Below are 55837 nucleotides of genomic sequence, written 5' to 3'. Positions count from 1 at the left end.
ACCACTACAACCTGCTGGCCCGCGAGGAGGAGCGCGAGATGATCCCGCTCTGCCTCGACGAGGGCGTCGGCACGATCGTCTGGAGCCCGCTCGGCCGCGGCCGGCTCGCCCGCGCCTGGGACGACGCCCGGTCCACCGCCCGGTCCGAGACCGACGGCACCTACGCCGACACGCTCTACCCGCCCGAGCAAGAAGCTTCGAACCGCGCGATCGTCGACGCGGTCGGCGAGGTCGCGGCGGCCCACGGCGTGAGCCGCGCGTCCGTCGCACTGGCGTGGCTGCGCCGGCAGCCCGTCGTCACCGCGCCGCTGGTCGGTGCCGGGTCGATCGCGCAGATCGACGACGCCGTCGCGTCGCTGGACGTCGAGCTCACCGACGACGACGTGCGCGCCCTCACCGCCCCTTACACACCGCGCCACGACTGGCAGGGCGTCTCCGACGAAGCCGCGATGGACGCGATCCGCGCCCGCGTTCCCGGAATGGCCCTGCAGTCGTGACCTTCGAAGGAGGAGACACCATGTCCACGGTCCTGGTCACCGGCGGGTCCGGTTTCATCGGCGGCTGGTGCGTGCTCGCACTGCTGGAAGCCGGTCACGACGTGCGCACCACGGTCCGCGACCTGAAGCGGGCACCCGTGCTGCGCCAACGGTTGCACGGCAACCTGGAGTTCGACGACGACCGGCTGGCCGTCGTGCGCGCCGACCTCGACGGCGACGACGGCTGGGCGGAGGCGGTCGCCGGGTGCGAGCACGTCCTGCACGTCGCGTCGCCCACGCTGCGCAACGCCGTCGAGAGCGAGGCGGCGATGATCGCCTCCGCCCGCGACGGGGTGCTGCGGGTGTTGCGGGCGTCCCGCGACGCCGGGGTGAAACGGGTCGTGCTCACCAGCGCGTTCGGTGCCGTCGGGTACGGGCACGCGCCGCGCTCCACCCCGTTCACCGAGGAGGACTGGACGAACGTCGACGGCGGCATCGCGCCCTACCAGAAGTCGAAGACGCTGGCCGAGCGCGCGGCGTGGGAGTTCATCGAGAACGAGGGCGGCGGCATGGAGATGGCGGCCGTGCACCCCGTCGGCGTCCTCGGCCCGCTGCTCGGGCCGGACGACCCGCCGTCGCTGCGCCTCGTCCGCGGCCTGCTCGCCGGGCAGCTGCCCGCCTGCCCGCCCTTCGGCTCCGCCCAGGTCGACGTCCGCGACGTCGCGGACCTGCACCTGCGGGCGATGACCGATCCCGCGGCGGCAGGGGAGAGGTTCCTCGCCTCCACCGGGCCGAGCCTGCGGGCCGTGGAGATCGCCCGCGTCCTGCGCGCCCGGCTCGGCGACCGCGCCGCGAAGGTCCCCACGCGGGAGATCCCGCTGCCGGTGGCACGGGCGTTGAGCCTGGTCAGCCCGGCGCTGCGGGCGTTGCGGCCCCAGCTGGGCCGCGACTTCCCGGCGTCGGGCGCGAAGGCCGAGCGCGTGCTGGGCTGGCAGGCCCGTCCGGTCGGGGACACGATCCAGGAGACGGCCGAGAGCATCCTCGCCCAGCCACTGTGAGGTCCAGCCGCTGTGAACACCGAGCCGCTGTGAGCCCCGTTGTTGTGACTCTCAGCCGTTGTGCCCCAACAGGGACCGCAACGTCTCCAGCCCGTCCAGCACCGCCTTCCGCTCGGCGGGGGAGGCCGACTCGAGGGCCTTGGTCAGCCGTCCGTACGGGCCCTCGGACAGCGCACGGGTGTAGCCCCGCACCGGCTCGGTGACCTGGACCCGCGTGTAGCGGCGGTCGTCCTGGTCCGGCTCGCGCGTCACGAGCCCGCGCGCCTGCAGCCGGTCGACGATCCCGGACGTCGTCGAGTGCGACAGGCTCAGCCGCCGCGCCAGCTCGGTGACCGTCGCCGGCCCCTCCGTGACCAGCGACCGGATCAGGCCGACCTGCGGCGCGGTCAGCCCGCTGCGCGCCTGGTCGCCGGTCGGCTCCACCGACGTCGTCAGCAACTCCTGCCGCAACGCGCGCAGGTGCGCCATCACGGACTCCGCGGCCTGGAAGGCGTCGACCATGGCGCGGAGTCTACGGCGGAGGTACGTTGGATACGACGCGTCGTATGCGACGGATTAGGGGAGCCCACCGATGGCGATCGAGCGCGTACCCACCCCCGCCGGTGACGAGGCCTGGCTCGTCACCGGCTACGACCTGGTCAAGGCCCTGCTCGCGGACCGCGGGCTCGGCCGCAGCCACCCCGACCCGGACACCGCGGCGAGGTTCACGGACTCGGTCGTCCTCGGCGGGCCGAGCCGGGGCACCGCGGAGGAGGACGACGAGCGGCACACGTGGATGCGCCGGATGCTCTCGCCGCAGTTCTCCGCGAAGAACGTGGAGGCGATGCGGCCGCGCGTCCGGCACCTCGTCGCGACGCTGCTGGACGACCTCGTCGCCGGGCCGCAGCCCGCCGACTTCCACGAGGCGGTGGCGTTCCCGCTGCCGGTGCTGGTGATCTGCGAGCTGCTGGGCGTGCCGTACGAGGACCGCGACCGGTTCCGGGTCTGGTCGGAGGCCATGAGCACGCTCGGCGACCGGGAGAGGTCGCTCGACGGGTTCGCGAAGCTGTGGGCCTACATGGGCGAGCTGGTCGCGCGGAAGAAGGACGAACCGGGCGACGACGTCCTCACCCGCATGATCGAGGCGAGCCCGGCGAGCCGCGAGGAGGAGATCGCGCAGCTCGGCGCCGGGCTGTTGTTCGCGGGACACGAGACGACGGTGTCCGCCATCGACCGCGGTGTGGTGCTGCTCGGCGAGAACCCCGCCCGGTGGGACGCCCTGAGAAGGGACCCGGAAGGCATTCCGGACATCGTGGAGGAGATTCTCCGGCACCGTTCCCTCGTCTCCCGGAAGGCGGAGAAGTCCGGCGTGCCCCGGTACGCGCTGACCGACCTCGACGTGGACGGCGTCCGCGTCCCCGCCGGCGATCTCGTGCTGCTCGGCGTCGACCAGGCGAACCGGGACGAAGAGCGCTTCCCGGACCCCGCCGCGTTCCTGCCCAGGCGGCCGAACCCCCACCTCTCCTTCGGGCACGGCCACCGGTTCTGCCTCGGCGCGCCGCTCGCGAGGGTCGAGCTGGCCGAGCTCCTGCGGGCACTTGTGACGCGGTTCACGGCGTTCGGACCAGCGGTCGACGTGGTACAACTCCGCCTCCGGACGGAGCAGCTGGTCGGCGGGGTGGCCGAGCTGCCGGTGCGCTGGACGGCCGTCTGAGCTGCTCCGCGTCGATGCAGTGACTGCGGCGACATGAATCGCTCCACAGCGTGATGGCCTGATTCGGATCACATTGCGCTGCTTGTCCCACATCTTCCGGTCATTGCATTCACCCGGATGCGTCACGCGCATCCGCGCGTCAACAGAACTTCGCGGTGAATACAGCGATCCGGACGCACAATGGTCACACTTGGACACACAATTGCCGAGAGTCAACTGTTGATGTGACTGTTCGGCCGACCTTTCCACCACGCATGGGTGACTATGGCCCGGTCAGTGGGCCTCCGCGTAATGGTGGGGGTGGGCAGCGGTCCGCCTGAACGGCGGTTAATCTCTTGCAACTCGTCCACTGCAATCCAGTGCGCCGACGTCGCAACCACCGGGGAGAGGACTGAACACGGGTGGCCGGATTTCTGTTGCGGCGGTTGGTCAACTACGTGGTGCTCGCCCTCGTGGCGACGTTCCTCGCGTTCACGTTGGCCTCCGCCACCTTTGACCCGATCGGGGTGTTGCAGCAACGCAACCCACCGCCGCCCGCGGCGTCGATCGAGGCGAAGAAACGAGACCTCCACCTCGACCAGCCGATCCCGCAGCGGTTCGTCACCTGGATGGGTGGTGTGGTGCAGGGCGACTTCGGTCGCACGATCACCGACCGCCCCATCACCGACGAGCTCGGCCGGCGCATCGGCGTGAGTCTGAGGCTGTTCCTGCTCGGCATCACGATCGGCATCCTGTTCGGCGTGCTGCTCGGCGTGGTGAGCGCGATCAGGCAGTACAAGTTCAGCGACTACTTCGCGACCCTGTTCAGCTTCATACTGCTGTCCACGCCGGTGTTCGTGCTGGGCACGCTGCTGAAGATGGGCGCGCAGGGGGTCAACGACTCCATCGGCACGAACGTGCTGATCTTCGTCGGCGAGACCACCCCCGGCTTCCAGGGCAACTGGTTCGAGCACCTCGGCGACCGGCTGCAGCACCTCGTCGTGCCGACGCTCGCGATCGCACTCGGCCAGATCGCCTACTACAGCCGCTACCAGCGCTCGTCGATGCTCGACGTGCTCGGCAGCGACTTCCTGCGCACCGCCCAGGCGAAGGGCCTGACGCGCCGCAAGGCGTTGTTCAAGCACGGCCTGCGCACCGCGCTCATCCCGATGGCGACCCTGTTCGCGTTCGGGTTCGGCCTGCTCGTCGTCGGTGGCACGTTCACCGAGCGGATCTTCGGCTGGTTCGGCATGGGTGACTGGCTCGTCACCGGCATCTCGGCGCAGGACACGAACATCACCGCCACGGTGACGCTCTTCGTCGCGGTGTGCGTGCTGTTCTCCGGCTGGCTCGCCGACGTGCTGTACGCCGCGCTCGACCCCCGAATCCGCGTGAACTAGGCAAGGTGACGACGACGTGACCGTGATCCTCAACGAGGGCGACTCCGCGGGAACCACCGGCGCCGCCTCCGGCAGCCCCGTCGACGCGGCGCCCGAACCGGGCAAGGCGATGACGCGCGGCAGGCTCGTGCTGATCCGCTTCGCGCGGAACAAGCTGGCGCTGGTCGGCCTGGTGATCATCGTCGGGATGTACCTGATGGCGTTCGTGGGCCCGCTGCTGTCGAAGTGGACCTACGACCAGCAGGACTACTCGGCGTTCCTCGAACCTCCTTACGCCGACCACATCTTCGGCACCGACAAGATCGGTACCGACATGTTCGCGCTGACGATGCGCGGACTGCAGAAGTCGCTGATCATCGGCCTGCTCGTGGCGCTGATCTCGACCACCGTCGCGGCGATCGTCGGCGCGGCCGCGGGCTACTTCCTCGGTGTCGCCGACAAGGCGCTCATGTGGGTCGTCGACCTGCTGCTGGTGCTGCCGTCGTTCCTGATCATCGCGATCCTCAGCCCGTGGTTCCGCGGCAAGTCGTGGTTCCTGCTGGTGCTGATGCTCGCGGCGTTCCAGTGGATGATCACCGCCCGCATCGTGCGCGGCATGACGCTGACGCTGAAGGAGCGCGAGTTCGTCAAGGCGGCCAAGTTCATGGGCCAGCCCGCGCGCAAGATCATCGCCAAGCACATCGTGCCGAACATGGCGTCGCTGCTCATCATCGACGCGACCATCAACGTCGGCTCCGCCGTGCTCGCCGAGACGGGCCTGAGCTACTTCGGGTTCGGCGTCCAGTCGCCCGACGTCTCGCTCGGCACGCTGATCGGCGGCAACGCCGAGTCCGCGACGACCTTCCCGTGGCTGTTCCTGTTCCCGGCGGGCTTCCTCGTCGTGTTCGTGCTGGCGGTCAACTGGGTCGGCGACGGCCTGCGCGACGCGCTCGACCCCACCTCCACGCGCGTGCGCCGCAAGGAGAAGAAGGACACCAAGGAGAAGGCCGCCTGATGACCACCTCGGAGCTCCAGTTCGACACGCCGTCCGACCGTGTCGTCGAGGGACCGGTTCTGCAGGTCGAAGACCTCCACGTGTCCTTCCCCAGCGAGGCCGGCCGCGTGCAGGCCGTGCGCGGCCTGAGCTACCAGGTCTCGCCCGGCGAGGTCCTCGGCATCGTCGGCGAGTCCGGCTCCGGCAAGTCCGTGTCGTCGCTCGCCGTCATGGGCCTGCTGCCGAACTCGGCGCGCATCACCGGGTCCATCAAGTTCCAGGGCCGCGAGCTGATCGGCCAGAGCGACACCGACCTGTCGAAGATCCGCGGCCGCCGCATCTCGATGGTCTTCCAGGACCCGCTGTCCGCGCTGACGCCGGTCTACACCGTCGGCGACCAGATCGCCGAGGCGATCCTGGTGCACAAGAAGGGCGCGGTCTCCAAGGCGGCCGCGGGCAAGCGCGCGGTCGAGCTGCTCGACCTCGTCGGCATCCCGAACGCGGCCGAGCGCGCCAAGGCGTTCCCGCACGAGTTCTCCGGCGGCATGCGGCAGCGCGCGGTGATCGCGATGGCGATCGCCAACGACCCGGACCTGATCATCGCCGACGAGCCGACCACCGCGCTCGACGTGACGGTGCAGGCCCAGGTGCTGCAGCTGCTCGAGACCGCGCAGGAGGTCACCGGCGCGGGCATCGTGATCATCACCCACGACCTCGGCGTCGTCGCCGGGTTCGCGGACCGGCTGATGGTCATGTACGCGGGCCGTGCCGTCGAGACCGGCCAGGTCGACGACATCTACCAGCAGCCGCGCATGCCGTACACGCTCGGCCTGCTCGGCTCGATCCCGCGGCTCGACGTCAGCGAGAAGCAGGCGCTCGTGCCGATCAAGGGCCAGCCGCCGTCGCTCACGGACCTGCCGGACGGCTGCCCGTTCGCGCCGCGCTGCCCGATGGTCGTCGACGCCTGCCACACCGCCGAGCCGCCGCTCGTGGACGTGGACGGCTCGGCCGAGCACCGCGCCGCGTGCATCCGCACCAACGAGATCGCCGCGACCGACGCCGAGGGCGCCGAGGCCGCGGTCGAGATCTTCGGCGCCGAGGTGGCTGACGAGCCCGAGGTCGCGCAGATCCCGCGCGAGGAGCGCGAGATCGTGCTGGAGCTCGACCACCTCGTCAAGGAGTACGCGGTCAACAAGGGCGTGGTGTTCAAGCGCCGCGTCGGCACCGTGCACGCGGTGGACGGCATCACGTTCGACATCCGCGAGGGCGAGACCCTCGGGCTCGTCGGCGAGTCGGGCTGCGGCAAGACCACCACGCTGATGGAGATCCTCAACCTCCAGAAGCCCATGGGCGGCGAGATCTCCGTGCTCGGCACGAAGTCGTCCGAAGTGGACGCCAAGCGCCGCTTCGCGATCCGCCGCGACATGTCGGTCGTCTTCCAGGACCCGATGGCGTCGCTCGACCCGCGGATCACGATCCACGACTGCATCGCCGAGCCGATGCAGGTCCACGGCTACTCCAAGGACGAGATCAACCGGCGCGTGCCGGAGCTCATGAGCCTCGTCGGCCTGCGTCCCGAGCAGCTCTCGCGCTACCCCGGCGAGTTCTCCGGCGGTCAGCGCCAGCGCATCGGCATCGCGCGGGCTCTCGCGCTCGAACCGAAGCTCGTCGTGCTCGACGAGCCGGTGTCGGCGCTGGACGTCTCCATCCAGGCGGGTGTCATCAACCTGCTGGAGGAGCTCAAGTCCAAGCTGGGCCTGGCCTACCTGTTCGTGGCGCACGACCTGTCGGTGGTGCGGCACATCGCGGACCGGGTGGCCGTCATGTACCTCGGGAAGATCATCGAGATCGGCGAGGTGGACTCGGTCTTCGAGTCGCCGCGCCACCCGTACACGCAGGCCCTGCTGTCGGCGATCCCGATCCCCGACCCCGTGAAGGAGCGCCAGCGGGAGAGGATCATCCTCACCGGCGACCTGCCGAGCCCGGCGAACCCGCCGTCCGGCTGCCGGTTCCGCACCCGCTGCTTCCTGCACGCGCAGCTGCCGCCCGAGAAGCAGCGCACGTGCATCGAGGTGGAACCACCGCGCGAGGTCCAGGCTCCCGACCACGAGGCCGCCTGCCACTTCGCCCAAGTCCGTCAGGTCCTCTGATGCATCCGTCGCCTCAGCAGACCTACGAAGGAACAGTGTCCCCGGCAACTGGTGTCCGGGCACGAGGGAGGTTCACGACAGTGAGTCGACGTACCACGGTGGGAGTGTCCGCGCTGGCCGCGGTCGTCCTCACGCTTACCGCGTGTGGGGGGCCCAGCAACGGCGGTGACTCCGGGCTCAAGGGCGCGGACAACACGATCGGCCAGGCGGACATCAACCCGCAGGACGCGTCCAAGGTCAAGGACGGCGGCGAGTTCCGCTGGCCGGTCGACCAGTTGCCGGACAACTGGAACTACAACCAGCTCGACGGCACCAACGCCGACGGCCGCCGCATGATCGACACGGTGATGCCGAACCTGTTCAAGCAGAAGCCGGACGCCACGTTCGAGGTCAACAAGGACTACCTCGACGACGCGAAGCTCGCGTCCAGCGATCCGCAGGTCCTCGAGTTCAAGATCAACTCGAAGGCCAAGTGGTCGGACGGCACCGCGCTGTCGTGGCAGGACTTCGAGGCGATGTGGAAGTCCCTCAGCGGCACCGACAAGACCTTCGAGGTCGCCGGCACCACCGGCTACGAGGACATCGAGAAGGTCGAGAAGGGCGCGACCGACCAGGACGTCAAGGTCACCTTCAAGAAGAAGTTCGCCGAGTGGAAGGGCATCTTCTCGCCCCTCTACCCGAAGGCGATGTCCTCCTCCGCCGAGGAGTTCAACAAGGGCTGGGCCGACGCGCCGAAGATCACCGGTGGCCCGTTCAAGATCGGCACGATCGACCGCACCGGCAAGATCGTGACCGTCGTGCAGGACCCCAACTGGTGGGGTGAGAAGCCGAAGCTCGAGAAGATCACGTTCCGCCAGGTCGACCGCACCGCGCTCGCGGACGCGCTCGCCAACGGCCAGATCGACTTCTTCGACATCGGCTCGAGCGTGGACAACTACGCCAAGGCCAAGGCGATGCAGGGCGTGACGATCCGTCAGGCCATCACGCCGGACTACTCGCACATCACCTTCAACGGCGCCGACTCGTCGATCCTCAAGGACCCGAAGCTCCGCGTCGCGCTGACCAAGGGCATCGACACCAAGGTCATCACGAAGGCGCTGCTCGGCCAGATGCTGAAGGGTGAGCCGCCGGTCACCGGCAACCACTTCTTCCTGCTGGGTTCCGCGGGCTACAAGGACAACTCGGCCGTCGCCGCGTTCGACAAGGAAGCCGCGAAGAAGCAGCTCGACGAGCTGGGCTGGAAGCTCGAGGGCGAGACCCGCAAGAAGGACGGCAAGGAGCTCGTGGTCCGGTACGTCATCCCGACGCCGAACCCCGTGTCCGACCAGATCGCGAAGCTCGTGCAGTCGCAGCTGAAGGAGATCGGCGCCAAGGTCGACATCAACGCCGTCCCGTCGACCGACTTCTTCAAGCAGTACGTGAACGTCGGCAACTTCGACATGACCGGCTTCCGCTGGCTGGCCTCGGCCACGCCGGTCTCGGACAGCAAGGGCATCTACTACCTCGACCCGGCCAGCACCAACCAGAACTACGGCCGCATCGGTTCGGAAGAGGTCAACAAGCTGCTCGACCAGGCCGTCGGTGAGCTCGACGACACCAAGCGCCTGGAGCTGGCCAACGAGGCCGACAAGAAGATCTGGGAGCTGGGCCACCAGCTGCCGCTCTACCAGCTGCCCGGCGCGGTCGCGGTGAAGAGCAACGTGGCGAACTTCGGTGCCGTCGCGTTCGCGAACCGCCCGTACGACTACGTCCACATGGGCTTCACCGGGTGACGTGCAGTTAGCTGACGAACGGCCCGGCGGGTCTCTCCGCCGGGCCGTTTTCTCTTGTTTGGAGCTTCTCGTGTTGCGTTCCCGGGTTCGCGCGCTGAGGCACGGCGTCCTCGTCACGGCGATCGTGCTGTTCGTCTGCTGCGTGGTCGCGCTGCTGTCGTGGCTGTCCTATTCGGACGGCCGGGCGCAGCTGGCCTCCCTGTCCTCCCGCGACGTCGGCTCCGTCGTCTCGTTCGCGGACGGCGCGGTCGAGGTGCGGTGGCCGTCGGGGACGGCGCGCGTGCCGTACGAGAACGGCGCGCGGTTCGTGGGACGGCAGACGCAGGTGGCGTTCGACCCGGCGGACCCGTCTCGTGCCGTCATCCCCGGCTCGGACCTGTTCCTGGAGACCGACCGCGCGCTGGGCGGCGTGACGTTCTCGATCGCCGTGGCCCTGCTGGTGCTCGTCGCCGGCGGGGTGCGGATCCTGCTGGCCGTGCGGTCGGCGCGGTCCGCGGGGACCGAGGTGACCGTGCGGCGGATCCGGCTGCAGTCCGGGCTGATGGTGCGGTCGTGGCTGGAGATCGAGGGACGCACAGAACGCTGGCTGCCCGTCTACTACGACCCGGTGCTCGTGACGCTGCCGTCGCCGGTGACGGTGGAACTGCGCGGTGGCCGGGTCGCCGTGGTCGACGGGGTGACGCTCTACCCGTCCGGCCGCGTGGTGACGAAGCACCCGCGCGGCAGGCGGACCGACAACCCCGCGCAGCCCGACCCCGCAACGCGCGCGCCGCGCGGACTGCTCGCCCAGCTGCGGGTGGACGCGGTGTTCATGGTGCCCGCGCCGTTCGTCGGGATCTTCTGGGCGTACCTGGACGGCAGCGGCTTCACCGGCTGGATCACCGCCACGGTGATCGCCGCGGTGCTCGGCCTGTGGTGGGGCGCGTTCCGCGGCTCCGACCCGTCCTAGGACCCCTCGGCCTCCTCCTTGGCGCGCTTGCGGCGCTTGCCCTCGTGCATCGCCACGACGCGGGCCACCGGGATGGTGTGCCCCTCGGCGACCAGGTCGGCCGGCAGGCGTTGCGGCTTCGGCATCAGCTCGGCCCACGGGTCGCCGTCGAACCTCGTCCTGATCGTGAAGTCCGCCGGCGTCACGTCCGCCAGCGACTCCCACGGCACGGGGAACGAGATCGGCAGCCCCTCGCGCAGCCGCGGGCTGTAGGCGGCCACGACGGTCGCGCCCCAGGCCCTGGTCGAGTCGAGGAACACCTTCCCGCCGCGTTCCGCCTTGATGTAGGCCGTGGTCGCGAGGCCGGGGCCGAGCTTCTCCGCCCGCACCGCCACCGCGCGCGTCGCCGCGGCCACGTCGTCGGGGGCGTGCTCCTCCAGCGGCACGAAGATGTGCACGCCCTTGGCACCGCTGGTCTTCACCGCGCCCTCCAGGCCCGCCGCCGCGAGTGCCTCCCGGATCAGGTGCGCCGCGCCGACCACGACGTCGAAGCCGGCGCCCTCGGGCGGGTCGATGTCGAGCACCATGTGGGTCTGGTGGTGGTCGTCGCCGAAGTGGTCGCCGAGGTAGAGCGGCACGTGGTACTCGACGGCGCGCTGGTTCGCGAACCACATCAGCGTCTGCTTGTCGTCGCAGATCGCGTACTTGATCCTGCGGTGTGACGCCTCGGCCCAGACCTCGACGGTCTTGACGTAGTCCGGCGTGTACTTCGGGACGTTCTTCTGCATGAACGGGTCCTGGCTGTCCTTGGACCCCTTTCGGGACAGGATCCTCCACACCGAAAGCTGCCGCCCCGCGAGCACCGGCACGAACCGGTCCGCCACGAAGTCCAGGTACTCCACCAGGTCGCCCTTGAGCAGCCCGCCGAACAGCGGCTGGTCGAGCGAGGAGAACTTGATCGGGCTACTGCTCATCGGGCACCTCGAGCTCGTCGCGGGCCGCCCACTCGAGCAGCGGTTCGATGGACCACACCGCGTCGTCGATGCCGGCGTGCAGGTCGCCGAGCTCGGCGTAGCGCTTCGGCACGGTCGCGATGGTGAACTCGCGCGGGTCGACGTCCGGGACCTCGTCCCACCGGATCGGCGTCGACACCGTCGCCTCGGGGAAGCCGCGCACCGAGTACGCGCTGGCGATCGTGCGGTCGCGGGTGTTCTGGTTGTAGTCCACGAACACCAGTGACGGGTCGCGGTCCTTGCGCCACCACGTGGTCTCGACGTCGTCGGGCGCGCGCCGCTCGACCTCGTGCGCGAACGCCAGCGCCGCCTTGCGCACGTCCTGGAACCCGTGGTCCGGCTTGATCCGCACGTAGACGTGCAGTCCCTTCGAGCCGGACGTCTTCGGGAACCCGGTCGCGCCCAGCTCGGCCAGCACCTCCTGCACCACCAGCGCCACCCGGCGGACGCGGTCGAACGAGCACGTCGGTCCGGGGTCGAGGTCGATGCGCCACTCGTCGGGCTTCTCGGTGTCGGCCGCCCGCGAGTTCCACGGGTGGAACTCCACAGTGGACATCTGCACGGCCCACACCACGTCCGCGATGTGCGTGACGCACAGCTCGTCGGCGTGCCGGTTGTAGCGCGGGAAGTGCACGCGCACCGTCCGCACCCACGGCGGCGCGCCGTTCGGGAGCCGCTTCTGGTGCACCTTCTCGCCCGTCACGCCCTCGGGGAAGCGGTGCAGCATGCACGGCCGCTCCCGCAACGCGCGGACGATGCCGTCGCCGACGGACAGGTAGTAGTTCGCGAGATCCAGCTTCGTCTCGCCGCGCGCGGGGAAGTAGACGCGGTCGGGGTTGGAGATCCGCACGACGCGGTCCTCCACCTCGAGCTCCACAGCCGGGGACTTGCCCATGTGGCTCAACCTAACCCGTCGCCGGCGTTTTCTCAGCGCAACGACGGGTAGGTTGCGGCTGTGGACCTGTTCTCGCGCACCCTCTCCGACCTCCTCGACACCGTGGAAGCCCTGTCCGACGACGACTTCGCGAGACCGTCCGGGTGCGCGGACTGGCTGGTGCGGGACCTGGTCTGCCACTTCGTGATCGACGCGCAGGACGTGCTGATCACCCTGGTGACGCCCACCGCCGACGACGTCACGCACGACGCGGTGACGTACTGGAAGGTCTCGCACGCACCGTCCGCCGACCCGCTGGCGGCGCTGACCGTGCGCCTCGCCGCCGCGTACGACGAGCCGTGGATGCTCAAGCACCACGTCGACGACGTCGGCAGGGCGGCGTTGCGGGCGGCCCAGCTCGCCGACCCGACGCTGAAGGTCAGCACGCAGGACATGGTGCTGTGCACGTCCGGCTACCTCGGCGCCTACGTCTGGGAGTGGACGTTGCACCACCTGGACCTGGTGGCGCACCTGCCGCACCTGCCGGGGCCGTCGGCACCGGCGCTCGCGCGGTGCCGCGAGGTGCTCGAACAGGTCGCGGGGGAGTTCCCCGCCGGGTGGTCCGACACCGACGTGCTGCTGGTGGGAACGGGGCGGCGCGCCCCGGCCGAGCAGGAGCGCGCCGTGCTGGGGGAGCGGGAGCTCCCGTACGTGCTGGCCTAGTCCTGCTCCTCGGCCTTCGCCTTCTCCGCGAGACGGGCCTCCTCGGCCTTGAACTCCTTGAAGGTCGCGCGCTCGCGCACGAGCCAGTCCGGGTTCTCGTCCTTGAGCGCGGTGATCTGCTCGGTGGTCAGCGCCTCGGTGAGGCCGGCGCGCACGAGGCCCGACGTCGAGATGCCCAGCTTCTGCGCGATCAGCTGCTTGGGGTGCGGGCCGTTGCGGCGCAGGTCGCGCAGCCACTCCGGCGGGTTGGCCTGCAGCTCGTTCAGCTCGTCGCGCGACACGACGCCCGCCTGGAACTCCTCGGGCGTGGCCTCGAGGTACACGCCCAGCTTCTTCGCTGCGGTGGCGGGTTTCATGGTCTGCTGCGACTTCATGCGAAAAGGGTAACGGGCTCGTCCGGTAGCCTCGGCACGTGACCGGATCGTTCACGCTCGCGTACGTCCCAGGCGTGACGCCGGGCAAGTGGGCGCGGGTCTGGCAGGAACGCCTGCCGGAGACCCCGCTCGTCCTCGTGCAGGTCGGTGCCGCCGAAGCCGCGGAGAAGGTGCGCTCCGGCGAGGCCGACGCCGCGCTGCTGCGGCTGCCCGGCGACCGCGAGGACCTGCACGCCATCCCGCTCTACACCGAGACGACGGTCGTCGTGCACCCGAAGGACCAGGAGCTCGCGGACGAGCTGTCCGTCGAGGACCTGGCTGGCCACGTGCTGTGGCAGCCGCTCGACGACACGCTGGAGTGGGAGACGGTGCCCGGTCAGCCGCCGGTCGAACGTCCGGAGACCACCGCGGCCGCCGTCGAGATCGTCGCCGCCGGGGTCGGGTTGCTCGTCGTGCCGCAGTCGCTCGCCCGCCTGCACCACCGCAGGGACCTGGCCTACAAGACGCTGACGGACGCGCCGCAGTCGAGGGTCGCGCTGTCGTTCCCGATCCGCGACGAGAACCCCGAGCTGGTCGAGCACCTGATCGGCATCGTCCGCGGCCGCTCGGTCAACAGCACCCGCGGCCCCCAGCAGGAGCCCGCGCGCAAGCAGGAACCCGCCCGCAAGCCGCAGCAGCGGCGGGCTTCCGCACCCCGGCAGCAGCAGAAGCCGCCGGCCAAGCGCGCGAAGTCCCGCCGCGGTCGCTGAGCAGGGCCCTACTGGCTGAGCTGCTCGCGCAGCCGGTCCTCCTGGGCCTGGGTCTCGGGCGTGATGATGCCCTCGAACGCCTCCGCGCCGTGGATCTGCCGGATCTCGACCTCGCCTGCCTGGAACGGCGCCTTCTTCAGCCACTCCACGGCGTCCTGCAGCGACGGCAGCTCCCAGATCCAGAAACCGGCGATCAGCTCCTTGGTCTCGGCGAACGGACCGTCGGTGACCGTCGTGGCGCCGCTGCCGTCGAACGCGACCCGCGCGCCCTTCACGCTCGGGTAGAGGCCGTCGCCCGCGAGCATCACGCCGGCCTTGACGAGCTCCTCGTTGTAGTTGCCCATCTCGGTCAGCTCGGCGGCGGTGGGCATGACGCCGTTCTCGGTGTCCTCGTTCGCCTTGACGATGACCATGAACCGCATCTCGATCTCCTCTGTCCGGTGTCGTCCGCTTTCTACTCACGCGTCGATCGGGCGCGCCGCCTTTCGACCGGCGCGCCGCGAATGTGACCGGGGTCACAAATTGAGGCGACTAGTGTGGGGAGCATGCGCGAAGACGTCGACTGGATCCTCGAGAACTGCCAGGTCTGGGCCATCGTCGGCCTCTCGGACAACCCGTCCCGCGCCGCCCACGGCGTCGCCCGGTTCCTGCAGCAGCGCGGCAAGAAGATCGTGCCGGTGCACCCGGCGGCCGAGACCGTGCACGGCGAGCAGGGCTACTCGACGCTCGCGGACATCCCGTTCGCGGTGGACGTGGTCGACGTGTTCCGCCGCTCGGAGGACGCGGGCCAGTTCGCCGACGAGGCCGTCGAGATCGGCGCGAAGGCCGTGTGGTTCCAGCTCGGGGTGGTCGACGACGCCGCCTACCGGCGCGCGAAGGACGCCGGGCTGCACATGGTGATGGACGTGTGTCCCGCGATCGAGTGGCGCTCCCGTTGAACGAGTGACTAGCCTGTTCCGATCGTCTCCGGACAATGGGGGTTCCGGGGACAGTCAGGCTGGGGGCTTGATTCCGCATGCTCGTCGACATCACCGCGCTGCGCCCCGCCGAGTCACCGAGACTCGCCGGCTGCAGCCAGGAGTTCGTTCGTTCACTGGCGTCGTCCGGCGCCCATCTGCCACCGATAGTGGTGCACCGCCCGACGATGAAGGTCGTCGACGGCACCCACCGGCTGAAGGCCGCCGTGCTGCGCGGCTGCCGGTCCGTCGAGGTCGAGTACGTCGACGGACCCGCCGAGGACGTGTTCGGCCTGTCCGTGTCGCTGAACCTGTCAACGTTGTCGACGGCCGACCGCGAGGCGGCCGCCCGCCGCCTGCTGCGCTCGCACCCGCAGTGGTCCGACCGCGCCATCGCGGCCTCGACGGGCCTGGCGGCGAAGTCCGTGGGCGTGCTGCGCCGCGCCGTGGGTGGCCAGGCGGCGGTGCGGGTGGGCCGCGACGGCAAGGTCAGGCCGGTCAACTCGGCGGCGGGCCGCCGGCTGGCCGGGCAGATGATCACCGAACGTCCCGACGCGTCGCTGCGGGACGTCGCACGGGTGGCCGGCGTGTCGCCCGGCACCGTCCGCGACGTCCGCCGGCGGTTGAGCGCGGGCCTCGACCCGGTACCGGAACGCATGCGGGCCGCCGAGGACACCGCGGTGCCGGCGCCTCGTGCGGGCGTGCGGACACCGGACGCGACGCTGCCGATCCTGCGGCGTGACCCGTCGGTGCGGTTCACCGAACAAGGCCGGGTCGCGTTGCGGTGGCTGGAGGCGCACGTCGTGTCGGAGGGGGAGTGGGGGGCTGTGGTGGCCGGGGTGCCGTCGCACTGCCGGGAGTTGGTGGCGGACATGGCTCGTGGGTGTGCTGAGGCTTGGGTGGAGATGGCGGAGGCGTTGGAGCGGGAGAATCGGCGTACCGCTGTTTGAGGTTGGTTCCGCGACTTTGGCGGGTGGTTGCGTTGGTGCGTGCGGGTCCTGTTTCGTGCGCGGAGCTCTGCCCCGGACCCCGCCAACTGATCAAAGACCGGCCAGCGCCCTCGGCGGGTTGATGGCACGCCGGTTGCTTACGGCGGCTGCGCGTTGCGTTGGTTGTGCGGATTCCGTGGGGTGGTCCCGTCACGAGCAGTGCTCGAGGCAGCCACACCCGAGGAGGGGTGTCAAGCGGGCGAAAAGCGTGCCCGCTTGACACCCCTCCTCGGGCGCAGCTAAACGCGTCAGCACTGCTCGTGACGGGACCACCCCACCCGAGCGCATGGGAAAAGCCAAGGGCAAAAGCAAAGCAAAAGCCAAGGCAGCTCGGCTTCGCCGTCGCCTTGCTCGCCTTCGGCTTCGCTGTGTCTAGGCGAAGAGGATCTCCCTGATCTCGGCTGCCACCTCGCGTCCCGCCGCGGGCCGGAGTCTCGACAGCAGCTTGCTGAACGCGGTCAGGTCGATGTGCACGGTCGCCGACTGCACCTGCCGGATGTTGTCGAGCAGGTCGGCGACCAGGTCGCAGGCGTGGTCGACCTCGCCTGCCTCCGCGTGGGCCAGAGCGCGGCGCAGGCCGAAGCGGGTGCGGGCGCGGAGGGCCGTGGGTGCGATCAGCGGTAGCTGGACGTCCAGGATCTCGGCTGCTTCCGCGTGGCGGCCGAGGTCGTGGAACGCCCAGGCTCTGGTGATCGCCACCTGGTCCTCCAGGCTCGTTGAGCCGTAGGGGGACTCGTCGACCTCGCGGCGGAGCTCGGCCGCGCGGTCGAGGGCCTCCTCGCAGCGCAGTTCGTCTCCTGCCAGCGCGTAGCCCTGCGCTTCCCGTTGCGCGGCACCGGCTTGCACGGCGATGGAACGGGACTTGCCCGCCAAGCGCGAATAGGCGACCGTCGCGCGGGCATCTCCTTTGTAGAGGGCGAACTCCGCCTGGCGCACCAGGGCCCACGCCTCCAGTTCGCGGTCCCCACCCTTCGCGGCGTACAGGACCGCCCGTCTGGTCAGCTCGGCGGCGGAGGCGTCGTCACCGCGTTCCTGTTCCATCCAGCCCGCGTACTCGGCGAACTTGGCTGCCAGCAACCACAGACCGCGGCCCAGGGCCGGGTCGGTGGCCGATCGCGCCAGGTCGCTCAGGGCTTCCACCTGCGGGCGCAGACCGGCGAGCACCAGTTCGGGGCTGTGCCGGTGCCCCAGGGTGCGGTGGCCGTCGAAGATGGTGCCGTAGGCGACGAGGCTGGTGTCGTCACTGGGAATCGGCCTTGCCGGGGCGTCCGCCAGCTCGATCAGCCTGCCCCCGGCCCCCAAGGCCTCGTCGAGAACCTTGGCCATTTCCGGGTTCGGCTGGGCCACGCCGGTTTCGATCTTGCTGAGGTGTCCCTTGCTGTACGAGACCCTCGTGGTCATCTGATTGAGTGACAGGCCGCGCTCGTTGCGCAGGCGGCGAACCTCCTGTGCGAACGTGGGCGGCAACGGCTTCACCCCCTCCACAGCAGTGTGGACGGCAAGAAACAACCAAACGCGGAATGTCCACGAATTGGCAATTCATTGACGATCAACTGGGGCTAACTGAAGCGGGTCGCGATGGTTCCATGTGAGTCATGGTGATGACGCGGTTCGACGAGGCGGCTGGTGTGGTGATGGTCTGGCAGCGCTTGGCGACCAACGTGGTGCACCGGTCCCCGTGGTTCGAGGTCCGCGCGGACGACGTCGTCAGACCGGATGGCGGACACGGCACCTACACCCACGTGGTGGCGCCGGGGTCGGTCACGGTTCTGGCGATCCAGGACGACGACCAGGTCGTGCTGACCCGGCAGTGGATCTACACGCACGGCGGCACGGAATGGCGGCTGCCCGGCGGTGCCGTCGATCAGACGGACGCCGACCCGCTGGCCGCGGCACGTCGTGAGCTCGCGGAGGAGACCGGGTTGCGCGCGCGGACGTGGGAGCGGCTCGGGCAGATCCACGGCGCGGACAGCCTCAGCAACCACGTCGACCACATCTTCCTCGCCACCGGGCTCGTCCAAGGGGAGGCGGCCCTCGAGCCGGGGGAGGCCGACCTGCGCGTGCGCACCATGCCGTTCTGCCGCGCCCTCGACCTCGTCCGCGACGGCAAGCTCCCGCACGCCGGCAGTTCGCACGCCCTGCTCGTGATGGCGCTGCGCCGCACCACCCAGAAATAGCGTTTCCAGGGTTTCACGATTCTGCACGCAACAGGAAACCCGTTCTCATTCGACTGGCGGAAAGCCACTCTTGGTGCATCGGCGAGAACAACAGCCGGAGAGCCAGTCAGAATGAGAAGGTGAATTTCTCGATGAGAATGATCTGCTCACTCGCCACCGTCGTGAAGGTTGCCGCGATCTGCCTTTTCGTGGGATTTGTGGTCGGCACTTTCTTCATGGTCTCGGTGATCTGACGCGCACTTCGGGCTGCGGTTCTCCCTGAGCCATCGAGGGAGGTGTCAGCCGTGGAACCGCACTTCTGCTAAATCTTCTGATCCCCGAACTTCTGATCTCCAACGGTCAGTCGCGAGGCGTCCACTGCACGCCGTAGCCGCGGCCCTGACGAGGATGCGGGAACGAGACGTCGATCTCGCCGATCTCGTCGATGGGCAGCGACCTGGGCCAGGGCGTCAGATCGTCGGTGTCGCGCGCCAGAGCCTCTTCGACGCGCCACACCGCCTCGGGCAGGTCGTCCCGGTCGAAGCGGACCCGCAACCGGAACGACTCGCACATCCGCTCTGGCCAGAACACGTAGGTGGGACGCATCGACTGTCCCCGCGGCACCCGCACCTCGAGTGCGAACTGGTGTGTTTGTCCCGCGTCGAGGGGGCGGGGCAACCGCAGCTTCATCAGGAAGCGCCGCGGGGACGGTCGTTCGTGGCCGATGAGCTCGACCCCGTGCAACACCTCCACGTCCAGATCCCCGGGAGCACCACCGGGCGCGGGGGCGGGGATCGTGATGGACCACGCGATCTCGTTGACACCGTCGGTGTCGGCCACCACGGTCCGGCGCTCCGTGCACGCGGGCGTCGGACCGTCCAGCTTCAGCAGCGCGTCGAACTCCTTGACGTGCCAGAGTTCCGACGGCGCCACGTGCGTCGTCGAACGGGCCGGCTGCAGCGCCACCTCCACCAGGCGCTGCAGTCCGGCGTCCATCCTCCTGCGCACCGTCCGCGCGCCGCGGTCCTGCTGCCGCGCGAGCCATTCGATGCGTTCGTTGAGGAACCGGAACTGCGCTTCCTCGTGCAGTCCGAGCGGCGCCAGAACGGCGTTGCGGACCTCGACGGGGAATCCGCGCACCGCGTTCGCGACCCAGCCCTGCAGTTTCGTTCGAACGGCTTCCGCGCCGTCGGACTCCACGAGGCCGCACACCTGGCGCAACGCCGGACCGACGTGCAAGTCGATACCGGGAGTCTGCACACCGCGCCCGCGACACAACGTGCGCAGTTCTTCCATGAGCTGCTCAGGCGAGACAGGCATCCGTCCTCCGCGCGGAAATGCTTTCCGTGGCATGTCGGGCATACCTGACCGGACGTTACTCCGGATGCACCATCCGGGTGAAAGTGAATGGCCGGGGCCGAACGGATTGTTCTACACCGTCCGCATGATGATCACCGCCGATCGACTGATGTCCCCGGCTGGTTGGTGACGGTAACGTGCTGATCACGGGCAGTGACGCCCCTCCGATCGCTGCCACCCCTGCCGATGGAGGTTGTTTTCTTGCTGCGCACAATCGTTTCCGCGTTATCGGCGTTCGCGCTGATCAGTGCCGTGCCGGCGGTCGCCGCACCGGCGGAGAGCGCTTACCTGCTGCAGTTCCGCACGACCTTGTCCGACGCCCAGCGCCACCAGCTCCAGGGCCTCGGTGTGAAGCTCGGCGCGTTCGTCCAGGACGGCACCTACGTCGCGCGCATGACGAGCACCACGCGCGTGTCGCGGCTGAGCTACGTGCGGGGCCTGACCCCGTTCCAGGCCCAGCCGACGATCATGGCGCTCGGCGGCTCGTCCGGCTACCTCATCACGCTCACCGGGCCGGACGCCCGCGACCAGCAGACCGTCGCCGACAAGGTGAAGTCGCTGGGCGGCAAGGTCGACGTCATCTCCGCCAGCCGTGAGCACATCATGGCCACGCTCGACGCCGGCCAGGTCGCGCAGGTCGCGAAGCTGCCCGCCGTCCTCGCGATCGACCCCGTCTCGGCGCCCGAGACGGACATGGCGATCTCGCGCGAGTCGTCCGGTGCCAACTACATCGAGACCGTCGGCGGCTATCGCGGCCAGGGCGTGCGCGGCGAGGTCATGGACGGCGGTTTCCGCCTGACGCACCAGGAGTTCCAGGCGAACCCGGCGCTCCAGCACACCACCAACTCGACCGACACCTCGCACGGCACGTCGACCTACGGCGAGATCTTCGCGTCCGGCGTGTCGGCGCAGCGCCGCGGCCTGCTGCCGGAGGGCCAGGGCATCACGGCCGTCTACCAGCGCGGCGACCGCTACGCGCTGGCCGGCGAGCTGGTCGACCCCGCCGGTCAGTACCGCGCGGTGTTCCAGTCGAACAGCTGGGGCGACTCGCTCACCACGTCCTACAACTCCATCTCGCAGCAGATGGACAGGATCGTGTTCGACCACGACCTGCTGATCTGCCAGTCGCAGAGCAACGCGGGCACGCGCAGCTCCCGTCCGCAGGCGTGGGCGAAGAACGTGCTCTCGGTCGGCGGGCACTACCACTTCAACACCCTCGACCGCGCCGACGACAAGTGGAACAGGGGAGCGTCGATCGGCCCCGCCGCCGACGGCCGCATCAAGCCCGAGCTGTCGAACTTCTACGACGCCATCGACACGACCTCGTCCAGCAGCGACAGCTCCTACACGGCGTCGTTCGGCGGCACCTCCGGCGCCACGCCGATCACCTGCGGCAACGCCGGTCTGATGTTCCAGATGTGGGCGGACGGCGTGTTCTCCGGCGGCCCCGGCCAGGCCCGTGACGTGTTCGACGCCCGCCCGCACGCGGCGACCGCCAAGGCGCTGCTGGTCAACACCGCGGACCAGCACCCGTTCAGCGGCACCGCGCACGACCAGACCCGCACGCACCAGGGCTGGGGCACCGTCTCGGTCCGCAACCTCTACGACCGCGCGCAGGCCAACGGGTGGAAGCTGCCCGTTCTCGTGAACGAGACCGACCTGGTCACGACCGGTCAGACCCGCAGCTACACGGTCGAGTCCGACGGTCAGACGCCGCTGCGCGCGACGCTCGCGTACACCGACCCGGCCGGCTCGCCGACCGCGGCCACCGCGACCGTCAACGACCTCTCGCTGAAGGTCACCGCCCCGGACGGCACCGTCTACTGGGGCAACGCCGGCCTGCTGGAGAACAACTGGTCCACGCCCGGCGGCAGCGCGAGCACCGTCGACACCGTGGAGAACGTCCTCGTCCAGGCACCCGCCGCGGGCACCTGGACCGTCGAGGTCGTGGCGACCGCCGTCAACGTCGACGGCCACCCCGAGACGAGCGAGACCGACGCCGACTTCGCGCTGGTCGTGTCGTAGGCGTCACCCGCCGCAGTGGTTGTCCAACGTTGTCATGGTCCTCGACCGTGACGGTCACTCGAACCGGGCCGGGTCACCCGCGCCGTAGCGGATGATCTCGGCCTCGCCGCTCGAGAAGTCCACCACCGTGGTGGGCGTGGTGCCGCACTCCCCGGAGTCGATCACCGCGTCCACCACGTGGTCGAGCCGGTCCTTGATCTCCCAGCCGTCGACCAGCGGCTCCGCCTCGTCCGGCAGCAGCAGCGTCGACGTGAGCAGCGGCTCGCCCATCGCCTGCAGCAGCGCCTGCGTCACGACGTGGTCCGGGATGCGCGCGCCGACGGTCTTCTTCTTCGCGTGCATCATCCGGCGCGGCACCTCCTTCGTCGCGGGCAGGATGAACGTGTAGTTGCCCGGCGTGGAGGCCTTGATCGCGCGGAACACCGCGTTGTCGACGACCACGAACTGGCCCAGCTGGGCGAAGTTCTCGCACATCAGCGTGAAGTGGTGCTTGTCGTCGAGCTTGCGGATCTCCCGGATCCTGTCGATGCCGTCCTTGTTGCCCAGGCGGCAGCCGAGCGCATAGCAGGAGTCCGTGGGGTACGCGATCAGGCCGTCCTCCTGCAGGATCCGCACGGCCTGGTCGATGGCGCGCTTCTGCGGGTTGACCGGGTGGACGTCCAGGTACTTGGCCATGCGGGGCAGGATATGCCGATCAAGGACTGAGCAGCACTTCGGCCGTGGACTCTCCGGGACCCGCCGCCACGCGTGCGCCTGACTCGTCCGCAGCTGGACCTGCTCGTCGAACAGTGTCGGCGTCGGCATGAGCCTGCAGTGTCACCTGCCCCTCGGTAGCGCTGAAACAAAATCTAGCAACGCTATTGCTCGGAGCGCTGACAGCGTCTAGCGTTGCTATCGCTAGCGGCGCTAGCAACGCTAGATACGCACTCACGGAGGCTCGCATGACACTGTTCTCGCAGCTCGCCGCGCTCCTGGCCATCGTGAGCACCGGAATCGTCTACGGCACCGACGCCTTCTGCACCCTGGTCCAGCGATCCGCGCTCACCCTGGTCGACGACGCCACGCTCACCCGGTTCATGGGCAACCTGCACCGCGTCGCCGATCGGCGGATGCAGGTTCCCGGGATCCTCGGTGTCCTCGCCGCCGGCGCCGCGGCCGTCTCCTGCGCGCTGGCCGGCCGCACCACGGCCGCGGTGACCACGGCCGTCGCCTTCCTGCTGCTCGTGGTCTGGGTCGTGATCTACCTGCGGATCAGCGCACCCGTCAACCGCAGGCTCACCGCGGCCGCCGACGCGCACGAGACCCCCGCGGACGTCCGGGCCTGGCAGCGGACCTGGGACCGGGTCATCGTCCCCCGCGCCGTGCTGCAGGGCGTGGCCGTGCTCGCCCTGGGCGTCAGCCTGCTCGGCTGACCGAACCCACCCGTTCCGAACCCACCCGTCCCGAATCCGTCCGTTCCGAACCCGAGAGGACTTCGACGACCATGTACCAGCTCAGGACCTACACCCTCCGCTCGGCCGAGGCGCTCCACGAGTACGCGACCGTGCATTGGACGCGGCACGTGCCCAGCCTGCGCGCGTTCGGCGTCACCACCCACGGCATCTGGACCGACCACGACACCGGCCGGTACCGCCTGGTCGCGTTGATCGCCTACCCCGACGGCGCCGATCCCGCCGAGCTCACCGCCGCTTTCATGGCCAGCCCCGAGTTCGCGGCGGACATGCGGGGCTTCGACGTCGGCGACATCGTCGACGTCCAGGAAGTGCTGCTGGACGCGACCGCCGCGTCACCGCTCTCCTGACCCGCTGCTCCCGGGGTGGGCGACCGCCCTGGGAGCGGCACGCCGTCCCGATCAAGGGCTGAGCAGCACCTTGACCATGCCGTCGCCCTTCTTCTGGAACGTCTCGTACGCCTGCGGGGCGGCCTCGAGCGGCAGCCGGTGCGTGGCGAAGTCCTGCGTGCCGAGCGGGTCGGCGTCGGTGAGCAGCGGCAGGATCTCCGGGACCCACCGCCACACGTTCGCCTGACCCATCCGCAGCTGGACCTGCTTGTCGAACAGCGTCAGCATCGGCATCGGGTCGGCCATGCCGCCGTAGACGCCGACGATGGAGATCGTGCCGCCCCTGCGGACCATGTCGATCGCGCTGTAGAGGGCCCTGAGCCGGTCGACGCCCGCCTCCTTCATGAGCTTCTGCGCCATCGTGTCCGGCAGCAGCCCGGTGAGCGACTGGGCGATCTTGCCGACCGGGGCGCCGTGGGCCTCCATGCCGACCGAGTCGATCACCGCGTCGGGCCCGCGCCCGCCGGTGAGGTCGAGGACCACCTCGGTGAGGCGTTTGCCGGCGCCGCGCAGGTCGATCGTCTCGACGCCGCGGGCCTTGGCGCGCGCGAGCCGTTCGGGCACGAGGTCGATGCCGATGACCCGCGCGTTCCTCTGCAGCGCGACCCGGCACGCCATGTCGCCGATGGGCCCGAGCCCGAGGACGGCGACGGTCTGGTCTGCTTTGACGTCCGCGTACTCGACGGCCTGCCACGCCGTGGGCAGCACGTCGCTGAGGTAGACGAACCGGTCGTCCGGCGGTCCGTCCGGGACCTGGATCGGCAGCGAGTTCCCGAACGGGACCCGCAGGTACTCGGCTTGCCCGCCGGGCACCTGTCCGTAGAGCTTGGTGTACCCGAACAGCGCCGCGCCCGACCCGTGCTCCCGCACCTGCGTGGTCTCGCACTGGCTCTGCAGGCCCTGCTCGCACATGTAGCAGTGGTTGCAGGAGACGTTGAACGGGATCACGACCCGGTCGCCGGGCTTGAGGTTCGTGACCTGCGGGCCGACCTCCTCGACGACGCCCATCGGCTCGTGGCCCAGCACGTCGCCTTCGGTGAGGAACGGCCCCAGCACCTCGTACAGATGCAGGTCCGACCCGCAGATGCCGGTGGAGGTGATCTTCACGATGACGTCGTCCGGTTCTTTGAGAACCGGATCGGGCACCGTGTCGACCCGGACGTCGCGTTTGCCGTGCCAGGTGACTGCCTTCATGCCCAGGGCATTACCCGGTTGCGGCGTTGATAACCTGGGAGGACTTCCTTTCCCCGGTTTGGAGACCTCCAGCGATGCTCGACCGTGCCGTCGTCGACGCCCTGTTCCCCTCGGACCTGCCCGAGCCGTCCTTCTGGGAGGAGCAGTACCCGCCGCGCGGCCTGGGCGAAGACGCGAAGGTCACCCGCCTGGGCCCGTCGCCGACCGGCTTCCTGCACATCGGCGGCCTGTACGTGGGCATGATCGACCGCGACATCGCCTCCCACTCGGGCGGCTCGTACATCGTGCGCGTCGAGGACACCGACCAGGCGCGCGAGGTCCCCGGCGCCGTCGACCAGTTCAACCGGGCGTTCAAGTACTTCGGCATCGAGCCCGACGAGGCCGACGCCGTGGGCGCCTACGGCCCGTACCACCAGTCGCAGCGCGAGCAGGTCTACCTGACCTACGTGCGCGAGCTGCTGCGCGCCGACAAGGCGTACCTCTGCTTCGCCACGAAGGAAGAGCTCGCGGACATCACCGCCCGCCAGCAGGCCACGAAGCTCCCCACCGGCTACTACGGCCGCTGGGCGATCTGGCGCGACAAGACCGCAGAGGACGTCCAGGAGGCCCTGGCCGCGGGCCGTCCGTACGTCGTCCGCTTCCGCTCACCGGGCAAGGCGGGCGAGCGCACGCAGTTCGTCGACGCCATCCGCGGCCCGCTGGAGCACGAGGCCAACCGCAACGACGTGGTGATCCTCAAGGCCTCCGACCAGAGCCCGCGCCTGCCCACGTACCACTTCGCGCACGCCGTCGACGACCACCTGATGCGCGTGAACCTGGTGATCCGCGGCGAGGAGTGGATCTCCTCCGTCCCGACCCACCTCCAGCTCTTCGACGCACTGGGCTTCGACCGCGTCGAGTACGCCCACATCGCGCCGCTGATGAAGCAGCAGGGCGGCTCCCGCCGCAAGCTGTCGAAGCGCAAGGACCCGGAAGCCTCCGTCGAGTTCTTCATCGAGGCGGGCTTCCCGGCCGAGGCCGTCCAGTACTACCTGCGCGGCCTGGTGAACGCCCGCCTGGCCGAGCTCCCGCTGGCCGAGGCCTTGGCGTCCCCCGTCGTGCTCGCCGAGTGCGGCGTGGCCGGCCCCCTGGTCGACCTCGTGAAGCTGGACGACATCTGCGCCGACTACGTGGCCACCCTCTCGGGCGAGGAGATCATCTCCCGCATCTCCGAGTGGGCCGCCACGTACGACCCGGAGCTGGTGACCGTCCTCTCCTCGTCACGCGACGAGGCCCTGGCCGCCCTCCAGGTCGAGCGCGGCCCGGAGGTCGCCAACCCGCGCAAGGACCTCCGCAAGTGGTCTGACTTCCGCACCGCCTACGGCTTCTTCTTCCCGTCCCTCTTCCCCCTGGTGTCGGACCGCACCGACGAGCGCCTCGGCGGCCTCCCGGCGGACCTCATCTCCGCCTTCGCAGCGGACTTCGCCGACGGCTACGCCGATCTCGAAGACGGCCAGGAGTGGTTCGGCCAGATCCGCGAGCTGGCCACGAAGCACGGCTTCGCCCCGAACCCCAAGGAGTACAAGAAGAACCCGGACGCCTACCCCGGCTCCATCCGCGAGGCGGCCCAGTTGATCCGCGTGGCCCTCACCGGCTCGAAGGCGAGCCCGGACCTGCACGCGGTGGCCCGCACGCTGGGCACGGACGAGGTGCTGCGCCGAGTGCGAGCCCTGGCAGGCTGACACAGCCAAGCAAAGCGAAGCCCCGGTTCCGCAGGAACCGGGGCTTCGCTTTGCTTCGGTATCAAGCGATGCCGAAGGCGAGCCGTGCAGACCTTGCCCAGATGGGTAGCGGTGCACCCACTCGTGGTTAGGCGATTGGGGCTTGACTTTGGTGCGAGGTGCTACCCCTTTCGGGATCGGCCGGTTGCGAAGCATCCGGCCTTTTCCGGCCGACTGAGCGCCTCGCAAGGGCCCCGAAGTCAAGCCCCAATCGCGGATCGTCGCGGAGCGGCGATGTACATCAGTCTTTCGTCCGAGGTGCACGCCCACGCTGGAACAGGCACCCGACCGCACTGGCGACCACGCTGGAACCCGCGCACCCAACCGCAACCATGCGGCCCCGGAACTCCACCAATCCACCCCAAAACCCAACACGACCACCCAAGCCCGATACGCCACTTTCGTCCTGAAACTTTCCGGAACAAAGTCATGAGAGCGTTCCCATTGACGCAGACGTAACACGCCGTTGAGGATCGCGGCATGCAATGGAGAAGCACTCTCGCCGCGGTGCTGGGGCTGACGCTCGCCGCCAGCGCGACATCGGCGGCCGCCGCCGCACAGGAAGAGCGGCACGGACCGAAGCAGACGGTCATCGGGCAGCCCAAGACCGAGCACGGGTGTGCCCGCATCGAGAAGTCCCTGCCCACCCTCAAGGACTGGCCGAGGATCGACAGCCAGCTCGACGGTGACCGCAAGGACGAGGCCAGGATCAAGGCCATCCTCAAGGACATGACGCTGGCCGAGAAGGTCGGCCAGATGACGCAGCCGGAGATCGGCCAGATCACCCCGGCCGACGTCACCACCTACGGGTTCGGCTCCGTCCTCAACGGTGGCGGCAGCTTCCCCGGTGGCAACAAGCACGCGGCGCCGCAGGAGTGGCTGACGCTCGCCGACGCGTACTGGGAGGCCTCGAAGGCCTCGCGCACCAAGATCCCCGTCATCTGGGGCATCGACGCAGTGCACGGCAACAACAACGTCTTCGGCACGACCGTGTTCCCCCACAACATCGGTCTCGGTGCCGCGTACGACCCCTGCCTCGTCCGCGACATCGCCGCCGCGACGGCCGAGCAGATTCGCGCCACCGGGCAGGACTGGGCCTTCGCGCCCACTCTCGCCGTGGTGCAGGACGACCGCTGGGGCCGGACCTACGAGGGCTACTCCGAGGACCCGCGGATCACCCGCGCCTACGGCTTCGAGGCCGTCAAGGGCTTGCAGGACAACGCGAAGAAGCGCATCGGCGAGGACGGCGTGATCGCCACCGCCAAGCACTTCATCGGTGACGGCGGCACGACCGGTGGCAAGGACCAGGGCGTCAACGCCGCCAGCGAGAAGGACCTGATCAACATCCACGGGCAGGGCTACTACGGTGCTCTGGCCGCGGGTGCGCAGACCGTGATGATCTCGTTCAACAGCTGGACGAACGACGTCATCAACGAGGGCAAGCTGCACGGCAGCAAGTACGCGCAGACCGGCATCCTCAAGGAGAAGATGGGCTTCGACGGCCTGATCGTCTCCGACTGGAACGGCATCGGCCAGGTCACCGGCTGCACGAACTCCAGCTGCCCGCAGGCCATCAACGCCGGCATGGACGTCGTCATGGTGCCCGGCGAGTGGAAGGCCTTCATCACCAACACGATCGCCCAGGTCGAGTCCGGCCAGATCCCGATGACCCGCATCGACGACGCGGTCACCCGCATCCTGCGCGTCAAGCTGCGCGCCGGCACGTTCGACGCGCCCAAGCCGTCGAAGCGCGACCACGCCGGTGAGCAGAAGGCGTTGCAGCACAAGGAGCTCGCCCGCGAGGCCGTGCGCGACTCCGCCGTGCTGCTGAAGAACGACAAGCGCACGCTGCCGCTCTCCAACCGCAGCAAGGTCCTGGTCGTCGGCAAGAGCGCCGACAACATCTCCAACCAGACCGGCGGCTGGACGCTGTCGTGGCAGGGCACCGGCAACACCAACGCCGACTTCCCCAACGCCACCAGCATCCTCAAGGGCATCCAGGACGCGCTGGGCACCAAGAACGTCACGTTCTCCGAGACCGCGGACGGCGTCGACCCGGCGCAGTTCGACGCCGTCATCGCCGTCATCGGCGAGACGCCGTACGCGGAGGGCGTGGGCGACCTCGGCAAGCGGTCGTTCGAGAGCGCCCGCCTGTACCCGCAGGACCTCGCCGTGCTGGACAAGGTGTCCGGCAAGGGCAAGCCGGTCGTCACCGTCTACGTGGGTGGCCGCGCGCTGTACATGAACAAGGAGATCAACCGCTCCGACGCGTTCGTGTCCGCCTGGCTGCCGGGTTCCGAGGGCCAGGGCATCGCGGACCTGCTGATCCGCGGGCGCCACAACGGGTTCAGCGGCAAGCTGTCCTACTCGTGGCCGGGCGAGGCCTGCCCCGCGCTGCCCGGTGAGGCGGCCAAGACGCCGTTGTTCAAGCTCGGCTACGGCCTGCGCGACTGGCAGACCGGCTCCGTCGGCAAGCTCGACGAGACGAGCCCCGGCGGCACCTGCTCCGGCGGTGGCGGCGGCACGGCGACCGAGGACCTCGAGGTCTTCAACCGCACGGACATCGCGCCGTACAAGAGCTACATCGGCTCGGCGGAGAACTGGGGCGGCACCGAGATCGGCCCCGACGGCCAGGCCTCGCACTCCGAGATCAACGTCGTGCAGTCCGACGTCAACGTCCAGCAGGACGCGCTCAAGACGACGTGGACCGGCACCGGCCCCGGCCAGGTGTACCTGCAGAGCCCGACCGGCAGCGACCTGCGCGGCTACGGCAACGCCAACGCGGCCATCGAGTTCGACGTGATCGTGCACCAGGCCCCGGCCAACCGCACGGTCATCAGCGCGCACTGCATGTACCCGTGCCTCGCGGAGATCGACGCCACGCAGGCGTTCCGCAACCTCCCGATCGGGCAGAAGTCGACCGTCAAGATCTCGGTCAACTGCTTCTCCGACAAGGGACTCGACCTGGAGAACGTCAACACGCCGTTCCTGGTCTACACGGACGGCCCGTTCCAGGCGTCGTTCGCGAACGTGCGGTGGGTGCCCAAGGCGGGCGCCGATCCGGACGTTCTGCCCTGCACGTAGAGCACCACGACCAGTGGGCGCGCATCCCGGCAAGTACGGGATGCGCGCCCACTGGGCGTTTCAGCGGCTTTCGACCTTCAGGTCACCGGAGGTCACCGCACGGATGTGCGCACCCGCCAGCAGGTCGTGCGGGTACCCGAGGGAGATCGCGCTGACCGCGTCGAGCCGGGCCGACTGGTCGGGGGAGAGCTCGACCTCCAACGCGTCCAGGTTCCCCAGCAGTTGCTCCGGCGTGCGGGCACCGATCACCGGCGCCGTGACGCCGGGCTGCCGCAGGTTCCACGCCAGCGCGACCTGCGAGGGCGTGCACCCGATCTCCGTCGCGACCTCCCGCACGACGTCGGCGATGCCCAGCGTGCGTTCGGTGACCATGCCCAGCCCGGCGTTGAAGCTCCTCCGTGTGCTCTCGCTGCCATCGGGCGAGGTCAGGTCCGAGCGGCGGTACTTCCCGGACAGCACCCCGCCACCCAGCGGCGAGTACGGCGCCACGCCCAGCCCCAGCGCCCGCGCCATCGGGATCAGGTCGCGCTCCGCGTCCCGGTTGATCAGGCTGTACTCGACCTGCAACGCCATCAGCGGCGACCACCCGCGCAGGTCGGCGATCGCCTGCAGGCGCGAGATCTCCCAGGCCGGTGCGTTCGACATCGCCACGTACAGCACCTTGCCCTGCCGGACCAGGTCGTCGAGGCCGCGCAGCACCTCCTCGGCCGGCGTCGCGAAGTCCCACACGTGCACGTACAGCAGGTCGAGGTAGTCCGTCCGCAACTGCCGCAGGCTGTTCTCCACGGACGCCATCAGGTTCTTGCGGTGCGCGCCGCCGGAGTTCGGGTCGCCGGGCCTGCGCTGGGTCGTGTACTTCGTCGCCAGCACCAGGCTCTCGCGGTGGTCGCGGGTGAACTCGCCCAGCATGCGTTCGGACTCGCCGTAGCCCGCCGCGGTGTCGATGAAGTTGCCGCCGCGCCCGACGTAGGTGTCGAACAGCTTGCGCGCGTCGTCCTGCTCCGCTCCCCAGCCCCAGTCGGTGCCGAACGTGGCCGTGCCCAGGGCCAGCGGGGAGACCCGCAGCCCGGAACGGCCCAGCAGCCGGTAGGTGTCCAGGGTGAGTGCCATCAGGTCCTCCTGTGCTCGTCGTGCGACCAGCCTCTGCCGGCCGCGAGCAGGGGGTAAGGGAAGCGGCTTCCTGGGAACAGCCGTCCCACCCAGGCCGTTGGACCAGGGGTGATCACCAGCACCGCGGAGCTGGCCGCGTTCCTGCGGACCCGGCGCGAACGCCTCGACCCGCGCGACCTCGGCCTGCCGTCGCACCGCCGGTCCCGGCGGACGCCCGGTCTGCGCCGCGAGGAGGTCGCCGAGCTGGCCGGGATCAGCGTCGACTACGTCGTGCGGCTCGAACAGGCCCGCGGCCTGCGCCCGTCGGCGGACGTGGTGGAGGCGCTGGCCAGGGCGTTGCGGCTGGCCCCTGACGAACGCGCCTACCTCTTCGGTCTGACCCGGCAACGGCCGCCAGGGGACGACAAGCCCGCCACCACCGCCGAACCGTCGCTGGCGCGGTTGGTCGACGACCTGTCCCCGCGCCCGGCCATGCTGATGAACCACCGCTACGACGTCCTCGCCTGGAACGACGAGATGGCGCGGCTGTTCCTCGACTTCGAGACGCTCCCGCCGCCACGGCGCAACGCGATCTGGGTGTGCCTGATGCACCCGTACATGCGCGGGCTCTACGTCGACCGCGAACGCGTGGTGCGGGAAGGGGTCGCGCACCTGCGCACCGCCTGGGCCGCGCATCCGGACGACCGGGTGCTCAGCGACCTCATCGCCGAATGTCTCGCGGGGGACGAGGAGTTCGCCCGGCTCTGGTCCACTCAGGACGTCAAGGTCAACGCCCGCGGGCAGAAGCTGCTCGACCACCCGGAAGCCGGCGTGATCACCGTGCAGTTCGAGACGCTCCGGCCGGTCCAGGACCCCGACCAGCTGCTGGTGGTGCACCGGGCGGCGGACGACGAAAGTCAGTCCAAGATGGACGCTCTGCTGGCCTAGTGCCGGCGTGCCGGTGGGGGAGTTCTCGAAGTGTCCGCGAAGAAGTCCGACGGCGCCGAGGTGCGGCTGGGCAGTCGCTTCCACCGGCTCTTCGGCGCCACGCTCGTGTCGGCCGTCGGCACCGGCATGCACACCGCCGCGTTGCCCCTGCTGGTCCTGCAGAGCACCAGCAGCCCGCTGGCGCTGAGCTCCGTGGTGATGGCCGCCGAGATCCCGTGGGTGCTGCTGTCGCTGCACGCCGGTGTCGTGGTCGACCGGCTGGACCGCCGGCGGGTGATGGTGTGGGCCGACCTGGGCCGGTTCGCCGTCCTGGCCGCTCTCGTGGTGCTGGTCCTGACCGCGCGGGTGAACCTGGTGTGGCTGGTGCTCGCGGCGTTCCTGCTGGGCGTCGGCCAGGTCTTCTTCGACCTCGCCGCCCAGTCGGCCGTCCCCGACTTCGTGTCCCGCGACCCGCGGAGCCTCGCGGCGGCGAACGGGCGGGTCGCCGCGGCGGACAGCACCGGCGAGGACTTCGCGGGGCCTCCGCTCGGCTCGGCGCTGTTCGGCGTGGGGACCGTCCTGCCGTTCGCCGGCAACGCCCTTTCGTTCGCCGCCAGCGGCCTGCTGATCTTCTCCATCCGGCCGGACGCCGGGAAGAAGGTGTCCGGGGCTCCGCGCGGGAGCGTGCGGAGCGAGATCGGCGAGGGCATCCGCTGGCTGTTCGGGAACCGAACCCTGCGGGCGCTGGCCGTGGTCTCGTGCCTCGGCAACGTCGCCGCCACCGCTCAGTTCGCGATGCTCGCACTGCTGGCCAAGGAGGTCCTCGACCTTCCGGACTTCGGGTTCGGTCTGCTGCTGACCGCCACCGCCATCGGCGCGACCCTCGGCGGACTGACCGCCGCGGCCGCCGCCGACCGACTCGGCCCCGGCACGGTGATGATCGCCGGCAAGGCCGGCGTGGGCGTGGCGATCCTGGTACTGGGACTCGTCGCCGACGCGTGGGTCGCGGCCGTGATGATGGTGGTGACGGGTGCGTTGATGACCGCGGAGAAGGTCGTGGTGAGCACCTTGCGCCAGCAGATCGTGCCCGCTGAGCTCCTGGGGAGGGTGCTCTCGTCGAGCAGGCTGGTCGTCATGGCCGGAGGCCCGGTCGGTGCGGCACTCGGCGGCGTGCTCGCCGGTGTGTTCGCCGTCCAGGTCTCGTACGTCGTCGCCGGCGGGTTCCTCGTCCTGGTGGCGCTGGCTTTCTACCCCGTGCTGAACAACCGCGCCCTGACCGGCGCCGCGGACGAATCGGCTAGGTGAGACGGTCGCCGGGACACAGCTCAGAGATCGACGTCGACCGGTTCGCCCCGGATCGCCGTGACCGCGCCGCCGGTCTGCGCCGCGAGCCAGACCTCGAACGCCTCGGGATCCTTGGTGTGCACGGTGAACGTGACGTCGCGCCCGTACTCGGCGTCCGCGACGTGGTACCCGGCCGCGCGCAACGCGTTCTCCAGCTTGCCCGCCTGGTCGTGGTCCGCGGCGAGCAGCAGGGTCTCGTGCCGTTCGCGGGTCAGCGTGCCCAGTTCGTCGATCGCCTCCGACACCGCCCGCCCGTACGCGCGCACCAGGCCACCGGCGCCGAGCTTGATCCCGCCGTAGTAGCGCGTGACGACGACAGCGGTGTCCACGAGATCCCTGCGCGTCAACACTTCCAGCATCGGGACACCGGCGGTTCCCGCGGGTTCGCCGTCGTCGGACGAGCGCTGGGTGTCGACCGTGCGGAACGCCGTGCAGTTGTGCGTGGCCTGCCAGTGCTCCTTGCGCACCCGTGCGAAGAACTCGGAGGCCTCGGCGTCGGAGGTCACGCGGGCGACGTGGCACAGGAACCGCGACCGCTGGATCTCGATCTCGTGCGTGCCGTCCCGCTTGATCACCTTCACGGTTCGATTGTGCGCTTGCGCTCCGCTTCGCCGAACAGGGCGTCCAGCTCGGCCGGCGGCACCTCTTCGAGCTGCTCGTAGGTGCACTCCGCCGGGTCCTTGTCGGAGCGGAACCGCACCAGCCGCGCGGTGTGCCGGAACCGCCCGCCCTGCACGTGCTCGTACCGCACCTCGGCCACCCGCGACGGCTCCAGCAGCACGACCTGGAGCTGCTTGTCCGGGTTCCAGCGGCTGTTCATGCCGGGCCCCTCGTAGGTCGCCCACGCGGCCCACGGGTGCTCGGCGGGGTGCAGCAGCGGCTTCAGCTCGTCCACCAGCTCGCGCCGCCGGGCCGCGGTGAAGCTGCTGGCCACGCCCACGTTGTGCAGCTCGCCGTCCTGGTAGAGCCCGAGCACCAGCGACCCGACGCTCTCACCGTCCTTGTGCAGCCGGTAGCCCGCGACCACGCAGTCGGCGGTCCGCTCGTGCTTGACCTTGAACATCACGCGCTTGTCCGGCTCGTAGACGCCGTCCAGCGCCTTCACCATCACGCCGTCGAATCCCGCGCCCTCGAACCGGGTGAACCAGTCCTGCGCGACGTCCGGGTCCGTCGTGGACGGTGTCAGGTAGAAGCCCGGCACCTGCGAGACCACGCCCTCCAGCTTCCGGCGCCGCTCGGCCAGCGGCAGCACCGTCAGGTCGTCGTCACCGCAGGCCAGCAGGTCGAACGCGACGAAGCTCGCCGGCGTCTCCACGGACAGCTTGCGCACCCGCGACGCCGCCGGGTGCAGCCGCAGCTGGAGCGTGTCGAAGCTCAGCCCGTCCGGCGTGACCAGCACGATCTCGCCGTCGACCACGCACCGCGGCGGCAGCGCGTCCTTCAGCAGCTCGACGACCTCGGGGAAGTACCGGGTGAGCGGCTTGTCGTTGCGCGAGCCCAGCTCGACCTCGTCGCCGTCGCGGAACACGATGCAGCGGAAGCCGTCCCACTTGGGCTCGTACGCCAGGCCGTCCCCGCGCGGCAGCGACGGAACGGACTTCGCGAGCATCGGCTTCACCGGCGGCATCACGGGCAGGTCCACACCGGGACCATAAGCTCAGCGCAGGGATGCCGCGAGCTTTTCCAGTTCCCGCACGTCCGCGTCCATCCCGTCGTCCTCCGGCACCGCCAGCGCGATCGGCCGCCGCAACGTCACCACACCCGACCTGCGCGTCTCCAGCCCGGCGCGCAGCCGTTCGGCCAGCGGCAGCTCCGCGGGCGTCTCGGCGACGTACGGGCTGATCCGCACCAGCCCGTCGCGGCACTCGATCACCCGCCGGTAGTACCGCCGGTGCACCCCGCGCAACGACACCGCGTCCCGCCGCGACGGCACCCGGTGCAGGGCGTCCTCGGGGAACGACTGGTGCAGCAACGTCCACAGCGGAGCCAGCCGGTGGTAGGCGCGCAGGTGCCGCAGCCACAGCCTCGACGCGGCGAACCTCATCGCGACGATCGGGTAGACGACCCCGACCACGCACAGCAGCACGCCCGGCAGCAGGAAGAACACGGCCGCCGTCAGCAGCCAGCGGGGGAGTGGCGAGCCGAAGTAGCGGGAGACGTTCGACGCCACGAAGATCGCGTCGGCCGGCACGAGCAGCGCGAAGCCCGTCGACGTGATCAGCAGGCCCCTGCGCAGCCGCGGTTCGGCGTCACGGGCGTAGCGGCGGGCCCACACGAACATCGTCGCGAAGCCGTAGAGCAGGTAGCCGTTGCCCAGCGAGTAGAAGACCGTGATGGCGAGGACACCGGTCGGGCCGCCGCCGAGCGAGTTCGGCACTCGGGCGGCCGCCACGCGCAGGTCGTCGGGGATCGACAGCACGGCCCAGGTCATGACGCCGATGCACAGCGCCAGTGGCACGAGCTGCCGCAACGCCTGCCGGCGGGCGCCCGCGTCGTCGAGCGCGGAGAACAGGAAGAAGCAGATCAGGCCGTACACGCCGACCTGCAGCATCGAGTGCTGGACGAGCTGGCAGAGCATCGGGTCGAGCCCGAGGAACCACCGCCCGCCCGCCGCCGCCCGGCCGAACGGGTAGCCGACCGCCCAGCCCGCCACCAGGGCCGTGACCGAGCGCAGGCGCGGGTCGTGCGGCCTTCTGACCAGCAGGTACAGCACCACCGCGAGCGCGGAGAACGCGACGATGCCCTGGGTCTCCTTCAGGTACTCCACGTCAGAGCCACCCCAGCCGGTCGGCGAGCGAGGACGACATGCGCCGGGCGGGGCCCTCGGACGCCCGAGGCGCGACCTCGTCCAGCACCGACGCCCATTCGAGGATGATCGTCGCGACCGTCTCGGCCTCGCGTTCGTGCGCGGTGTCGTAGGAGGTGCGCCGCAACGCCCGCCGCACCGCGTCCGGTTCGAGGTCCGGGTACAGGCCCGTGAGCAGGTCGTCGTCCTGCCCCTCGCTCGTGTGACCGGCGAGGAGATGACCGAGCTCGTGCAGGATGATGTGGTTCTGGTGCGCCTTCGACGTCTCCTGCTGGTACAGGATGTAGTCGGCCTGGGCGGTGGCGATCCACACGCCGTACGGGCCGGGCACCGGGATCGGGTGCGCGACCAGCCGGATCGGCTTGCCGCGCTGCTCGCCGACGCGGCGGCAGAGCTCGGAGACGTCGAGCGGCGGCTGGATGTCCAGCTCGTTCAGCAGGCGGCGGCACCGCTTGCGCAGGTCTCGTTCGGCCACGGGTCAGCCCTCGCCGCGTTCGGCCTGTTCCTGCCGGTACACGACGTCGAGCAGCTCCATGACGAGGCGGCGGCGGTCCGGCGACAGCTCACCGGCGCGCATCGCCATCAGCTGCGCGTCGCTGCCGGAGGTGATCTCGTCGAGCTTGCTCTGCCGGTCCTGCAACGACTTCAGCTGCGCGTCGACGCGGTCGGTGACCTCGTCGTCGAAGAAGTAGCTCACGGGCACGCCGAAGAAGCCTGCCAGGGCCTGCAGGTGCTTGAAAGTCGGGTTGTCCTTCTTGCCCTTGCGCAGCTGCCAGATGTAGCTCTGGGAGATCGTCACGCCGGCCTCCGCGATGGCCGCGGCGACGTGCTCGTTGCTGTACTCCTGGCCCGACCGGGCCGTGTACCGGGCGAAGAGGTGGTTCAGCCTGTCCGCCAGGGATCGTTCCCCCGCCATCACCAGGCTCCCCGCGCTCGACGTCGTCTCCACCCAGGGAAATCCTGCCCCTGGCGGCGGGATTTTCGCCAGTTGAAACCCCGCTCTTGCCCAACATAGACTCCACGGCGTGGCCGTCTCAACAGCGGAGGGTGTTCGCGCGACCGTGAGCGGTCACGCCCGTCCACCCGCTCACCACGTCGCGGAGGTCAGGGGACATGGCGCTGGCTGAACGACAGGGTGACTTCCACCGGGCCGTGATCGACGTCGTCTACGAGACGATGAACCAGCTGGCCCGGCCGGACTCGCCGCCCCACGAGGTCGTGGAGCTGCGCGAACGGCTGCGCGACGCGCTGCCGTGGTGGCGGGGTCTGCTGCGGGTGCACGAGCCGAACGAGCGGCACCGCTGCAAGTCGTGCCGCACCTGGTACGGGCGCCACCACGCGTGGCCCTGCCCGGTGTGGCGGGACGCGGTGCAGGCGTTGCACCAGCTCAACGACATGTACGGCTTCCTGGCCGCGTCCCACCCGGTCTCCGCGGACGGGAGACCGGGGGAACGCGTGACCGTGACCTGGCCTCAGCCCAGCCGGAACGACTGAGCCGCCGACCCGGTGCACGTCGCCTGGGTCAGCTGCACGCCGTCGGTCGATCCCGAGGACGCGCTCAGGCACTTGCCCGAGTGGCGCGCCGTCAGCGTCGAGTAGCCGTCGCTGCCGGTCGTGACGCGCCACTGCTGGTTGGTGCCGCCCGTGTAGTCCCACAGCTGGATGCCGGCGCCGTCCGCCGTGGACACGTCGGTCACGTCCAGCACCTTCAGCGGGTCGTTGCGGTACTCGAGGCGCGAGTAGCCGTCCGACGTCGCCACCGCGCGGAAGTTCTGCGCCGTGGTGCCGTTGCAGGAGTACTGCTGGATGACGGTGCCGTTGGTCAGGCCAGCGGCCTTGGCGTCGACGCACTTGCCGTTGCCGCGGTTGACCGCCGTCTTCCACTCGCCCTGCGGCGGGGGAGTGCCGCCACCGCCGAGCCAGAGCAGGCTGTCGATCAGGAACGTGTTCTGCGTGGCGCTCGCGAAGGTGGACGACAGCGGCTTGTTGGCCGCGTAGTCCATCGCGTTGTGGCCGAAGTTCGCGTAGACCATCTTGAAGTTCTTGTTGGTCCACATGATCGGGTAGTAGCCGCTGCGCCACTGCTGGTTCGGGTCGGTGCCGAGCGGGAAGCTCGACGGGTCGACGCTCGCCAGCACCTGGATGTTCGAGTTCTGCCGAAGGTCGCGGTCCCAGCTGTACCACTCGCTCACCGCGGAGGTGAACTTCTCCGGCAGCCGCGCGGTCGACGGGTGGCTGCGCGTCTCCACCTTCAGCACCGCCGTGGTCGGTCCCCACGTGTTGCTGACGAAGTTCCCCTTGGCGAGGAACGTGTTGTGGTACCAGGACCACTCGTTCGCGTTCTGGGTGAACGCGCTGACGTGGAAGCCGAAGAACCCGCCGCCGGCCTCCACGTACCGCTGGAAGCCCGCGCGTGCGGCGGACCCGGTCGGCGCGTCGTCGAGGAAGACCACGACCTGCGCCTGTGCCGGGGTGAGGTTGTTGAGGCGGTTCCAGTCCGTCGTCGCCTCGTAGGTGAAGCCGTTCTCCTGGCCCGCGCGCGTCAGCCAGGGGTTGGCCTCGTTGACGAACGCGATGTGTGCGGCGTCCCAGGTTCCGTTGTAGAACGCCAGGACCTTGAACGGTGCCGCGTGTGCCGGGACACCGACCGGGACGAGCGTCGCGGCGACCAAAGCCAGCAACGCCAACAGTTTACGAGCCATGCAGGCACACCTTCGTCTCGCAGGGGTTGCGCGCCCGAAGATCACCTTAGTAGTGGTCTAGACCTGATGGGGACCGGTCCCGTTCCGGTCCCGGACCGGGACGTTCACAGAATTCTTCTGCGCCACAACATGATCGCGCCGAGGGCGGTGAGCCCGCCGAGTGCCGCGACGATGGCCGACAGGCCGATTCTCGTTGCGGTGGAAGGTGGTTGTTCGGCACTCGACGCAACGGGGACGGGTCGTGGGGTGCTCGACTTCGCGAGGGTGGACGGCGGTGCGGACTTCGTCGTCGGCTGGGTCGTGACAGGTGCGGCTGCGGCGGGCGGAACTGCGGCGGGTGGGGCTGTCGCGGGTGGGGCCGCGGCGGCCTGGGGAGCGGGGGCGGCGGCGATCTCCACGTCGGTGCACGAGTAGTAGGTGTCGGGCGTGTCGGAGTTCTGCCAGACGGTGTAGATCAGGTGCCGGCCGGTCCGGTCCTTCGGCAGCTGGACCTTGAACTCGTAGCCGCCGTTCACGAGCGGGGGAGAGGGCACGGTCAGGAACTGCTCCAGGTCGGCCCACCGCAGCGGCTGGGCGGGCGAGTAGCCGGGGCGGGTCGCGTAGAACCGGAACGAGCCCTGGTGCGGGATCGTCGCGCGGTAGGTGAACGCGGTGCTCTTGAGCTTCGTCGCCGGCCACTGCGCCGACGGGACGTCGAGCCCGGCGTACTTCGCGATCCCGGCGCTGCACAGCTTGCCGTCGGGCACCCGCGCCGCGTCCCGGCCGGCCACGTTCGGCAGCCGGATGTTGTCCCACTCCGTGGACGGCAACCCCGCCGCGATAGCGCCGCGACAGGGCGAGGATGATGCTGTGGGTTGTCCTGGTGAGCACAGATAGGCCCTGCTGGCGGGGTCCGTGGGCGCGCCATGAGCGTGCGCGGGGACCTCACAGAGCAACACGAGCAGCGCTACCGCGCCCACAAGGCGGAACAACTGGCACCTCCCCTGTCCTTCTAGGGGTACGCGTGCCAGACCCGAGTCGTTCACGGAAGATGTATTGACATGTCCTTCGCTGATGAGGTGTCCGCGGCCGCAGCCCGGCTGGGCGGAGTCGCGCGCACGACCCCGCTCGAGGTGAACCAGCGGTTGTCCGAGCGGACCGGCGCGCGAGTGTGGCTCAAGCGCGAGGACCTGCAGGTCGGCCGCTCGTACAAGCTGCGCGGCGCGTTCAACCTGCTCTGCCAGACCGAGTTCGCCTTCGGCGGCGCCGTCTGCGCCTCGGCCGGCAACCACGGCCAGGGCATGGCCTACGCGTGCCGCCGCCTGGGCATCGAGGGCCGCGTGCACGTCCCGCGCACCACCCCGCGCCAGAAGCGCGACCGCATCCACGCCCTGGGCCAGGGCATGGTGCAGCTGGTCGTCGACGGCGACACCTACGACGACGCCGCGGCGCTGGCCAAGGAGTACGCCCAGGCCACGGGCGCCACCCTGGTCCCGGCCTTCGACGACCCGCGCACCGTCGCCGGCCAGGGCACCGTGGGCCTGGAGATCGTCCAGCAGCTCGGCGGAGCCCCCGACGTCGTCGTGGTGCCCATCGGCGGCGGCGGCCTGCTGTCGGGCGTCGGCACGTGGTTCAAGGAACGCTTCCCGCGCACCCGCATCATCGGCGTCGAGCCGGCCGGCGCGGCCAGCATGATCGCCGCCATGCAGGCGGGCGGCCCGGTGACGCTGCCCGAGGTCGACTCGTTCGTGGACGGCGCCGCCGTCCGCAGGGCGGGCGAGGTGACGTTCCCGATGGTGCGCGACAGCGGCGCCGAGCTGCTGACCGTCGCCGAGGGCGCCGTCTGCACCGAGATGCTGGAGCTGTACCAGATCGACGGCATCATCGCGGAGCCCGCGGGAGCCCTGGCCTCCGCTGCCCTGCTGGAGGAGATCTCGGTGGCGCCGGACTCCACCGTCGTCTGCCTGCTCTCCGGCGGCAACAACGACGTGTCGCGCTACGCCGAGGTCGTCGAGCGCTCGATGATCCACCGAGGCCTCAAGCACTGGTTCCTGGTCGAGTTCCCGCAGGAGCCGGGCGCGCTGCGGCGGTTCCTCGACGACGTGCTCGGCAAGGACGACGACATCGTGCAGTTCGAGTACATGAAGCGGGACAACCGGGAGACCGGTGCCGCGCTCGTGTGCATCGAGCTGGGGCGGCGCGAGGACTACGACCTGCTGTGGGGGCGGATGAAGGAGTCGCCGCTCAGGATCCAGCACGTGGAGCCGGGGTCGACGGCTTATCGGTTCCTGATCTGAGCCGGACGAGGTTCTGGTCCAGGGTGGTCGCCGTGCGTTGACCGCGCGAGTTCCAGCGAGTTCCAGCAAGTTCCAGCAAGTTCCAGCGTGGTCGCCGATGCGGTCTGGTGCCTGTTCCAGCGTGGGCGTGCACCTCGGACGAAAGACTGATGTACATCGCCGCTCCGCGACGATTGCGATTGGGGCTTGACTTCGGGGCCCTTGCGAGGCGCTGGTTCGGCCGGAAAAGGCCGGATGCTTCGCAACCGGCCGATCCACGAGTGGTAGCACCTCGCACCCAAAGTCAAGCCCCAATCGCCAAACCACGAGTGGGTGCACCGCTACCCATCTGTGCAAGGTCTGTACGGCTCGCCTTCGGCGTCGCGGTCGCGAGTGCGTGGGGGGTTGTTACTGCTCGCCTTCGGCATCGCTTGGGGCCTCGGCTTCGCCGTTGGCGGTGCGGCGGTCTGTTCCGCGTCTCGCCGGCGTGCGCGTGGGCGTGCCGGGCACCCCGTGAGCGGGATGCCCGGCACCTGGACGGATGGCCTGAGGGGCTAGCGAGGAGGCGGGCAGACCTTCCAGGCGAAGTGGTACGTCGTCTCGATCGACCCGTCCGTCGAGTCCATCGCGATGAAGCTGGTCAGCTTCTTCGGGTCTGAAGTGCCCGCGCTGACCCGGAGTTCGGTGTTGATGTTGAAGTTCCGCTTCTCGCCGCACGGGTGGTAGACGATGGCGGCCACGTCGGTCGTGTCGGTGGCCTGCCAGTCGTCGCTGAGCGGGCCCTTGTAGTTGTGCTGCTTGTACTCCGTCTGCGACATGCCCTGGAAGTAGTAGTTCGCCTTCTCCAGGGCCGTGGCGCCGCGTTCGAGGTGGGCGAAGCCCCGGTAGTCGGTCGACGAGATGCCGTAGGTGAAGCCGGACGGGACGTTCACGCGCAGGTTCAGCTGGCAGTTCTTGCGGAAGTCGGTGGGCAGGGCCTGAGGGCCGACCTGCGCCATGAACTCGCTGTAGGTGACGGTGAACGCCTTGTTGTCCGGGCTGACGGCGACGGCGGCCGTTCCCGCGCGGCAGCCGGAGCCGTTGATCGTCACGACGTCGATCGTGATGTGGTCCGGCGGGGGCGTGTCGTTCGGGGCGCCTCCCGGCGGGAAGACGATCGTCGACATCGCGAGCGCGGCCGCGGCCAGGGTGGTGAGCATGGGGCACCTTTCCGTCTGGGGTTCAACGATGAACGGGCGGCGGCGAGAGGTGCGTCAGCAGTGCTTCCAGGAGAACTGGTACTTCGTGCTCACGCTGCTGTCGGTGGAGTCCATCGTCATGAAACTGTTCAGCTTCGACGTGGTGCCCGCGTTCACGCGCAGTTCGGTGTTGATGTTCAGGTGCCGGATTTCCCCGCACGGGGCGTAGATGATTTCCGAGACGGTCGCGCGATCGGTCGCCTGCCAGTTGTCGCTCTTCGGGCCGGCGAAGTTGTGGGTGCGGCTCGCACCCTGTGACATGCCCTGGAAGTAGTAGTTGCCCTTTTCCGTTCCGGTGGCTCCCGGCTGCAGGTTCGCGAAGCCGCGGTAGTCGGCCTGGGCGATGCCGAACGTGAAGCCCTGCGGATAGCTCACTCTGATGTTGAGCTGGCAGTTCTTGCGGAAGTCTGTCGGTGCCGCACCCTGTCCTGCCTGGGCGAGGTACTCGCTGTAGGTCACCGTGAACGCCGTGCGGTCGTCGGCGGCCGCGACCGCCGCGGTGCCGGCGGGACAGCCGGAACCGTTCACGGTGACGACGTCGATCGTCACGAAATCGGGAACATCAGCAGCTGCCTGGGCGGCCGGCGCGGTCAGGGCCGCGGACAGCGCGAGGGCAGCGGCCGCCACCTTTTTCAGCATGACCAGCCTTTCTGTTCAGCGAGAAGCGATAGCGGCGGCGGATTTCAGACGATATCGGAAACCCTCCGTGGTGATGGGCCGCCGATTGGGTGACTGAAATAGTCGGTGGTCGGTCGTGGAATGCACGACGAAATGCACGCCGGAAATTCTCGGCGCGCGCGAACCATGCTCACCCAGGGTGCGAGGAATTGACCTGACGATTGTCTGACGATCGCCGTGGCGCGCGGCACACCGGCACCCCGGGAAGAAGTGCCCTGCACCCGGCGTTGACACTGGTGACTTCGCCCTGACTCGACGAGGAGAGCGCCTGATGGCTCCCGACCAGCTGACCGTCTACTCGACCTCGTGGTGCGGCTACTGCCGGATCCTGAAGAGCTCGCTCGACCGCGAGGGCATCGAGTACGTCGAGATCAACATCGAGGAGACGCCCGGCGCGGCGGACTTCGTGATGAGCGTGAACGGCGGCAACCGCACGGTGCCCACGGTCCACTTCCCGAACGGCGCGGCGCTCACCAACCCGTCGCTGGCACAGGTGAAGGAACAGCTCGCGGCCTAGGACCACTCGTACAGGGACGCCGTCGTCGACTGACCGTCGAGCGACTCCCGGAGGATGTCGGCGTGGCCCGCGTGCTGCGCGGTCTCCCGGATCAGGTGCAGCACGATCCGCCGCACTGACATCGGTTCCGGGTTCGGGTCCCACGGCGCGGACGGCGGCCTGACCCCCTTGTCGAGCGAAGCGGTGCGCACGGCCTCATCGGTCGCGCGCACCGCTTCGTCGTAGGACCTGAGCAACAGCTCGAAGTCGTCGCCGTTCCACACGTACTGGCGGCCGTCGAGCCATCCTCGCGGACGGCCAGGCTGCTCGGTCAGGACGTGGGTCCAGCCCCGCTCACACCAGGTGAGGTGCTTGAGCAACCCACCCAGCGTGAGCTCGCTGACGGTCGTGCGCTTCACCGCGTCGGCGGTGGTCAGACCCCGCATGGTGACGCGGAACGTGTCGCGCTGATCGTTCAGTTCGTGCAGCAGGTCGTCGAGCTCCATGGTCCCGATTGAAACCAGCGGTGCTCGAGTCCCGGCAGGGCGGCTAGCAGGAGAGGTTGCCGCCCGGCGTCACACCGATGGTGCCGGTGATCCGCTGGTAGTTCGAGACGCGGCTCTGGACCTGGCCGGGGTTGCCGCCGTTGCACTCGAGCGAGCCGTTGATGCTGCGGATCGTCTCGCCGAAGCCGCGGGAGTTCACCATCGCGTCGTGCGGCGTCATGCTGCCCGGACCGCGCTGCGTCATCCAGTACCAGATCGCCGTCCTCCACGCGGTCGTGGAGTTCTGCGCCACCTGCCACGGGTTGCCCAGCAGGTCGAGGCCGAGGTAGTCGCCCGCGGCCTTGTAGTTGAAGTTCCACGACAGCTGGATCGGACCACGCCCGAAGTAGGCGTAGGTACCGGCCGGGCAGCCGTACCACTGGCTCTCATCGCAGAGGTCGTTGTTCTTGTTGATCTCTTCGATGTAGACGAAGTTGCCGGTCTCGTGCGCGGTGTTCGCGAGGAACGCCGCCACTTCCTGCTTCTTCACCGTGTCACTGCCGGTCGTGCCGAACGCGGGGATGGTGCGTGCCGCGTCGACGAAACCCTGGTAGGTGTAGAAGCTGTTGCGACCGGAGAACAGCGAGTTGAACTGCGACTCGCTGATGGGGAAGCTCCCGTTGCCGGGGTCGCCGCCACCGCAGTTGTGCGGTTCCCAGTACCAGGTCGAGATGACCGGGTCGTAGCCGGGGTTGTCGTGCTCGGCGATGTAGTACGAACCGTTGTAGCGCACGATGTTGCCGGTGTAGTACTGCCGGCCCGCGACCCAGTCGGTGGCGCTGGAACAGCTACCGCCGGGGGTTCCGGTACCGCCGCAGCTCGTCGGCTCCCAGTACCAGGTGGAGACCGTCGGGCTGTAGCCGGGGTTGTCGTGCTCGGCGATGTAGTAGTTGCCTTCGAATCTCACGATCGAGCCGGTGGTGTACCACTGACCCTGGACCCAGTCCGTGAAGGTGCAGGCCTGCGCGGACACTTCTGCCTGTGAAGATGCGGTCGGAGCGATGATGGCCACGGTCGCCGCCACCACTCCCGCCGCGAGAGACGCCAAGATGCGTTTTTTCAGCAAGGTCACCCACTCCTGGTGTCTGTTGTGCGTAGGAGGAAACATGGATGTGAAACAGTGCTGAGGTTGGCATCAGTGGTCCAGACCAGTCAAGGGTCTAGACCTGTTCTGTCATCGAACGGCTACTGCGGGTAGAGGTTTTGGGGTGGCGGCCACTGCGTGTTACCGCTCTCATGTGGGGGACAAGGGTTTTCTGGGGTGCCTGTGAGTGGCGGGGTGGTTGACGCGACTTCGTGGGTGGTTGCGTTGGTGCGTGCGGGTTCCTGTTTACGGCGCGGGGCTCTGCCCCGGACCCCGCCAACTGATCAAAGACCGGCCAGCGCCGTCTGCGGGTTGATGGCACGCCTGTTGCTTTGGGCGGCTTGCTGTTGCGTACGTGTGCGAATCCCGTGGGGTGGTCCCGTCACGAGCAGTGCTCGAGGCAGCCACACCTGAGAGGGGATGTCAAACGGCCGAAAAGCGTGGCCGTTTGACATCCCCTCTCAGGCGCGACTAAACGCGTCAGCACTGCTCGTGACGGGACCACCCCACCTGAGCGTGTGGGAAAAGCCAAGAGCAAAAGCAAAAGCCAAAGCCAAGGCAGCTCGGCTTCGCCGTCGCCTTGGCTCGCCTTCGGCCTCGCGGCTGGTCGCCTTCTGCTTGCGTCAGGCGCTGCCTGAGCCGTACGGGCGCGTGATGATCTCCAGCGCGTGGCCGTCCGGGTCGTTCCAGTACACGCCCCTGCCGCCGTCGTGGGTGTTGATCTGCTGCGGCTGGGACTTGTACGGGTCTGCCCAGTAGTCGAGGTTCTGGGCCCTGATGCGGCCGAAGATCTCGTCGAACTCCTCTTCGGTCACCAGGAACGCGTAGTGCTGGCCGACGATCGGGCCTGGGACCGTCATGAAGTCGAGGGAGACGCCGTTCGCCACCTCCACCACGGAGAACGGGCCGAAGCGGACTGCGTCCGGCAGGCCCAGGAGGGTGGTCAGGAAGCGGGCTGAGTTGTTCTGGTCCGTGGCGTGGACGATGGTGTGGTTGAGCTGTACGGGCATACGTCCTGCCTACTCGCGTGTCAGGGGATTGTCAGCGCGATTTTCGGTGATCACTCGTATGTCCGTGAAGCAGTTCGCCGGGGAGTGCCGCTGACACGACGCCGGACAGCTGCAAGGGTGGGAACAGCAGTCAGCTCGCCCCCGTCGAGCTGTGGGGCAAGCCGGCGGCAACGTTGTCGAAGTGCACCGCTGCCTACGGGATGATCGGCGTCCAGCAGGACGACAACTTCGTCGCGTCCGGTACCAGCCTGTCTCGCGGTCGCCGGAGTTGTCATGGGTCAGGGCTGGTCCGGACGGCGGCGTTCCGACAATACTGCCCCCATGCGGACACTGGTTGTAGTCGGACTGTTACTAGGGTTAACAGTTCCTGCTCAAGCGGCTCAGGCGGCTCAGGCGGACGAGGACCCCTCGTCCCTGGTGAACCCCTTCGTGGGGACGCAGAACTTCGGCAACACCTTCCCCGGTGCCTCGGTGCCGTTCGGGATGGTGCAGGTCAGCCCTGATACGGGAGGTCAGGGCGGGTACGACTACAAGGCCACCTCCATCTACGGGTTCTCGCAGACGCACCTGTCGGGCGTGGGCTGCGGCGTCATGGGCGAGCTGCCGGTCATGCCGACGGTCGGGTCCGTTGACAACGTTGACATCAACGCCTACAAGTCCGACTTCAGCCATTCGGACGAGACGGCGCAGCCCGGGTACTACCGGGTCGGGCTGTCGAAGTACGGGGTGAACGCCGAGGTCACGGCGACGCCGCGGACCGGGTGGCAGCGCTACACGTTCCCCTCGTCGGCCGCGGCCAACGTCCTGTTCAACACCGGCAGGTCGAACCAGACGGTGCTGGACTCGGAGATCCACGTCGTCGGCGACCGGACCATCGAGGGCCGGGTGCGCAACGGGCGGTTCTGCGCCGGCAAGGACGAGCACACCGTCTACTTCACCGCGTCGTTCGACCGGCCGTTCGCGTCGTTCGGCTCGTGGCGGGGGACCGCTCTCACCCCTGGTGGCCGGGACGCCGCCGGGACGGGTGGGAACGGTGCGTGGGTCACGTTCGACGCCTCGGCCGACCGCGACGTCGTGCTGAAGGTCGGCCTGTCGTACACCGGGATCGAGGGCGCGCGGAGGAACCTCGCGGCGGAGGCTCCTTCCTTCGACTTCGACGCGGTCACCAAGGCCGCCAAGGACGTGTGGAAGAAGCAGCTGGAGGCCGTCAAGATCTCCGGTGGCCCGCGGGACCGGCAGGTCGCGTTCTACACCGCGCTCTACCACTCGGTGATGCACCCGAACCTCGCCGGTGACGTCGACGGGCAGTACACCGGCTTCGACAACAAGGTGCGCACGGCCTCGGGATACACGCCGTACCAGAACTTCTCGCTCTGGGACACGTACAGACCGCAGAACCAGCTGCTGCAGATCCTCGAACCGAAGGTCGCCCGTGACGTCGCGCTGTCCGTCGTGGCCAGCGGGCGGGACGGCGGGTGGCTGCCGCGCTGGGCGCTGGCCTCCTCCGAGACCAACATCATGACCGGCGACCCGGTCACCCCGTTCCTCGTCGAGGCCTGGTCGAAGGGCCTGCTCAAGGGGTACGAGGAGGAGACCTACCAGCTCCTGCGCACCAACGCGACGTCGTTGCCGCCCGCCGACTCGCCCTACAACGGGCGGTCCGGCGTCACCTACTACCAGGACCGCGGCTACATCCCGTCCGGCCTCGAGCTGGGCGTGGACTGCGCGCACAAGGGCGGCGACAACGACTGCGTGCACCCCGCCTCGGCCACGCTGGAGTACTCGGCCGCCGACGCGTCGCTCGCGTTGATGGCCAAGGGCCTGGGCAAGAAGGCGGACGCGCGGATGTTCGCCGACCGCGGCCAGTGGTACCGCAACCTGTGGGACGCCTCGATCGGCCAGTTCCGGCCGCGCACCGAGGCCGGCACGTGGCTGACGCCGTACAACCCTGTCGACGCCTCGCACCAGTTCCACGAGGGCGGCGCCTACCAGTACCAGTGGCTGGTCCCGCAGGACCCGGCCGGCCTGGTGGCGCTGATGGGCGGCCGCAAGGAGACGGAGAAGCGGCTCGACTCGTTCTTCGCCTACGACAAGCTGCTCATCGACCCGGCCGGCACCGCCCGGCAGGACTGGATCACCGAGCCGTACGACTACTACGGCAAGCCGACCTACAACCCGAACAACGAGCCCGACCTGCTCGCGCCGTACATGTACCTGTGGGCGGGCGCGCCGGCGAAGACCGCGACGGTCGTGCGGGCGGCGATGACGTTGTTCACGACGGGTCCGGACGGCATGACGGGCAACGACGACCTGGGCACGATGTCGGCCTGGTACGTCTTCTCGTCGCTGGGCCTGTACCCGACGTTCAACGGCGCGGACTTCCTCGCGGTGTCGTCGCCGCAGTTCGAGTCCGCGACCGTCCGGATCGGACAGTACGGCTCGCAGGGCGGCACGCTGACCGTGTCGGCGAAGGGCGTGTCGGACACCAACCGGTACATCAAGAAGGTGTCCTTCGGCGGTCGTGACGTGGGCAAGACCTACCTCACCTGGACCGCGTTGCAGCGCGGCGGCAAGCTCACCCACGAGGTGTCGTCGAAGCCGTCGTCGTGGGGCACCGGCAGGTCGGACGAGCCGCCGTCGCTGAACGACGGCAACGCCGACTCGCGCCGCGCGGTCTCGGCGTCGCTGCGCAACTCGGAGATCGTGGTGCCCACCTCGGACACCGCGCAGTCGCTGACGCTGCAGCTCGACGTGCTGGCACAGTCGCCGGGCGCGACCACGGTGCGTCCGCAGGTGACCGCTCCGGCGGGCTGGAAGGTGAGCGGTGCCAAGCCGGTCACCATCGTGTCGAAGCACCTGCCGACGCAGAAGACCGTGCCCCTGACGGTGTCGATACCGGCCGGGGTCGCACCCGGCTCGTACGAGATCGCGGTCAAGGTCGAGTCGGTGGCGCTGAAGGCGGTGATCGAGGTCAAACCGGCCGCGATCTGCGCGTTCTCGACGTGTTCGGTGGACGTGACGCCGGAGCTCAACCACGACGGCACGGCCACGGTCGCGGACTCCACCTCCGGCGACTTCGACGGCGGCGGCTGGAGCTACGACGCCGACCTGTTGCCGCCCAAGGGACCCGTGACGTGGGGCGGCATCACCTACCAGGCACCGGACCCGACCGGCACCGCGCCGAACTTCGTCGAGGCACGGGGCCAGGGCATGCTGCTGCCGCCCGGCCAGTTCTCGTGGCTGCACGTCGTGGGCTCGTCCCACAACGGACCGGTGTCGGCCGCCTTCACCGTCTGGTACACCGACGGCACCTCGGCCGAGGTCGCCGCCACCGTGCCGGACTGGGCGAACGGCGGCCCGACCGTGCTGGAGATGCCACACCGCATCAAGGCCGGTCAGGGCATCGACGGACCGCCTGTGCGGCTGTTCGGCCAGTCGCTGCGCCTCGACGCGACGAAGACGGTCCGTTCGGTGACGTTGCCGGACGACCCGCGGGTGGAGCTGTACGCGCTCACGCTCGCCTGAGGATGATCGCGGCGACCTCCTGCGCGCGCGGGATGTGCGGGCAGTGGTCGCCGTCGATCTCGACCGGGGTGACGCCGAGCCGCTCACGGGCGGTCCGGCTCATCCACTCCGGCCTGATGGTCCTGTCCTGACGCGGCACGATCACCGTGCTGTCCGGCGGGTCGTCGTGCCGATGGCGTTGGGTGAAGGCACCTTGCGGCTGGAAGAGTCGCAAGGTGCTCAACGCGAACCTCAACTGCGCCAGATCGCAGTCGTGGAACAGGAAGTAGGCGCTGACGGCCTGGTCGGTCAGCAGGTCCGCGCCGGACCACTCGAACCACTCCGGCGGGAACATCTCCGCACCGTGGTCCTGCAGCTCCTCCATCATGCTCATCCCGCCGGTCAGGTCCGCGATCAGCGCGCCGACCCAGACGATGTGCCGCGCCTGGAGCTTCTTCGCGGTGGCGGGAGCCAGCAGGCCGCCGCCCGAGTGCGCGACCACGACCGGGTTCTCCGCGTCCGGGAACTGGCGGGCGACCTCGTCGGCGTAGTCCTCGGCGAGCCACTCCGGCCGGTCGGTGGGCAGGTCGGCGGCGAACGTGCGGTGGCCGTGCTGCTCCAGCTCCGCTCGCAGCGGCTGCCAGCAGGCCGGGGTTTGGGTGGTTCCGTGCAGCATCACGAAGTCCATGACCCGCAATACTGGCCCTGGAACACTGGCAGCGTGGAGCTCCTCGGCAGCAGTCAGCGGTCGCACGTCCGGGCCGACGGCGACCGGATCGTCAAGCAGGTCATCGGCGACCAGGCCGCGTTCGACCGCGAGATCACCGCGCTGACGCTCGCCGAGCACACCGGCGTCGTCCCCCGCATCATTGAGGCTGACCACGACACCCGGACCGTGGTGCTCGAACGGCTCCGCTCCGACCCGCCGCGCGAAGACTGGGTCGTCGACTACGCCCGCGGGCTCGCCCGTCTCCACATGGCCACGGGACCGGAGCACGCCGGAGCCCTGCCGCGGCAGGAGGTTCCCGATCCGACGCCGTTCCTGCGGTTCGTGCGCGCGCTCGACGTCGAGATCGGCGGCGCCGAGGACGAGCTGGCGTTCGAGGACACCGGGAAGTTCGACCTGCTGCACGGCGACCCGTGTCCCGGCAACGACCTGTACACCGAGCAGGGCGCCCGGTTCGTCGACCTCGAAGGCGCCGCGCTCGGCGACGGGCTCACCGAGGTCGTCTACCTGCGGATCGGGTTCCCGACGTGCGCGATCGTCACGGAGACGCCGGAGGAGCTGCGAGAGGCCGCCGAACAGGCGTACTTCGCGGAACGCGGCTTCACCGCGAGCCTGGAGGACGCCTGCGTGCGCTGGCTGGTGCAGGGCGACGCGCTGGTGCAGCGGCTCGACCGGGACGGCCGCGACCACCTCGCCAGGGTCGTCGACGAGGACTGGTTCTGGTACAGCACGACGGCCCGCGGGCGGCTGATGTACCGGACGCGGGTCGTGTCGACGTTCACCGAGACGCACCCGAGGACGAGCGCGCTGGCACGACGCCTGCTCGACCGCATGAACCGGCTCTGGGAGCCGCGGCCGATCGGGACCGTCCGCACGCACGTCTCATGACCAGGCGGACAGCGACAACCGCGAGGTGAACGAGCGCTCGACGCCCGACACCGGGTCCACGAAGGACAATGTCCGCGCCAGCAACTGCAACGGCGCCGAGAAGTCGTCCAGCGGACGCTCCTGGAGCACCGGGTAGAAGTCGTCGTTCAGGATCGGCACGCCGAGACCGGACATGTGCAGGCGCAGCTGGTGGGTGCGGCCGGTCAGCGGCCTCAGCCGGTAGCGGCCCAGCCCGTCACGGTGCTCCACGAGCGACACGTGCGTCTCGGCGTTCGGCTCGCCGTCGACCTCGAACGCGGTGATGATGCCGCGCTCCTTGACGATCCGCGACCGCACCACGCGCGGCAGTTCCAGCGAGGCGTCGTACGGCGCGACCGCCTCGTACTCCTTGGACACCACCCGGTCGCGGAACATCGTCTGGTACTTGCCGCGCAGCTCACGACGTGCAACGAACAGCACCAGGCCGGCCGTCACGCGGTCCAGGCGGTGCGCGGGGGAGAGGTCGGGCAGGCCCAGCGAGTCGCGCAGCTTCACGAGCGCCGTCTGCATGATGTGCTGGCCGCGCGGGATTGTCGCCAGGAAGTGCGGCTTGTCGGCGACCACGATGTCGTCGTCCTGGTGGACCACCCCGACGTCGAACGGGACGGGCACCTCGACGGGCAGGTCGCGGTGGAACCAGATGTAGGAGTTGGGCACGAACGGCGCGTCGATCCCCAACGGGCCGGAGACGCTCCAGATCCGTTCCTCCCGCAGCATCTCGGCGATGCGCTCCGACGCCACCCGCGGCAGTCGTTCGACGAGGTGGTCGCGCAGCAGCAGCCACGGGCCTTCCGGAGGCAGCTTCAGGCGGGCCGCGTCCAGGCCGTTGCGCTGGGGGAGGGGGGAGGAGGGTTTGCGTCTCATCGCACCGGCCAGTCTAAACGGTCGGAAAAACCGAACGACATCGCTCGAAAACATTCGCTGTACCGAAGAGACCTGGTCAACAAGGCTGGACGCATGTCGGTCTTCCTCGTCCTCGGCTCGGTCGTCTCGCTGCAGTTCGGCGCCGCCTTCGCCAACCAGCTCTTCGGCCAGATCGGCGCACCGGGTGCGACGGCGCTGCGCCTCGGCATCGCGGCGCTGATGCTCGCGGTGGTCGTCCGGCCGAAGTTCCGGCAGGAGACGCTCGTGCTCGGGATGACCATGGCCGGCATGAACGGCACGTTCTACCTCGCGCTCGACCGGATCCCGCTGGGCGTGGCGGTGACGATCGAGTTCCTCGGGCCGCTGGGGCTGGCGGCGGCGCTCAGCAGGCGGGCGCGGGACTTCGTGTGGGTCGGGCTGGCACTCGTCGGCGTGGCCGTCCTGGGCGTGCGCGAGTACACCGGCGCGAAGCTCGACCTGATCGGCGTGGTGCTCGCGTTGATCGCGGCGGTGTTCTGGGCCTGCTACATCCTCGCCGGGCGCAAGCTCGCGACCGCCGGGCTCGGCACCGGTGGTCTCGCGGGAGCCAGCCTGATCTCGGCGGCGCTCACGCTGCCGTACGGGCTGTCGACGGCCGGCACCGCGTTGTTCGAGCCCCGGATCCTGCTGCTCGGCACGCTGGTGGCGCTGCTCGCGTCCGCGATCCCCTACACGCTGGAGATCAAGGCGCTCAAGACGTTGCAGCCCAGCACGTTCGGCGTCGTGCTCGCCCTGGAACCCGCCGCGGCGGCGCTGGCCGGCGCGATCCTGCTGGGCCAGCACCTCGGCGTGGTCTCGTTGTGCGGCATGGCGCTCGTCATCACCGCCGGGGTCGGAGCGGCGCTACGGAGAGCGCCAGCGCCTCGCGAAACGCCAGCACCGCGGGATGCTGACCTCGTCCTGCCCGTGCCGCAGTGAACAGCAGCCGGGACATCGGCACCGGCAGCTCGTGCAGGTCGACGGTGATCTCGCGGTCGTACCAGACCAGGTCGGGCAGCAGCGCGACCGCGAGGTCCCGTTCCACGAACCGCAGCTTCACCAGCACGTCGGTCGACGAGAACCGTACATCGGGCTCGAAACCGTTGTGCCGGCACCAGTTCACGTTGAACGTCCGCTGCGGGTAGCTCTCCGGTTCCATGATCCACGGGTAGGAGCCGATCTCGCCGGCCGGCAGTCCACGCGGGACGGCCAGCCGGATCGGGTCCCGGTACAGTTCCCGGTAGTCGAGGCCGGTGAACCTCGCCTCCGGCTGGTCCGGCCACTCCTCGGCGAAGACCAGGTCGAAGTCCCTGGCGTTCAACGCGGAGAGCGCTTCCGCGGGGTCCAGCACCTGGAACTCGATCCGCAGCGACGGGTGCTCGTCGCGCATCCGCGCCAGCGTCGCCGGGATCAGCGCCAGCGCCGCCGTCTGGAACGTCGCGACCCGCAGCGTGCCGGTGATCTCGTGCAACGACGCGGCGACCTCCGACTCGGCCTGCTCCAGCCGCGCGAGCACCTCCTCGGTGTGCCGCACCAGGATCTCGGCCTGCGGCGTGAGCTTCACCCGCCGCCCGACCGGTTCCAGCAGGGGCACGCCGACCTCGTTCTCCAGCAACGACAACTGCTGCGACACCGACGACGGGCTGTAGTTCAACGCCTGCGCGACGGCCGCGAGCGTCCCCCTTCGGGACAGCTCGCGCAGCAGTCGCAGGCGGTGGAGGTCGAACATCCGATCATTATCCGATAAGGTGCCGTCACCGCCCCCTGAGAAAACGTGCTGTCCTCAGCACGTCTTGAGGAGGTATCGGTATGTCCACACGACTCCGCATAGCGGCGGGGATCGCGGCGGCGGCCGGACTGCTCGTGTCGGGTGTCCCGGCACAGGCCCAGGTCGAGACCGGTCCGTGGACCAGCTACTCGCCGTCGTTCACCGTGCAGGAACGCGGCTGCGGCACCGTGAACGACCTGACGTTCCAGCTCACCTGTTCCACCGCGGACGGTGACCAGCGCGCCGAACGCCGCTACGCCACCTACTCGGGCGGCACGCGGCAGTTCGAGGGCAGCTTCCGGATCACGAGCCTCGGCGGCACCCGCGTCAGTCTCAAGCAGACGTTCCGGGAGTCGCCCGACACCGGGCCGTTCTACATGCTCGCGGTGGAGCGCGGTGGCCGGCTCTACGCCGTCCACGGCGGCACGACCGTCGCGACCGGGGCGACCGTGGGCACGACCGTGCGCGTCAACACCGTGCACAACACGGCCACCGAGATCCGCACGTACATCAACGGTTCGTCGAAGCACAAGTACGCGACGAACGGGTCGAGCTTCTACGACAAGTTCGGCGCGTACCGCACGTCGAGCGGCCAGGGACCGGCCACGGTCGTCTGGAGCAACATCAAGTTCTGGCGCAAGTGAGCTGTCCTTCTTGACCAGAAGCGGCTTTGTGCTCGTGGGACTGCTGTTCCTGGCTGCCTGCGGCCAGGAACAGCGGGACCCCGTGCTGACGTCCGAGCTGACCTCGCCGATCGACGTGACGCTGCACTGGCGTCCGGAGGCGGGGGTGGCCGGACAGGTCGTCGAGTACGCGAACGCGGCCGACGGCGACTACGTGGTCCTGGAGTTCGCTCCGCCGGACCGGGACTCCTACCGGCATCCGGACCTGATTCCGGAGACGGCGTTCTACTACCGGGTCCGGCCGTTCAGCGGGCCTGCCTCGGCCTCGGTGGACATCGCGCTGCCACCGGGTGACGAGGTTCCGGAGACGGACGGGCACGCGTGGGCGGAACCGCGCAAGGGCGGTGGTGGGACGCGTCCGGTGGCATCGCCAGAGGCGGCACCGGGGAAGTTCGGGTTCGAGGTGAAGCACGCCAACGGCATCCTCTTCACCTGGGAGGACCACGCGTCGGACGAGGAGGGCTACCTGATCGAGCTCAGGCCCGCGGGTGCGCGGGACTGGCGGGTCGCGGCGCAGCTCGACCCGGACGTCACGTCGTTCGGGCTGATCACGCTCCCAGACGAGAAAGCCGCGACGTATCGGGTGCGGCCGTTTCGATTCGGGTCACCGTCGAACGTGACGCACCAGCGGACGGGGCAGGTCTGAGCGCGTGTCTGGCACACCACGCGCTCGCGGCGAGGAGCAATGCCGCGAGCGCGTAGGGCCAGATCGTGGCTTCCGTGACCGCCAGGCCGACGTTCGTCGCGGACAGCAGTCCGAAAACGCCGCTGAGCAGCCACCAGGTGAGTTGATCTTCGCGCGCGTGGGCCGTCATGACGGCCCGGCTACCCGTTCTCGAGCTCCCTCACACCCTCTTCTTCCTCTTTTTTCTCACCGCGGCGGCGCATGAAGCCGAAACCGGGGATGCCGAGGATGGCCTGGCGCATGTCGCTCGTGACCTCGAGCAGCTGGTGGACCTCGGGCCCGACCTTGTCGAGGGTGGCGAGGATCGGGAGGATGTCGCTGGTCAGGTGCTCGGTGAGGACCGGCAGCTCGTCGACGAGCTTGATCGCGGCCTCGACCTCCTGCGGCGAGAGCTCCTCCACGAACCGCTGCGCGAGCGGCTGGGCCTGCTTGGCGATGGGCTCGTAGATCCCGATCAGCTCGTTCGCGGTGTCGGCGGTGTGGCTCGCGGTCGTGACGACCAGCCCGGCCCGTTCCGCGACGTCGCTCGCGCTCGCGGTGATCGCGCGGACCTCGTCGACGGCCTTCTCCGCGTCCGTCACGACGTTGGCCGTGCGCTCCACCAGCTCGTCGGCTCTCGCGACCACGCCGTCGACGGCGTCGATCGTGCTGTTGACCTTGCGGACGAGCTGTTCCACCTCGCCGATGAGGCTCAGCACGCGGCTGGGGACGGCGGCGACGGCGGCCGTCGTGTCGAGGGCGGCGCCCAGCGCCTGCTTGGCAAGTCCCATGCCGGGGATCTCCATATCTCCACTTTATTCACGTTCCAGCCGTCGCGCGGAGCAAGCGAGCACGTGTCGGTCCTGAACCGTTCGGCCGATCGGGTTACCCGGTTCGGTGCAGAGTCATTCGGTTTCCGAAAGTGTCAGACCCCGTCATTACTGTCGCTGATGTCTGCCAGTCGGCTGATCGGGCGATCCGGG

The 55837-nt window shown here is 69.3% G+C and carries 54 protein-coding genes (1 of these 54 running past the window's edge); 28 read left to right on the top strand and 26 right to left on the bottom strand.

The annotated features are described in order from the left end of the window. Window positions 1–497, top strand: the end of a protein-coding gene (locus ACFWV3_RS16720) for an aldo/keto reductase (RefSeq protein WP_382412125.1). It extends 556 nt beyond the left edge of the window; the window shows 497 of its 1053 coding nt (coding positions 557–1053); its start codon lies beyond the left edge, outside the window; the stop codon is at window positions 495–497. Between the two features lie 20 nt (window positions 498–517). Further along, window positions 518–1534, top strand: a complete 1017-nt coding sequence (locus ACFWV3_RS16715; RefSeq protein WP_382412124.1) for an SDR family oxidoreductase — start codon at window positions 518–520, stop codon at window positions 1532–1534. 51 nt (window positions 1535–1585) lie between these two features. Here the strand turns inward: ACFWV3_RS16715 and ACFWV3_RS16710 are convergent, their stop codons facing one another. Next, window positions 1586–2035, bottom strand: a complete 450-nt coding sequence (locus ACFWV3_RS16710; protein WP_382412123.1) for a MarR family winged helix-turn-helix transcriptional regulator — start codon at window positions 2033–2035, stop codon at window positions 1586–1588. Between the two features lie 70 nt (window positions 2036–2105). On the opposite strand from ACFWV3_RS16710, the gene ACFWV3_RS16705 reads away from it, so the two are divergent. From ACFWV3_RS16705 to ACFWV3_RS16680, 6 genes are all read left to right on the top strand, one after another. Further along, window positions 2106–3227: a cytochrome P450 gene (locus tag ACFWV3_RS16705; protein WP_382412121.1), complete on the top strand. Its 1122-nt coding sequence runs from the start codon at window positions 2106–2108 to the stop codon at window positions 3225–3227. Between the two features lie 401 nt (window positions 3228–3628). Beyond that, the gene (locus tag ACFWV3_RS16700; protein WP_382412120.1) at window positions 3629–4606 is read left to right on the top strand and encodes an ABC transporter permease; all 978 of its coding nucleotides are present in this window, start codon (window positions 3629–3631) and stop codon (window positions 4604–4606) included. 16 nt (window positions 4607–4622) lie between these two features. Next, window positions 4623–5600, top strand: coding sequence for an ABC transporter permease (locus tag ACFWV3_RS16695; RefSeq protein ID WP_382412119.1), 978 nt, complete (start codon window positions 4623–4625; stop codon window positions 5598–5600). Next, window positions 5600–7729, top strand: coding sequence for a dipeptide ABC transporter ATP-binding protein (locus ACFWV3_RS16690; RefSeq protein WP_382412118.1), 2130 nt, complete (start codon window positions 5600–5602; stop codon window positions 7727–7729). Before ACFWV3_RS16695 ends, ACFWV3_RS16690 begins: the two co-directional genes overlap by 1 nt. Before the next feature lie 80 nt (window positions 7730–7809). Beyond that, window positions 7810–9501: an ABC transporter family substrate-binding protein gene (locus ACFWV3_RS16685; RefSeq protein WP_382412117.1), complete on the top strand. Its 1692-nt coding sequence runs from the start codon at window positions 7810–7812 to the stop codon at window positions 9499–9501. Between the two features lie 70 nt (window positions 9502–9571). Further along, the gene (locus ACFWV3_RS16680; protein ID WP_382412116.1) at window positions 9572–10450 is read left to right on the top strand and encodes a hypothetical protein; all 879 of its coding nucleotides are present in this window, start codon (window positions 9572–9574) and stop codon (window positions 10448–10450) included. On the opposite strand, the gene ACFWV3_RS16675 is transcribed toward ACFWV3_RS16680, so the two are convergent. Both ACFWV3_RS16675 and ligD read right to left on the bottom strand, forming a co-directional pair. After that, on the bottom strand, window positions 10447–11403 hold the full coding sequence (locus tag ACFWV3_RS16675) for a DNA polymerase domain-containing protein (protein WP_382412114.1): 957 nt from the start codon (window positions 11401–11403) through the stop codon (window positions 10447–10449). The genes ACFWV3_RS16680 and ACFWV3_RS16675 overlap by 4 nt on opposite strands. Then, window positions 11393–12337: a non-homologous end-joining DNA ligase gene (gene ligD, locus ACFWV3_RS16670; protein ID WP_382412112.1), complete on the bottom strand. Its 945-nt coding sequence runs from the start codon at window positions 12335–12337 to the stop codon at window positions 11393–11395. Before ligD ends, ACFWV3_RS16675 begins: the two co-directional genes overlap by 11 nt. A gap of 60 nt (window positions 12338–12397) precedes the next feature. On the opposite strand from ligD, the gene ACFWV3_RS16665 reads away from it, so the two are divergent. After that, window positions 12398–13039 carry a maleylpyruvate isomerase N-terminal domain-containing protein gene (locus ACFWV3_RS16665; RefSeq protein ID WP_382412111.1) on the top strand — a complete coding sequence of 214 codons (642 nt, stop codon included), beginning with the start codon at window positions 12398–12400 and terminating at the stop codon, window positions 13037–13039. On the opposite strand, the gene ACFWV3_RS16660 is transcribed toward ACFWV3_RS16665, so the two are convergent. Further along, a complete protein-coding gene (locus ACFWV3_RS16660) occupies window positions 13036–13395 on the bottom strand; it encodes a DUF5997 family protein (RefSeq protein WP_382412344.1) in 360 nt (119 codons plus the stop codon). The genes ACFWV3_RS16665 and ACFWV3_RS16660 overlap by 4 nt on opposite strands. A gap of 56 nt (window positions 13396–13451) precedes the next feature. Between ACFWV3_RS16660 and ACFWV3_RS16655 the strand changes: the two genes are divergently transcribed. Next, window positions 13452–14162: a LysR family transcriptional regulator substrate-binding protein gene (locus ACFWV3_RS16655; protein ID WP_382412110.1), complete on the top strand. Its 711-nt coding sequence runs from the start codon at window positions 13452–13454 to the stop codon at window positions 14160–14162. Window positions 14163–14170: 8 nt separating this feature from the next. On the opposite strand, the gene ACFWV3_RS16650 is transcribed toward ACFWV3_RS16655, so the two are convergent. After that, window positions 14171–14584 (bottom strand): YciI family protein, encoded by a 414-nt coding sequence (locus tag ACFWV3_RS16650; RefSeq protein ID WP_382412109.1) that lies wholly within the window; start codon window positions 14582–14584, stop codon window positions 14171–14173. A 123-nt stretch (window positions 14585–14707) separates the two neighbouring features. Here ACFWV3_RS16650 and ACFWV3_RS16645 point away from each other — a divergent pair, with 123 nt between their 5' ends. Further along, window positions 14708–15100 carry a CoA-binding protein gene (locus ACFWV3_RS16645; protein ID WP_382412107.1) on the top strand — a complete coding sequence of 131 codons (393 nt, stop codon included), beginning with the start codon at window positions 14708–14710 and terminating at the stop codon, window positions 15098–15100. Window positions 15101–15177: 77 nt separating this feature from the next. Beyond that, complete coding sequence (locus ACFWV3_RS16640) at window positions 15178–16068, top strand: ParB/RepB/Spo0J family partition protein (protein WP_382412105.1); 891 nt, start codon at window positions 15178–15180, stop codon at window positions 16066–16068. A 411-nt stretch (window positions 16069–16479) separates the two neighbouring features. Here the strand turns inward: ACFWV3_RS16640 and ACFWV3_RS16635 are convergent, their stop codons facing one another. Further along, on the bottom strand, window positions 16480–17583 hold the full coding sequence (locus tag ACFWV3_RS16635; protein ID WP_382412104.1) for a helix-turn-helix domain-containing protein: 1104 nt from the start codon (window positions 17581–17583) through the stop codon (window positions 16480–16482). 119 nt (window positions 17584–17702) lie between these two features. On the opposite strand from ACFWV3_RS16635, the gene ACFWV3_RS16630 reads away from it, so the two are divergent. Then, on the top strand, window positions 17703–18284 hold the full coding sequence (locus tag ACFWV3_RS16630; protein ID WP_382412102.1) for an NUDIX domain-containing protein: 582 nt from the start codon (window positions 17703–17705) through the stop codon (window positions 18282–18284). A 339-nt stretch (window positions 18285–18623) separates the two neighbouring features. Here the strand turns inward: ACFWV3_RS16630 and ACFWV3_RS16625 are convergent, their stop codons facing one another. Further along, window positions 18624–19583, bottom strand: coding sequence for a hypothetical protein (locus ACFWV3_RS16625; protein ID WP_382412101.1), 960 nt, complete (start codon window positions 19581–19583; stop codon window positions 18624–18626). 240 nt (window positions 19584–19823) lie between these two features. Here ACFWV3_RS16625 and ACFWV3_RS16620 point away from each other — a divergent pair, with 240 nt between their 5' ends. Further along, the gene (locus ACFWV3_RS16620; protein WP_382412100.1) at window positions 19824–21647 is read left to right on the top strand and encodes a S8 family serine peptidase; all 1824 of its coding nucleotides are present in this window, start codon (window positions 19824–19826) and stop codon (window positions 21645–21647) included. Window positions 21648–21701: 54 nt separating this feature from the next. On the opposite strand, the gene ACFWV3_RS16615 is transcribed toward ACFWV3_RS16620, so the two are convergent. Beyond that, a complete protein-coding gene (locus ACFWV3_RS16615) occupies window positions 21702–22322 on the bottom strand; it encodes an L-threonylcarbamoyladenylate synthase (protein WP_382412099.1) in 621 nt (206 codons plus the stop codon). A gap of 266 nt (window positions 22323–22588) precedes the next feature. Here ACFWV3_RS16615 and ACFWV3_RS16610 point away from each other — a divergent pair, with 266 nt between their 5' ends. Continuing rightward, a complete protein-coding gene (locus ACFWV3_RS16610; protein WP_382412098.1) occupies window positions 22589–23059 on the top strand; it encodes a hypothetical protein in 471 nt (156 codons plus the stop codon). A gap of 71 nt (window positions 23060–23130) precedes the next feature. Then, window positions 23131–23448 (top strand): NIPSNAP family protein, encoded by a 318-nt coding sequence (locus ACFWV3_RS16605; protein WP_382412097.1) that lies wholly within the window; start codon window positions 23131–23133, stop codon window positions 23446–23448. Window positions 23449–23499: 51 nt separating this feature from the next. Here ACFWV3_RS16605 and ACFWV3_RS16600 read toward each other — a convergent pair whose 3' ends face one another. Then, window positions 23500–24681 carry a zinc-dependent alcohol dehydrogenase gene (locus tag ACFWV3_RS16600; RefSeq protein WP_382412096.1) on the bottom strand — a complete coding sequence of 394 codons (1182 nt, stop codon included), beginning with the start codon at window positions 24679–24681 and terminating at the stop codon, window positions 23500–23502. Between the two features lie 74 nt (window positions 24682–24755). Between ACFWV3_RS16600 and ACFWV3_RS16595 the strand changes: the two genes are divergently transcribed. Next, window positions 24756–26402 carry a glutamate--tRNA ligase gene (locus ACFWV3_RS16595; RefSeq protein ID WP_382412094.1) on the top strand — a complete coding sequence of 549 codons (1647 nt, stop codon included), beginning with the start codon at window positions 24756–24758 and terminating at the stop codon, window positions 26400–26402. A gap of 519 nt (window positions 26403–26921) precedes the next feature. Next, window positions 26922–29525 (top strand): exo 1,3/1,4-beta-D-glucan glucohydrolase, encoded by a 2604-nt coding sequence (locus ACFWV3_RS16590; RefSeq protein WP_382412093.1) that lies wholly within the window; start codon window positions 26922–26924, stop codon window positions 29523–29525. A gap of 60 nt (window positions 29526–29585) precedes the next feature. Here the strand turns inward: ACFWV3_RS16590 and ACFWV3_RS16585 are convergent, their stop codons facing one another. Beyond that, on the bottom strand, window positions 29586–30635 hold the full coding sequence (locus tag ACFWV3_RS16585) for an aldo/keto reductase (protein WP_382412091.1): 1050 nt from the start codon (window positions 30633–30635) through the stop codon (window positions 29586–29588). 108 nt (window positions 30636–30743) lie between these two features. On the opposite strand from ACFWV3_RS16585, the gene ACFWV3_RS16580 reads away from it, so the two are divergent. Together ACFWV3_RS16580 and ACFWV3_RS16575 are read left to right on the top strand one after the other, a co-directional pair. After that, complete coding sequence (locus ACFWV3_RS16580; RefSeq protein WP_382412090.1) at window positions 30744–31562, top strand: helix-turn-helix transcriptional regulator; 819 nt, start codon at window positions 30744–30746, stop codon at window positions 31560–31562. A gap of 30 nt (window positions 31563–31592) precedes the next feature. After that, window positions 31593–32846, top strand: a complete 1254-nt coding sequence (locus ACFWV3_RS16575) for an MFS transporter (protein WP_382412089.1) — start codon at window positions 31593–31595, stop codon at window positions 32844–32846. A 20-nt stretch (window positions 32847–32866) separates the two neighbouring features. Here the strand turns inward: ACFWV3_RS16575 and ACFWV3_RS16570 are convergent, their stop codons facing one another. The 5 genes from ACFWV3_RS16570 to ACFWV3_RS16550 are packed head-to-tail and all read right to left on the bottom strand — an operon-like array spanning window position 32867 to window position 36640. Then, window positions 32867–33466, bottom strand: a complete 600-nt coding sequence (locus tag ACFWV3_RS16570; RefSeq protein ID WP_382412088.1) for a YigZ family protein — start codon at window positions 33464–33466, stop codon at window positions 32867–32869. After that, window positions 33463–34527, bottom strand: a complete 1065-nt coding sequence (locus ACFWV3_RS16565; protein WP_382412087.1) for an ATP-dependent DNA ligase — start codon at window positions 34525–34527, stop codon at window positions 33463–33465. Before ACFWV3_RS16565 ends, ACFWV3_RS16570 begins: the two co-directional genes overlap by 4 nt. Window positions 34528–34542: 15 nt before the next feature. Then, window positions 34543–35652 (bottom strand): MAB_1171c family putative transporter, encoded by a 1110-nt coding sequence (locus ACFWV3_RS16560; protein ID WP_382412086.1) that lies wholly within the window; start codon window positions 35650–35652, stop codon window positions 34543–34545. A 1-nt stretch (window position 35653) separates the two neighbouring features. Continuing rightward, window positions 35654–36166, bottom strand: a complete 513-nt coding sequence (locus tag ACFWV3_RS16555) for a hypothetical protein (RefSeq protein ID WP_382412084.1) — start codon at window positions 36164–36166, stop codon at window positions 35654–35656. A gap of 3 nt (window positions 36167–36169) precedes the next feature. Next, window positions 36170–36640, bottom strand: a complete 471-nt coding sequence (locus ACFWV3_RS16550; RefSeq protein ID WP_382412083.1) for a helix-turn-helix domain-containing protein — start codon at window positions 36638–36640, stop codon at window positions 36170–36172. Window positions 36641–36804: 164 nt separating this feature from the next. Between ACFWV3_RS16550 and ACFWV3_RS16545 the strand changes: the two genes are divergently transcribed. After that, the gene (locus tag ACFWV3_RS16545; RefSeq protein WP_382412082.1) at window positions 36805–37185 is read left to right on the top strand and encodes a hypothetical protein; all 381 of its coding nucleotides are present in this window, start codon (window positions 36805–36807) and stop codon (window positions 37183–37185) included. Here ACFWV3_RS16545 and ACFWV3_RS16540 read toward each other — a convergent pair. Both ACFWV3_RS16540 and ACFWV3_RS16535 read right to left on the bottom strand, forming a co-directional pair. After that, a complete protein-coding gene (locus tag ACFWV3_RS16540) occupies window positions 37164–38393 on the bottom strand; it encodes a ThuA domain-containing protein (protein ID WP_382412081.1) in 1230 nt (409 codons plus the stop codon). The genes ACFWV3_RS16545 and ACFWV3_RS16540 overlap by 22 nt on opposite strands. Window positions 38394–38497: 104 nt before the next feature. Beyond that, complete coding sequence (locus ACFWV3_RS16535; RefSeq protein ID WP_382412343.1) at window positions 38498–39331, bottom strand: lytic polysaccharide monooxygenase; 834 nt, start codon at window positions 39329–39331, stop codon at window positions 38498–38500. 102 nt (window positions 39332–39433) lie between these two features. Here ACFWV3_RS16535 and ilvA point away from each other — a divergent pair, with 102 nt between their 5' ends. Continuing rightward, a complete protein-coding gene (gene ilvA / locus ACFWV3_RS16530) occupies window positions 39434–40669 on the top strand; it encodes a threonine ammonia-lyase IlvA (protein WP_382412079.1) in 1236 nt (411 codons plus the stop codon). 533 nt (window positions 40670–41202) lie between these two features. Here the strand turns inward: ilvA and ACFWV3_RS16525 are convergent. Together ACFWV3_RS16525 and ACFWV3_RS16520 are read right to left on the bottom strand one after the other, a co-directional pair. Next, complete coding sequence (locus tag ACFWV3_RS16525) at window positions 41203–41847, bottom strand: DUF4360 domain-containing protein (protein WP_382412078.1); 645 nt, start codon at window positions 41845–41847, stop codon at window positions 41203–41205. 54 nt (window positions 41848–41901) lie between these two features. Continuing rightward, on the bottom strand, window positions 41902–42525 hold the full coding sequence (locus tag ACFWV3_RS16520) for a DUF4360 domain-containing protein (RefSeq protein ID WP_382412077.1): 624 nt from the start codon (window positions 42523–42525) through the stop codon (window positions 41902–41904). Window positions 42526–42835: 310 nt separating this feature from the next. Between ACFWV3_RS16520 and ACFWV3_RS16515 the strand changes: the two genes are divergently transcribed. After that, window positions 42836–43081, top strand: a complete 246-nt coding sequence (locus tag ACFWV3_RS16515) for a mycoredoxin (protein WP_089919660.1) — start codon at window positions 42836–42838, stop codon at window positions 43079–43081. Here ACFWV3_RS16515 and ACFWV3_RS16510 read toward each other — a convergent pair. From ACFWV3_RS16510 to ACFWV3_RS16500, 3 genes are all read right to left on the bottom strand, one after another. Next, window positions 43078–43566 carry a DinB family protein gene (locus ACFWV3_RS16510; RefSeq protein WP_382412076.1) on the bottom strand — a complete coding sequence of 163 codons (489 nt, stop codon included), beginning with the start codon at window positions 43564–43566 and terminating at the stop codon, window positions 43078–43080. The two genes, ACFWV3_RS16515 and ACFWV3_RS16510, sit on opposite strands and share 4 nt — an antisense overlap. Before the next feature lie 43 nt (window positions 43567–43609). Then, window positions 43610–44671 carry a glycoside hydrolase family 19 protein gene (locus ACFWV3_RS16505; protein WP_382412342.1) on the bottom strand — a complete coding sequence of 354 codons (1062 nt, stop codon included), beginning with the start codon at window positions 44669–44671 and terminating at the stop codon, window positions 43610–43612. A gap of 641 nt (window positions 44672–45312) precedes the next feature. Then, complete coding sequence (locus tag ACFWV3_RS16500; protein ID WP_382412075.1) at window positions 45313–45699, bottom strand: VOC family protein; 387 nt, start codon at window positions 45697–45699, stop codon at window positions 45313–45315. 321 nt (window positions 45700–46020) lie between these two features. Between ACFWV3_RS16500 and ACFWV3_RS16495 the strand changes: the two genes are divergently transcribed. After that, the gene (locus ACFWV3_RS16495; protein WP_382412074.1) at window positions 46021–49224 is read left to right on the top strand and encodes a GH92 family glycosyl hydrolase; all 3204 of its coding nucleotides are present in this window, start codon (window positions 46021–46023) and stop codon (window positions 49222–49224) included. Here the strand turns inward: ACFWV3_RS16495 and ACFWV3_RS16490 are convergent. Beyond that, window positions 49211–49891 (bottom strand): alpha/beta hydrolase, encoded by a 681-nt coding sequence (locus ACFWV3_RS16490; protein ID WP_382412073.1) that lies wholly within the window; start codon window positions 49889–49891, stop codon window positions 49211–49213. The two genes, ACFWV3_RS16495 and ACFWV3_RS16490, sit on opposite strands and share 14 nt — an antisense overlap. A gap of 33 nt (window positions 49892–49924) precedes the next feature. On the opposite strand from ACFWV3_RS16490, the gene ACFWV3_RS16485 reads away from it, so the two are divergent. Beyond that, complete coding sequence (locus ACFWV3_RS16485; RefSeq protein WP_382412072.1) at window positions 49925–50818, top strand: phosphotransferase; 894 nt, start codon at window positions 49925–49927, stop codon at window positions 50816–50818. Here the strand turns inward: ACFWV3_RS16485 and ACFWV3_RS16480 are convergent. Further along, the gene (locus tag ACFWV3_RS16480) at window positions 50813–51721 is read right to left on the bottom strand and encodes an RluA family pseudouridine synthase (RefSeq protein ID WP_382412070.1); all 909 of its coding nucleotides are present in this window, start codon (window positions 51719–51721) and stop codon (window positions 50813–50815) included. The two genes, ACFWV3_RS16485 and ACFWV3_RS16480, sit on opposite strands and share 6 nt — an antisense overlap. 93 nt (window positions 51722–51814) lie before the next feature. Between ACFWV3_RS16480 and ACFWV3_RS16475 the strand changes: the two genes are divergently transcribed. Further along, entirely contained in the window at window positions 51815–52678 is an 864-nt protein-coding gene (locus tag ACFWV3_RS16475) for a DMT family transporter (protein WP_382412069.1), read from the top strand. Here ACFWV3_RS16475 and ACFWV3_RS16470 read toward each other — a convergent pair. Beyond that, a complete protein-coding gene (locus ACFWV3_RS16470; protein WP_382412068.1) occupies window positions 52581–53468 on the bottom strand; it encodes a LysR family transcriptional regulator in 888 nt (295 codons plus the stop codon). The two genes, ACFWV3_RS16475 and ACFWV3_RS16470, sit on opposite strands and share 98 nt — an antisense overlap. An 80-nt stretch (window positions 53469–53548) precedes the next feature. On the opposite strand from ACFWV3_RS16470, the gene ACFWV3_RS16465 reads away from it, so the two are divergent. After that, complete coding sequence (locus ACFWV3_RS16465) at window positions 53549–54151, top strand: hypothetical protein (protein ID WP_382412067.1); 603 nt, start codon at window positions 53549–53551, stop codon at window positions 54149–54151. A 10-nt stretch (window positions 54152–54161) separates the two neighbouring features. Next, window positions 54162–54836: a fibronectin type III domain-containing protein gene (locus ACFWV3_RS16460; RefSeq protein WP_382412066.1), complete on the top strand. Its 675-nt coding sequence runs from the start codon at window positions 54162–54164 to the stop codon at window positions 54834–54836. 179 nt (window positions 54837–55015) lie between these two features. Here ACFWV3_RS16460 and ACFWV3_RS16455 read toward each other — a convergent pair whose 3' ends face one another. Further along, complete coding sequence (locus tag ACFWV3_RS16455; RefSeq protein WP_382412065.1) at window positions 55016–55660, bottom strand: hypothetical protein; 645 nt, start codon at window positions 55658–55660, stop codon at window positions 55016–55018. Window positions 55661–55837 lie beyond the last annotated feature (177 nt).

The organism is Lentzea sp. NPDC059081 (genome assembly GCF_042738015.1).
Lineage (GTDB): Bacteria > Actinomycetota > Actinomycetes > Mycobacteriales > Pseudonocardiaceae > Lentzea.
The sequence above is the reverse complement of the archived record's forward strand: the minus strand, read 5'-3'. Positions and strand labels throughout refer to the sequence as shown.

Bases quoted from the DNA above. Each gene is read 5' to 3' on its own strand.
- ACFWV3_RS16690 (WP_382412118.1), top strand. From the start codon at position 5,600: ATGACCACCTCGGAGCTCCAGTTCGACACGCCGTCCGACCGTGTCGTC.
- ACFWV3_RS16710 (WP_382412123.1), bottom strand. From the start codon at position 2,035: ATGGTCGACGCCTTCCAGGCCGCGGAGTCCGTGATGGCGCACCTGCGC.
- ACFWV3_RS16675 (WP_382412114.1), bottom strand. From the start codon at position 11,403: ATGAGCAGTAGCCCGATCAAGTTCTCCTCGCTCGACCAGCCGCTGTTC.
- ACFWV3_RS16615 (WP_382412099.1), bottom strand. From the start codon at position 22,322: ATGGCCAAGTACCTGGACGTCCACCCGGTCAACCCGCAGAAGCGCGCC.
- ACFWV3_RS16660 (WP_382412344.1), bottom strand. From the start codon at position 13,395: ATGAAACCCGCCACCGCAGCGAAGAAGCTGGGCGTGTACCTCGAGGCC.
- ACFWV3_RS16500 (WP_382412075.1), bottom strand. From the start codon at position 45,699: ATGCCCGTACAGCTCAACCACACCATCGTCCACGCCACGGACCAGAAC.
- ACFWV3_RS16605 (WP_382412097.1), top strand. From the start codon at position 23,131: ATGTACCAGCTCAGGACCTACACCCTCCGCTCGGCCGAGGCGCTCCAC.
- ACFWV3_RS16495 (WP_382412074.1), top strand. From the start codon at position 46,021: ATGCGGACACTGGTTGTAGTCGGACTGTTACTAGGGTTAACAGTTCCT.
- ilvA (WP_382412079.1), top strand. From the start codon at position 39,434: ATGTCCTTCGCTGATGAGGTGTCCGCGGCCGCAGCCCGGCTGGGCGGA.
- ACFWV3_RS16515 (WP_089919660.1), top strand. From the start codon at position 42,836: ATGGCTCCCGACCAGCTGACCGTCTACTCGACCTCGTGGTGCGGCTAC.
- ACFWV3_RS16630 (WP_382412102.1), top strand. From the start codon at position 17,703: ATGGTGATGACGCGGTTCGACGAGGCGGCTGGTGTGGTGATGGTCTGG.
- ligD (WP_382412112.1), bottom strand. From the start codon at position 12,337: ATGGGCAAGTCCCCGGCTGTGGAGCTCGAGGTGGAGGACCGCGTCGTG.
- ACFWV3_RS16490 (WP_382412073.1), bottom strand. From the start codon at position 49,891: ATGGACTTCGTGATGCTGCACGGAACCACCCAAACCCCGGCCTGCTGG.
- ACFWV3_RS16475 (WP_382412069.1), top strand. From the start codon at position 51,815: ATGTCGGTCTTCCTCGTCCTCGGCTCGGTCGTCTCGCTGCAGTTCGGC.
- ACFWV3_RS16540 (WP_382412081.1), bottom strand. From the start codon at position 38,393: ATGGCTCGTAAACTGTTGGCGTTGCTGGCTTTGGTCGCCGCGACGCTC.
- ACFWV3_RS16610 (WP_382412098.1), top strand. From the start codon at position 22,589: ATGACACTGTTCTCGCAGCTCGCCGCGCTCCTGGCCATCGTGAGCACC.
- ACFWV3_RS16545 (WP_382412082.1), top strand. From the start codon at position 36,805: ATGGCGCTGGCTGAACGACAGGGTGACTTCCACCGGGCCGTGATCGAC.
- ACFWV3_RS16645 (WP_382412107.1), top strand. From the start codon at position 14,708: ATGCGCGAAGACGTCGACTGGATCCTCGAGAACTGCCAGGTCTGGGCC.
- ACFWV3_RS16600 (WP_382412096.1), bottom strand. From the start codon at position 24,681: ATGAAGGCAGTCACCTGGCACGGCAAACGCGACGTCCGGGTCGACACG.
- ACFWV3_RS16520 (WP_382412077.1), bottom strand. From the start codon at position 42,525: ATGCTGAAAAAGGTGGCGGCCGCTGCCCTCGCGCTGTCCGCGGCCCTG.
- ACFWV3_RS16640 (WP_382412105.1), top strand. From the start codon at position 15,178: ATGCTCGTCGACATCACCGCGCTGCGCCCCGCCGAGTCACCGAGACTC.
- ACFWV3_RS16715 (WP_382412124.1), top strand. From the start codon at position 518: ATGTCCACGGTCCTGGTCACCGGCGGGTCCGGTTTCATCGGCGGCTGG.
- ACFWV3_RS16470 (WP_382412068.1), bottom strand. From the start codon at position 53,468: ATGTTCGACCTCCACCGCCTGCGACTGCTGCGCGAGCTGTCCCGAAGG.
- ACFWV3_RS16585 (WP_382412091.1), bottom strand. From the start codon at position 30,635: ATGGCACTCACCCTGGACACCTACCGGCTGCTGGGCCGTTCCGGGCTG.
- ACFWV3_RS16650 (WP_382412109.1), bottom strand. From the start codon at position 14,584: ATGCGGTTCATGGTCATCGTCAAGGCGAACGAGGACACCGAGAACGGC.
- ACFWV3_RS16465 (WP_382412067.1), top strand. From the start codon at position 53,549: ATGTCCACACGACTCCGCATAGCGGCGGGGATCGCGGCGGCGGCCGGA.
- ACFWV3_RS16480 (WP_382412070.1), bottom strand. From the start codon at position 51,721: ATGAGACGCAAACCCTCCTCCCCCCTCCCCCAGCGCAACGGCCTGGAC.
- ACFWV3_RS16595 (WP_382412094.1), top strand. From the start codon at position 24,756: ATGCTCGACCGTGCCGTCGTCGACGCCCTGTTCCCCTCGGACCTGCCC.
- ACFWV3_RS16525 (WP_382412078.1), bottom strand. From the start codon at position 41,847: ATGCTCACCACCCTGGCCGCGGCCGCGCTCGCGATGTCGACGATCGTC.
- ACFWV3_RS16590 (WP_382412093.1), top strand. From the start codon at position 26,922: ATGCAATGGAGAAGCACTCTCGCCGCGGTGCTGGGGCTGACGCTCGCC.
- ACFWV3_RS16510 (WP_382412076.1), bottom strand. From the start codon at position 43,566: ATGGAGCTCGACGACCTGCTGCACGAACTGAACGATCAGCGCGACACG.
- ACFWV3_RS16625 (WP_382412101.1), bottom strand. From the start codon at position 19,583: ATGCCTGTCTCGCCTGAGCAGCTCATGGAAGAACTGCGCACGTTGTGT.
- ACFWV3_RS16455 (WP_382412065.1), bottom strand. From the start codon at position 55,660: ATGGAGATCCCCGGCATGGGACTTGCCAAGCAGGCGCTGGGCGCCGCC.
- ACFWV3_RS16705 (WP_382412121.1), top strand. From the start codon at position 2,106: ATGGCGATCGAGCGCGTACCCACCCCCGCCGGTGACGAGGCCTGGCTC.